General features: G+C 41.4%; 43 protein-coding genes (1 of these 43 only partly in view). 12 read left to right on the forward strand and 31 right to left on the reverse strand.

The features are described 5' to 3' along the window. The first annotated feature begins 199 nt into the window (after nucleotides 1-199). Nucleotides 200-1,183, forward strand: coding sequence for a LysR family transcriptional regulator (locus tag H6G18_RS08875; protein WP_190406733.1), 984 nt, complete (start codon nucleotides 200-202; stop codon nucleotides 1,181-1,183). Nucleotides 1,184-1,440: 257 nt separating this feature from the next. Beyond that, the gene (locus H6G18_RS08880; protein ID WP_190406734.1) at nucleotides 1,441-3,861 is read left to right on the forward strand and encodes a sucrose synthase; all 2,421 of its coding nucleotides are present in this window, start codon (nucleotides 1,441-1,443) and stop codon (nucleotides 3,859-3,861) included. 59 nt (nucleotides 3,862-3,920) lie between these two features. On the opposite strand, the gene H6G18_RS25190 is transcribed toward H6G18_RS08880, so the two are convergent. Together H6G18_RS25190 and cax are read right to left on the reverse strand one after the other, a co-directional pair. Next, entirely contained in the window at nucleotides 3,921-4,241 is a 321-nt protein-coding gene (locus H6G18_RS25190) for a peptidoglycan-binding domain-containing protein (protein ID WP_313954426.1), read from the reverse strand. Nucleotides 4,242-5,042: 801 nt separating this feature from the next. Continuing rightward, nucleotides 5,043-6,134 (reverse strand): calcium/proton exchanger, encoded by a 1,092-nt coding sequence (gene cax, locus H6G18_RS08890; protein ID WP_190406735.1) that lies wholly within the window; start codon nucleotides 6,132-6,134, stop codon nucleotides 5,043-5,045. A gap of 611 nt (nucleotides 6,135-6,745) precedes the next feature. On the opposite strand from cax, the gene H6G18_RS08895 reads away from it, so the two are divergent. Further along, on the forward strand, nucleotides 6,746-9,481 hold the full coding sequence (locus tag H6G18_RS08895) for a DUF3536 domain-containing protein (protein ID WP_190406736.1): 2,736 nt from the start codon (nucleotides 6,746-6,748) through the stop codon (nucleotides 9,479-9,481). 69 nt (nucleotides 9,482-9,550) lie between these two features. Here the strand turns inward: H6G18_RS08895 and H6G18_RS08900 are convergent, their stop codons facing one another. From H6G18_RS08900 to H6G18_RS08920, 5 genes are all read right to left on the reverse strand, one after another. Then, nucleotides 9,551-9,799 (reverse strand): hypothetical protein, encoded by a 249-nt coding sequence (locus H6G18_RS08900; RefSeq protein ID WP_190406737.1) that lies wholly within the window; start codon nucleotides 9,797-9,799, stop codon nucleotides 9,551-9,553. 40 nt (nucleotides 9,800-9,839) lie between these two features. Beyond that, nucleotides 9,840-10,085, reverse strand: coding sequence for an HNH endonuclease (locus H6G18_RS08905; RefSeq protein WP_190406738.1), 246 nt, complete (start codon nucleotides 10,083-10,085; stop codon nucleotides 9,840-9,842). 4 nt (nucleotides 10,086-10,089) lie between these two features. Beyond that, the gene (locus tag H6G18_RS08910; RefSeq protein ID WP_190406790.1) at nucleotides 10,090-10,470 is read right to left on the reverse strand and encodes a KGK domain-containing protein; all 381 of its coding nucleotides are present in this window, start codon (nucleotides 10,468-10,470) and stop codon (nucleotides 10,090-10,092) included. 75 nt (nucleotides 10,471-10,545) lie between these two features. Beyond that, a complete protein-coding gene (locus tag H6G18_RS08915; RefSeq protein ID WP_190406739.1) occupies nucleotides 10,546-13,005 on the reverse strand; it encodes a dynamin-like GTPase family protein in 2,460 nt (819 codons plus the stop codon). 208 nt (nucleotides 13,006-13,213) lie between these two features. Continuing rightward, complete coding sequence (locus H6G18_RS08920; RefSeq protein ID WP_190406740.1) at nucleotides 13,214-13,417, reverse strand: hypothetical protein; 204 nt, start codon at nucleotides 13,415-13,417, stop codon at nucleotides 13,214-13,216. A gap of 186 nt (nucleotides 13,418-13,603) precedes the next feature. On the opposite strand from H6G18_RS08920, the gene H6G18_RS08925 reads away from it, so the two are divergent. After that, nucleotides 13,604-14,476 (forward strand): S-methyl-5'-thioadenosine phosphorylase, encoded by an 873-nt coding sequence (locus H6G18_RS08925; protein WP_190406741.1) that lies wholly within the window; start codon nucleotides 13,604-13,606, stop codon nucleotides 14,474-14,476. Between the two features lie 439 nt (nucleotides 14,477-14,915). On the opposite strand, the gene pstB is transcribed toward H6G18_RS08925, so the two are convergent. From pstB to H6G18_RS08950, 5 genes are all read right to left on the reverse strand, one after another. Then, on the reverse strand, nucleotides 14,916-15,722 hold the full coding sequence (gene pstB / locus H6G18_RS08930; protein ID WP_190406742.1) for a phosphate ABC transporter ATP-binding protein PstB: 807 nt from the start codon (nucleotides 15,720-15,722) through the stop codon (nucleotides 14,916-14,918). 108 nt (nucleotides 15,723-15,830) lie between these two features. Further along, nucleotides 15,831-16,736, reverse strand: coding sequence for a phosphate ABC transporter permease PstA (gene pstA / locus H6G18_RS08935; RefSeq protein ID WP_190406743.1), 906 nt, complete (start codon nucleotides 16,734-16,736; stop codon nucleotides 15,831-15,833). Between the two features lie 67 nt (nucleotides 16,737-16,803). Further along, complete coding sequence (pstC, locus tag H6G18_RS08940) at nucleotides 16,804-17,769, reverse strand: phosphate ABC transporter permease subunit PstC (RefSeq protein ID WP_190406744.1); 966 nt, start codon at nucleotides 17,767-17,769, stop codon at nucleotides 16,804-16,806. Between the two features lie 116 nt (nucleotides 17,770-17,885). Beyond that, a complete protein-coding gene (gene pstS, locus H6G18_RS08945; protein WP_190406745.1) occupies nucleotides 17,886-18,995 on the reverse strand; it encodes a phosphate ABC transporter substrate-binding protein PstS in 1,110 nt (369 codons plus the stop codon). Nucleotides 18,996-19,035: 40 nt separating this feature from the next. Next, on the reverse strand, nucleotides 19,036-19,224 hold the full coding sequence (locus tag H6G18_RS08950) for a hypothetical protein (RefSeq protein WP_190406746.1): 189 nt from the start codon (nucleotides 19,222-19,224) through the stop codon (nucleotides 19,036-19,038). 341 nt (nucleotides 19,225-19,565) lie between these two features. On the opposite strand from H6G18_RS08950, the gene H6G18_RS08955 reads away from it, so the two are divergent. Together H6G18_RS08955 and lspA are read left to right on the forward strand one after the other, a co-directional pair. Beyond that, the gene (locus H6G18_RS08955) at nucleotides 19,566-20,156 is read left to right on the forward strand and encodes a biotin transporter BioY (RefSeq protein WP_190406747.1); all 591 of its coding nucleotides are present in this window, start codon (nucleotides 19,566-19,568) and stop codon (nucleotides 20,154-20,156) included. Between the two features lie 102 nt (nucleotides 20,157-20,258). Beyond that, nucleotides 20,259-20,735: a signal peptidase II gene (gene lspA, locus H6G18_RS08960; protein WP_190406748.1), complete on the forward strand. Its 477-nt coding sequence runs from the start codon at nucleotides 20,259-20,261 to the stop codon at nucleotides 20,733-20,735. 98 nt (nucleotides 20,736-20,833) lie between these two features. Here the strand turns inward: lspA and H6G18_RS08965 are convergent, their stop codons facing one another. Next, nucleotides 20,834-21,379 carry a hypothetical protein gene (locus H6G18_RS08965; RefSeq protein WP_190406749.1) on the reverse strand — a complete coding sequence of 182 codons (546 nt, stop codon included), beginning with the start codon at nucleotides 21,377-21,379 and terminating at the stop codon, nucleotides 20,834-20,836. Between the two features lie 444 nt (nucleotides 21,380-21,823). Here H6G18_RS08965 and H6G18_RS08970 point away from each other — a divergent pair, with 444 nt between their 5' ends. Then, the gene (locus H6G18_RS08970) at nucleotides 21,824-24,094 is read left to right on the forward strand and encodes a transglycosylase domain-containing protein (protein ID WP_190406750.1); all 2,271 of its coding nucleotides are present in this window, start codon (nucleotides 21,824-21,826) and stop codon (nucleotides 24,092-24,094) included. Nucleotides 24,095-24,237: 143 nt separating this feature from the next. Here the strand turns inward: H6G18_RS08970 and H6G18_RS08975 are convergent, their stop codons facing one another. Both H6G18_RS08975 and H6G18_RS08980 read right to left on the reverse strand, forming a co-directional pair. Beyond that, a complete protein-coding gene (locus H6G18_RS08975) occupies nucleotides 24,238-25,710 on the reverse strand; it encodes a DUF4335 domain-containing protein (protein ID WP_190406751.1) in 1,473 nt (490 codons plus the stop codon). Next, complete coding sequence (locus H6G18_RS08980; protein ID WP_190406752.1) at nucleotides 25,707-26,333, reverse strand: DUF3038 domain-containing protein; 627 nt, start codon at nucleotides 26,331-26,333, stop codon at nucleotides 25,707-25,709. The genes H6G18_RS08975 and H6G18_RS08980 overlap by 4 nt, the downstream gene beginning before the upstream one ends. Before the next feature lie 458 nt (nucleotides 26,334-26,791). Here H6G18_RS08980 and H6G18_RS08985 point away from each other — a divergent pair, with 458 nt between their 5' ends. From H6G18_RS08985 to H6G18_RS08995, 3 genes are all read left to right on the forward strand, one after another. Then, the gene (locus tag H6G18_RS08985; protein WP_190406753.1) at nucleotides 26,792-27,310 is read left to right on the forward strand and encodes an adenine phosphoribosyltransferase; all 519 of its coding nucleotides are present in this window, start codon (nucleotides 26,792-26,794) and stop codon (nucleotides 27,308-27,310) included. 86 nt (nucleotides 27,311-27,396) lie between these two features. Beyond that, on the forward strand, nucleotides 27,397-28,434 hold the full coding sequence (locus tag H6G18_RS08990; protein ID WP_190406754.1) for an ABC transporter permease: 1,038 nt from the start codon (nucleotides 27,397-27,399) through the stop codon (nucleotides 28,432-28,434). A 74-nt stretch (nucleotides 28,435-28,508) separates the two neighbouring features. Next, the gene (locus H6G18_RS08995; protein WP_190406755.1) at nucleotides 28,509-28,790 is read left to right on the forward strand and encodes a hypothetical protein; all 282 of its coding nucleotides are present in this window, start codon (nucleotides 28,509-28,511) and stop codon (nucleotides 28,788-28,790) included. A 151-nt stretch (nucleotides 28,791-28,941) separates the two neighbouring features. Here the strand turns inward: H6G18_RS08995 and H6G18_RS09000 are convergent, their stop codons facing one another. From H6G18_RS09000 to H6G18_RS09010, 3 genes are all read right to left on the reverse strand, one after another. After that, complete coding sequence (locus tag H6G18_RS09000; RefSeq protein ID WP_190406756.1) at nucleotides 28,942-29,094, reverse strand: hypothetical protein; 153 nt, start codon at nucleotides 29,092-29,094, stop codon at nucleotides 28,942-28,944. A 370-nt stretch (nucleotides 29,095-29,464) separates the two neighbouring features. After that, the gene (locus H6G18_RS09005; protein WP_190406757.1) at nucleotides 29,465-29,962 is read right to left on the reverse strand and encodes a GUN4 domain-containing protein; all 498 of its coding nucleotides are present in this window, start codon (nucleotides 29,960-29,962) and stop codon (nucleotides 29,465-29,467) included. Nucleotides 29,963-29,981: 19 nt separating this feature from the next. Then, complete coding sequence (locus H6G18_RS09010; protein ID WP_190406758.1) at nucleotides 29,982-36,011, reverse strand: DUF4347 domain-containing protein; 6,030 nt, start codon at nucleotides 36,009-36,011, stop codon at nucleotides 29,982-29,984. A gap of 569 nt (nucleotides 36,012-36,580) precedes the next feature. Between H6G18_RS09010 and H6G18_RS09015 the strand changes: the two genes are divergently transcribed. Beyond that, complete coding sequence (locus H6G18_RS09015; protein WP_190406759.1) at nucleotides 36,581-36,964, forward strand: nuclear transport factor 2 family protein; 384 nt, start codon at nucleotides 36,581-36,583, stop codon at nucleotides 36,962-36,964. A 223-nt stretch (nucleotides 36,965-37,187) separates the two neighbouring features. Beyond that, on the forward strand, nucleotides 37,188-38,159 hold the full coding sequence (locus tag H6G18_RS09020) for an alpha/beta hydrolase (RefSeq protein ID WP_190406760.1): 972 nt from the start codon (nucleotides 37,188-37,190) through the stop codon (nucleotides 38,157-38,159). Nucleotides 38,160-38,181: 22 nt separating this feature from the next. On the opposite strand, the gene H6G18_RS09025 is transcribed toward H6G18_RS09020, so the two are convergent. From H6G18_RS09025 to H6G18_RS09085, 13 genes are all read right to left on the reverse strand, one after another. After that, nucleotides 38,182-39,678 carry a family 10 glycosylhydrolase gene (locus H6G18_RS09025; RefSeq protein WP_190406761.1) on the reverse strand — a complete coding sequence of 499 codons (1,497 nt, stop codon included), beginning with the start codon at nucleotides 39,676-39,678 and terminating at the stop codon, nucleotides 38,182-38,184. A 359-nt stretch (nucleotides 39,679-40,037) separates the two neighbouring features. Next, nucleotides 40,038-40,439, reverse strand: a complete 402-nt coding sequence (gene psb27, locus H6G18_RS09030; RefSeq protein ID WP_190406762.1) for a photosystem II protein Psb27 — start codon at nucleotides 40,437-40,439, stop codon at nucleotides 40,038-40,040. A gap of 214 nt (nucleotides 40,440-40,653) precedes the next feature. Further along, complete coding sequence (locus H6G18_RS09035; RefSeq protein ID WP_190406763.1) at nucleotides 40,654-42,639, reverse strand: potassium channel family protein; 1,986 nt, start codon at nucleotides 42,637-42,639, stop codon at nucleotides 40,654-40,656. Nucleotides 42,640-42,817: 178 nt separating this feature from the next. Beyond that, the gene (locus H6G18_RS09040) at nucleotides 42,818-42,997 is read right to left on the reverse strand and encodes a high light inducible protein (RefSeq protein ID WP_190406764.1); all 180 of its coding nucleotides are present in this window, start codon (nucleotides 42,995-42,997) and stop codon (nucleotides 42,818-42,820) included. Nucleotides 42,998-43,240: 243 nt separating this feature from the next. Beyond that, the gene (locus H6G18_RS09045; protein ID WP_242040241.1) at nucleotides 43,241-43,873 is read right to left on the reverse strand and encodes a LysE family translocator; all 633 of its coding nucleotides are present in this window, start codon (nucleotides 43,871-43,873) and stop codon (nucleotides 43,241-43,243) included. 172 nt (nucleotides 43,874-44,045) lie between these two features. After that, complete coding sequence (locus tag H6G18_RS09050; protein ID WP_190406765.1) at nucleotides 44,046-45,488, reverse strand: ATP-binding protein; 1,443 nt, start codon at nucleotides 45,486-45,488, stop codon at nucleotides 44,046-44,048. A gap of 2 nt (nucleotides 45,489-45,490) precedes the next feature. After that, complete coding sequence (locus H6G18_RS09055) at nucleotides 45,491-47,152, reverse strand: FAD-dependent oxidoreductase (protein ID WP_190406792.1); 1,662 nt, start codon at nucleotides 47,150-47,152, stop codon at nucleotides 45,491-45,493. A 302-nt stretch (nucleotides 47,153-47,454) separates the two neighbouring features. Then, nucleotides 47,455-49,626, reverse strand: a complete 2,172-nt coding sequence (locus H6G18_RS09060) for an AGE family epimerase/isomerase (RefSeq protein ID WP_190406766.1) — start codon at nucleotides 49,624-49,626, stop codon at nucleotides 47,455-47,457. Further along, nucleotides 49,619-51,784: a glycogen debranching protein GlgX gene (glgX, locus tag H6G18_RS09065; RefSeq protein WP_190406767.1), complete on the reverse strand. Its 2,166-nt coding sequence runs from the start codon at nucleotides 51,782-51,784 to the stop codon at nucleotides 49,619-49,621. Before glgX ends, H6G18_RS09060 begins: the two co-directional genes overlap by 8 nt. A gap of 730 nt (nucleotides 51,785-52,514) precedes the next feature. After that, nucleotides 52,515-55,175: an MGH1-like glycoside hydrolase domain-containing protein gene (locus tag H6G18_RS09070; protein ID WP_190406768.1), complete on the reverse strand. Its 2,661-nt coding sequence runs from the start codon at nucleotides 55,173-55,175 to the stop codon at nucleotides 52,515-52,517. Between the two features lie 131 nt (nucleotides 55,176-55,306). After that, nucleotides 55,307-56,080, reverse strand: a complete 774-nt coding sequence (locus H6G18_RS09075) for a glucose 1-dehydrogenase (RefSeq protein WP_190406769.1) — start codon at nucleotides 56,078-56,080, stop codon at nucleotides 55,307-55,309. A gap of 361 nt (nucleotides 56,081-56,441) precedes the next feature. Then, entirely contained in the window at nucleotides 56,442-57,251 is an 810-nt protein-coding gene (locus tag H6G18_RS09080) for an MIP/aquaporin family protein (protein WP_190406770.1), read from the reverse strand. A gap of 143 nt (nucleotides 57,252-57,394) precedes the next feature. Beyond that, nucleotides 57,395-57,671 carry the 3' portion of a VOC family protein gene (locus H6G18_RS09085; protein ID WP_190406771.1) on the reverse strand. Its footprint extends 161 nt past the window's final position, so 277 of the gene's 438 nt are visible here — the last part of the coding sequence; its start codon lies beyond the right edge, outside the window — the gene reads right to left on this strand; the stop codon is at nucleotides 57,395-57,397.

A 57,671-nucleotide genomic window follows, 5' to 3' on the forward strand; every position in this document is an offset into this window, starting at 1 on the left:
CATTATTTTCGGTAATAAAAGTTATCAACAAAAAGCGATCGCCCAACTCTAAATCAAGCGATCGCTTTTTTGTGGAGGTTAAAGAATTAGAGATGAGAAAGTTAGTCAGTATTACTATTGGTTCCTCACAAATTCCTCATAATTATTATTTTAGTATTTAGGTATAGCTACTTACAGGTTGATTCTACAACTAATTGATATGGACAGTTATCTAGATTTAATCCACAGAGATAGCCTTTTAAATTCATTGAGTTTAGAACATCTGAGAATTTTTGAAGCAACCGTAAGACACAGAAGTTTTACCCGTGCAGCCGCAGAATTATTCACTACGCAGCCTTCGGTATCACGTCATATTAAACAGCTAACTGAAACAATTGGTCTGCCATTATTTGAGTATGTAGACAACCGTATTCATTTAACAAAAACTGGAGAGGAACTTTTAGTAATTTATCAGGAAATATTTCAGCATTTAGAAAATTTTGAAAACAAGGTGATTGATTTAAAAGATATAAAACATGGTCAATTAAAGGTTTCTGCTGTCAAAACAACTAAGTATGTTATTCCGAAGTTGCTGCTACCATTTTGCGAACTTTATCCTGATATCAAAATTTCCCTGGAATTTACCAACCATGAAGCGTTATTGACAAGGATACAAAAAAACTTGGATGATTTCTATATTCTTGGCTATCCGCCAACAAAAGAAGATATGGAAGTCAAACCATTTCTCGATAATTTTCTGGTAGTAGTTGCTCCATCAAATCATCCTCTTATTAATAAATCTCATATTTCTTTGGAAAGTTTAGCAGCAGAACAATTGATTATGCGAGAACAAGGTTCAGAAACTCGCATGGCTGTAGAGATGTTGTTTGCTGAACATGGAATGAAAATGCAAATTAAATTAGAGGTTAATAGCAATAATGCAACTAAACAAGCCGTGTTAGGAGGTTTAGGTATTACAGTTTTATCGATACATAGTTTAAATCCTGAATTACAACAAAATCAATTATCCGTTTTAAATGTGGAGGGATTTCCAATTATTCAGCAGTGGAAGATAATCTATCACAAGAATAAGTGGTTGTCTCCTATTGTTAATACTTTTTTAGAATATTTACAGAAAGAATGTGTAGGGAATAGATGTGAGAATTTCTCACTCAGTCCCAATAACTCTTTTAAGTCATGCTAATACTATTATTTCTCAGGAAATTATTAAATGTATAAAGTATGCCCAGGGTATAAAAGATTGTCTGTCTTTAGTTAGAGCCAATAATACCTAGTTATCGATATTCTAAGTAAATAAGGAGACGAATTAATACATCTGATAAAAACACAGGTAGTTAGTTTATCTGTGTTTTTTGGTGTTTGGACGTTTCCATATTCTAGGTTGTAAGCTTGCGCTACCCTAGAAGGCAAATAGGTTAAACCTTCATTTAAGGGGTGAATATGTCAGAATTGATTCAAGCAATCTTAAATAGTGAAGAAAAGAATGATTTGCGTGCTTTTATTAGTGAGTTACGTCAGCAGGAGAAAAATTACTTGCTACGTAATGATATCTTGAATGTGTATGGTGAATATTGCTCTAAGTCCCAGAAACCAGAGACGTTTTATAAGTTTTCCAATCTTGGTAAACTAATTTACTATACTCAAGAAATCATTCAAGAAGATTCCAATTTTTGTTTCATCATTCGTCCTAAGATTGCTGATCAAGAAGTATATCGACTCACCGCAGATTTAGATGTGGAATCGATGACAGTGGAGGAACTGCTAGACCTGCGCGATCGCCTAGTCAACAAATTTCATCCCAATGATGGTGACCTACTAGAATTAGATTTCGGCCCCTTCTATGACTACACCCCAACCATCCGCGACCCCAAGAATATTGGTAAGGGTGTGCAGTTTCTCAATCGTTATCTATCTAGCAAACTCTTTCAAGACCCCAAACAATGGCTGGAAAGCTTATTCAATTTCTTGCGCCTGCATAATTACAATGGCATTCAGCTACTCATAAACTATCAAATTCAATCACAACAACAATTATCCCAACAAGTTAAAAAAGCGCTCAATTTTGTCAGCGATCGCCCCAACGACGAACCCTACGAACAATTTCGCCTGCAATTGCAAACTATGGGTTTTGAGCCTGGTTGGGGTAACACAGCTTCTCGTGTACGGGATAGCTTAAACATTTTGGATGAATTGATTGACTCTCCAGACCCCCAAACCCTAGAAGCCTTCATCTCTCGTGTCCCGATGATTTTTAGAATCGTCCTAGTGTCAGCTCACGGTTGGTTTGGACAAGAAGGGGTTTTGGGTCGTCCTGATACTGGTGGTCAGGTGGTTTACGTTCTTGACCAAGCGAAGAATCTAGAAAAGCAACTGCAAGAAGATGTCATACTCGCTGGTTTAGATGGGTTGAACGTCCAACCCAAAGTCATTATTCTCTCTCGCTTGATACCCAACAGTGACGGTACTCTTTGTAACCAAAGGTTAGAAAAAGTCCACGGTACAGAAAACGCCTGGATTCTGCGTGTACCTCTGCGGGAATTCAACCCCAATATGACGCAAAATTGGATTTCCCGATTTGAGTTTTGGCCCTACTTAGAAACCTTCGCCGTTGACTCAGAACGAGAATTATTGGCAGAATTTCAAGGCAGACCAGATTTAATCGTGGGTAACTATACTGACGGGAACTTAGTCGCGTTTCTGTTGGCGCGACGGATGAAAGTTACCCAATGCAACATCGCCCATGCTTTAGAAAAATCCAAATACTTGTTTAGTAACCTTTACTGGCAAGATTTGGAAGATAAATATCACTTCTCTTTACAGTTCACTGCTGATTTAATTTCGATGAATGCGGCTAATTTCGTTGTCAGCAGCACCTATCAAGAAATTGTTGGTACACCGGATAGTGTAGGACAGTATGAGTCTTACAAATGCTTCACCATGCCGGAACTGTACCATGTAGTGAACGGGATTGAATTATTTAGTCCCAAATTTAATGTCGTACCGCCTGGGGTGAATGAAAATTCCTACTTCCCCTTCACACGCACTGAAGATAGAGTAGAAAACGATCGCGATCGCCTGGCGGAAATGCTGTTTACCTTAGAAGATTCTAGCCAAATCTTCGGCAAACTCGACGATCCAACCAAGCGCCCTATTTTCTCAATGGCGCGACTTGACCGCATTAAAAACCTCACAGGTTTAGCAGAATGTTTTGGTCAAAGTAAAGAATTGCAAGAACATTGCAACTTAATTTTAGTTGCAGGTAAGTTGCGTGTTGAAGAATCAGGCGATAACGAAGAACGGGATGAAATCGTCAAACTTTACCACATCATTGATGAATACAATCTACATGGCAAAATTCGCTGGCTAGGTGTACGCCTATCCAAAAATGACTCCGGTGAAATTTATCGTGTCATTGCTGATCACCAGGGTATTTTTGTGCAACCAGCATTATTTGAAGCCTTTGGTTTGACAATTCTGGAGTCAATGGTTTCTGGATTACCAACATTCGCCACTCAATTTGGGGGGCCATTAGAAATTATTCAAGATAAAGTTAATGGCTTTTACATTAACCCCACAAATTTAGAAGAAACCGCCACAAAAATTATTGATTTCGTCACCAAATGTGAGCAAAATCCCAACTATTGGAATACAATTTCTCAGCAAGCTATTGACCGAGTATATAGTACATATACTTGGAAAATTCATACAACCAAGCTATTAACCTTAGCCCGAATTTATGGCTTCTGGAACTTTACCTCCAAAGAAAACCGTGAGGATTTGTTGCGCTATCTTGAGTCTTTGTTTTACTTAATTTACAAACCCAGGGCGCAACAACTACTAGAACAGCACAAGTATCGGTAACTAGTCATTAGTCATTAGTCATTATTTTTTGCTTTTGACTATTGACTATGGACTTTTACCTATCTTGTCAAAGAGTTCCAAGTATTGAAGCCTACTACCCCATCTACTGCGAGATTGCGCTGAACTTGAAAAGCTTTGACAGCAGTTTCTGTCAGCGCACCAAAATTTCCATCTACTCTAATAGCGTAACCCTTAGCTACTAATAACCGTTGTAAAGCCCGCACAGCAACACCAGAATTACCAAAACGTAATGTTGGTAAATTTCGGCGGATAGTAGACCTTCTAGCAATCACAATATCGTTACGAAACTGCTGGGCTATAAGACCTGGTTCACGGGGAAATTTGACCTTGACGGCTTGAAAATTTTTGAACTCATCCACGCTATATAAGTCTTTTGCTAGAACCTTTTGTGTTTTTTTTATGAGAAATTTGTAATTTTCCGGTTTGTAATTCGCTTTAATAGTTGAGTAACTTTCATTAAGCTGCGTGAATTCAGGTGGCGTGATTTTTGCATTTGATATTAACTGATACGATTCACCCTGTGTTGAGTTTTTCACGCCATTGTCGAGCTGAATTGCAGGCTGTTTCAGTACAATAGACGTAGAAGCTTGTTTTGTTGCTAATACGCCCGTCATCAGCAAGACAATTTCATTCATGGTAATTGATGTGACTATCACCCATAATTCCTTTCACGGAAAAAAATAATTATTCCGGAATAAGACGTACTTAAATGTCATGAGTTAAATTTGGAGCCATAGCAAATAATTCAGAATTTTATAGCTAAATTCTGAATATATTATCCCTTCTGTCTTCTGAGTCATTACTCTGGTTAATGAACCAGGTTTTAATCTGTTTTAAGTCTTGTTTTGCTACTTCATAGGGTTTAAAAAAAGAAAAGGACATTTATCTAGATGTTCAAGAACAATAAACTCTAGATACAAAGAAATTTATTCCACCCTAAGCGGTATATATCCAGAGGGAATTTGGCAATTGGAGATGTACAAATTACTTATATTGCAATCAAGGTATTAATAAGTACTTTTAGTCATAAAAATAATGTCAAATTTAGTACTTTATTCTACTTTTTGCCAGATAAAGAGGAAGATAGAAATAAAAAGCGATCGCTATCCATCAAGTAAAAGATCATAGCGATCGCTGGTAAGCTTAATTTTGGCTAGATGCTACCCAATTCCACTGATAGCCGGGTGAAAGTAAAAAGCGAACCCTAGTACTGCATAAGCAGCTAAAAGTAATGTGCCTTCCAACCAGTTGGATTTACCATCAGAACTGATGCTGTTGGCAATTAGCACCGATACGACTACAGCCACTAACTCAAAGGGTTGAAAATCTAAATCCATTGGCTGACCAAGTATCCACCCAGCAATAACTAATACTGGGGCGACAAATAAGGCAATCTGCATACTTGAACCCACCGCCACGGAAACGGAGAGATCCATTTTATCTTTCATGGCGACGGTAACGGCTGTGGCGTGTTCGGCGGCGTTACCGACGATGGGAACTAGTATCACCCCAGTAAATAGTGCTGTTAAACCTAACTGGGATGTAGCGACTTCTAGCGCATCGACTAATAATTCTGACTCCACAGCTACAAGCAGAGTACAAACTAACAGCACACCAGACCACAAAAACATATTGGGTTTGGGGTGAGGATTTTCCTCTGTTTCTATTTCCGCGATACCCACATCATATAGATAGGCGTGGGTTTTCATGGAAAATAACAGCGTTAGGGCATAAACCAAAATTAATACTACAGCAACAGCTACAGATAAATATTGTAGGGTTTCTTCCCCTATTCCCTTGGCTGTGTAGTTCATTGCCGTGGGTAGCAACATGGCAATGACTGCTAAATTCATGGCTGAAGCATTTACCCTAGCCACAATTGGCTGAAAAGTTTGTTCTTTGTAGCGCAGTCCACCTAACAACATGGAAAGACCCATGACCAGCAGCAAGTTACTAATAATGGAACCAGTGATGCTGGCTTTAACGACATTCACTAGCCCGGCGTTTAAGGCTACTAAAGCAATAATTAATTCCGTTGCGTTACCAAAGGTGGCATTTAACAATCCCCCTAGCGTCGGCCCGACAACTACAGCGATTTCTTCGGTCGCTGCACCCATCCAGGCCGCTAAGGGCAGAATTGCTAAGCCTGCGGTGATGAAAACAATCAAGTCTCCCCACTCTAAATAGTGTGCTGCTAGAGAAACGGGGATAAATAGCAATAGGACGAGAAAAAAAAGGTTTTTGCCTGACATTTGTTACTTTTAGTTGAGCGATCGCTCACATTGTTCTGTGATAAATCAAAATATACAAAGAGTTGACAATCAGACTCTAGGATACTCTCAAGTGTGTGTAAACTTGCTCAGGAATTATACCGTTCGTGCTTTGGTTCGACATTTGTAAACTAAGATTGCAATTTATCAATATTCCGCAATCTTTTGTTGCAAAACTATTAAATGGCAGCGTAATTTTACACCCGAAAATAGGTTTAAATATTAAAAGACAATTAAGTTTTTCATTGGCATTCCCAAAGACAAAACCCTTAACTGAATACCAAATTGAAACAAAAATGCGACAGTTTGATTCGCACAACCCAGCTATAGGAATTAATTACCATATCCAAAATCCACAATCTAAAATAGTACGAGGCGTTGTTCAATGGCTGACAATTTTGTTACCTTGAAAATACAGCTTGAAAATAACGCAGATTTATTACCATAGTGAGACAGTTTTTTTCAGAATTCAGCTGTATCCTGTATCCATTAGTTTTTCTCTATACCGGATTTTGTATTCAAATCGTTGTAGAAAGATTTGACTCAAGTATCTCCGGCATACGTATAAGTTTTTTGAGTTGGAATAAATATACATGACATCTGCTGAAATGCCAGTTACCCCTGGCGCAATATCAACAGCCCAGATAACAGCCAAAGATACTCACCAAAGCGATCCCCGAAATCTAGCTACAGGTGTGTATGTGACGGTGCATGGTCACTTTTACCAGCCACCAAGAGAAAACCCTTATCTAGACTCAATTGAACGCCAACCCAGCGCTGCGCCCTTCCATGATTGGAATGAGCGCATCCACTGGGAATGTTACCGTCCCAACGCTTTTGCCAGGATCTTGAATGACCAAGGCGAAGTGACGGGGATCGTCAATAATTACGAATATATGAGCTTTAACATCGGCCCAACGCTGATGTCTTGGCTCGAACGGTATGATCTGGAGGTTTATCAACGGATTTTGGAGGCGGACGCGAAAAGCTGTCAACGTCTGCAAGGTCATGGGAATGCGATCGCGCAAGTCTATAATCACATCATCATGCCCTTGGCGAACGAACGGGACAAACGTACCCAAATTCGCTGGGGTAAAGAAGACTTCCGCAGCCGCTTTGGACGTGATCCCGAAGGAATGTGGTTAGCAGAAACAGCCGTAGATTATGCAACCTTAGAAGCTTTAGTTGCCGAAGGTATTCGCTTTATTGTCTTGGCACCATCACAAGCGCAAAGATGTCGTCCTTTCCCTTCAGAAAATGATCCCCAGCCAGAATGGTACGAAGTTGGTGGTAGTCAGATTGATCCCACCCGTCCTTATCGTTGCTATTTGAAGTCTAGACTGAGCGCTAAATCTTCACTTCTTAGTTCAATAAAAGACAAATCGATTGCAGAGACCAATCCCCAATCTCTGCAAGAATTACCTTATATAGACATATTTTTCTATGATGGCCCCATCTCACGAGACATGGGCTTTAGTGATGTTGTCTATAACTCTCACCACTTTGCCGGACGGATTGGTTCAGCAGTGCGTGGGGATCATCGTCAATCACAATTGATATCTGTAGGTACAGATGGAGAAACCTTCGGACATCACAAAAAAGGCACAGAAAAAACTATCGCCTATGCCTTTATCAAAGAGTTTCCCAGCCAAGGTTGGACAGTCACAAACTTTGCTCACTACCTCAGCCTAAGTTCTCCTACTTGGGAGGTAGAAATCAAGCCTGTAACAGCTTGGAGCTGCGCCCACGGTGTGGATAGATGGCAAGAAGACTGTGGTTGCGGTGGCGAAGGTGGTATTTGGCATCAAAAATGGCGGCGGCCGTTGCGGAATGCCTTAAATTGGCTGCGGGATCAGTTAGTAGAGGTATTTGAGGAATATGGTAATCAATTATTCCGCGATCCCTGGCAAGCAAGAGACGAGTATATTCAAGTAATCCGTGATCGCTCTCCTGCCAATATTAGCCGTTTTCTCTCCCGTCATCAAACCCATAAACTCACCGCCGCCGAACAAGTAGACGCTTTGCGCTTGTTAGAAATGCAGCGTCACGCCTTATTTATGTTCACCAGTTGCGGTTGGTTTTTTGAAGAACTATCACGCCCCGAAGGAACCCAGATTCTCCGCTACGCCGCCCGCGCCTTGGAACTGGCTGGAGATGTCGCCGGTGTGCAGCTAGAAAAAGGCTTCCTCAAACGTCTGGGTTTAGCCCCTAGTAATGTAGACTCGTTCAAACACGGTGGAGAAGTTTATCGTCAACTTGTACAAACTGCCCAAATCAGTTTTAAACAAGTAGCCGCCCATTACGCCATTTCTTCCCTATTCAACAATCAAAACTCCCAACCTAACCCTGTTGTCCCGACACGTTTAAACGCGGCTTCACAACAACCAAAACTCAACACTCACCAAAAGCGGGTTTATTGCTACACCGTCAATGAGATAGATTACCAACTGCAACGGATGGGATCATTAACTCTAGCAGTTGGTAATTTAAAACTCGTGTCGGAAATTACCTGGGAAAGCGAAAACTTAGTATTTGCCGTGCTGCATTTAGGCGGTTGGGATTTCCACTGCTGCATTCAATTATTTACCGGACGACGTGACTACAGCCAATTGAAAGAAAAGCTGTTTGCATCACTACAACAAGCTAGCGCCGCCCAAACTATCTTGGCGATGACACAGATATTTGGTAACGAAACTTTAAGCTTGCAAAATCTATTTGCTGAAGAACGTCATCGAATCATGCGGTTACTAAGTCAAGAAACCCTGACACGGCTAGACCAGCTATATACTCAGGCATACCGTGATAATTATGGTGTGTTGATGGCGTTTCACCGGGATGAACTCGCCGTACCGCAAGAACTGCAAGTGGCGGCGGAGATTGCTTTAGGATATCGCTGTATGACAACATTGCGATCGCTAGAGCAAGACATCACCGAACCGCAACTGAGTTGGAATCACGTAGTAGAATTAGAAGCGATCGCTACTGAAGCTAAACATCTGCGTTGTCGCTTAAATATTCCTGAAGGTAAGCAGATGCTAGAGCAGCTAATTCTGCGCCTACTCTGGAAATTACTACACGATGCCAACGGCAGTTTTGCCACAGATATACAATGCTTAGAACGGCTAATTAATGTTAGCTATGAATTAAATATCGGCATTTCTTTACATCAATCTCAAGAACTGTACTTCAGTTGTCTGCAAAGTCAAATAGTACCTCTGTGTCTAACTACTCAAGCTAATAAAGAAGACATACATCAGTGTCTACAACTGCTTAAATTAGGGCAGAAATTAGCAGTTGATGTCAGTGCAATTCTGAGTCAATTAAAGTAAGAAAGCCAAAAATTCCCAACTCCCGAATTTATTCAATAAATCCGGGAGTTTATTTTTTACAATTACGAATTAATTCATATTTGGGCGTTCTTCACAATGGTAAGGATAAAGCCACTCACACTTAAATAGTCCACCAGATTTTTTCTCAAAAAATGTCCCAGCATGACGACTTTTAGATATATTTATGCCTGCTTTTGTTTTAATCTCATATAGCCAAGGGAAGGCTGCTATTAAAGCAGCTATGATAGCGAAAGAATAAAAAACTCTGGTTTTAAAGTTGTGGGGTTTACGGGAGTTGCTGTTACGGTTTTGAGGCATAAGTCTAAAACTGACAGTTAATCCAAGCCTTCATGTTAGCTTAAATCTCAAAATGTCGCCGGAAGCGTGGGTCAAGTTTGTCAGTCTTGCGTTGGTTGCAGGTAAAACACAAAGTATGTAAATTACTCATATCATTTTGACCACCACGAGCCAGAGGGATTATATGGTCAATACTTAAGTCAGTTTCCAAACCTGTTTTACCACAACTTTGACATTGATATTTGTCCCGTTGAAATACATATTTTCTAACTTCTGGCGGTATGCGAATCCGAGGAGTTTTATTCATGATTTTATTCATTAATCATGCGACGTAAATCATCAAGCGGCGATTCAGTTTCATTAACAATAGATTCATCAGGAATAAATTCTATAGTTACTTTGATTCTTAATTTTCCTGTTTGCCAACCTTTAGAAGCAGGCTTTAATACTTCACAATCTACACCTTCATCAAACCATTTATGAGTATATCTATAAAATTTATTTCCCACCAAATAACCACCAGTGTCTATAGATATACCATAGGAATTTAAAGCATTATGTAATTCCTGCGCTAACTGCTCAGAAAAAGCTTTTTTAATTCCTTCCTTCACCTGAACAATTTTAAATACCTTATCTTTAACAGATAAAGCATCATTATCATTACAATTACTAAGATTAAAATTTTCTTCCATCACAGCATAGGTAATCAAACGTATCTTATAATCACAAAAAAGCCCGCCCGCGCGGACTTTACAAAACCCTACATCCTAAACCTGTACCACCCCATCTAACAACCCATCAGAAATAATCACACCATTAGTAGCCGCAATCTGATCAACAACACCTAACTCACCAAGATTAATCAAAGGTAATAAATGGTCATATAACTGCATGGCTTGTAAGCAACTATTAATATTAGCAACCGCCGAATTATACACATCAATCTTTCCTTTTATCACATCCAGCAAACGGTTATTATTAGCAATTTTCTCCTCCGCTTCTTGTTGCAAAGTTTCCTCTAAATAAACCCTCGCTTGTGAGTATTGCTGTAAAATCTCATCTCCTTGTTTTTCCGCCATCGGTAACAATTGATTTTTGAGTATCTGATTAATAGTTTGACGAAAAGTTTTGCGGATAGTATGAGAAACCTTTGGCTCAAAATCTAACTTTAATAATTGCCTAATTGCTGGTTCTGCTTCCACCATACTTTCACTATCATAACTTTGAGAAGTTTGCAGCAAAGTTTGACGAAATTGATATATAGAAAAAGTGTCCTCATCATAAAATTTAGGACTTTCTCTGACAAAGCGATCGCATTCTACACTAGCTGCATCTACTAAAGATTGAGTCACACGTTTTTCTAAAGCTTTTAGCTCTTGTTCAATCCCCGCATCATTACCCAGCAAACGATACAACTGACGATAATATTCTGATTTGCGGATTTTGGTCATGAATCTTTGGAAGAAATTATTAACTACTTCCTGAGAAGAAACTATTAAAATATCTTCTAATTGATTCGCTAAATAATAAAACGCTTCTACTAAAATTGCTAATAACGGTGCTGTAGCATTGCGTGGATGACTGAGAGTTGCACGGCGATAAGCATCAGCTACAGAAAAAGTATCTAACAACTCATCTAACCGACGAATCATCCGCGATTGTAATTGCCGAAAATCAGCTTCAAACTCATCACAAGAATTATTAATTACAAGATTAATTTCCTCTGTAATATGTTGATTAAAATCCTTACCAACTTGTTGTAACTGCTGATTTAGACGTTGTAATTCCTGTGCCTTCATCATCTCAATTTCACGCGGCTGACTATCTAAGTCACGATGCAAAGTCTGATAATGTTTTTTCAGTTTAATACAAATATCTTCCAAGTCATCAGCTAGATTTTTAAAAAGCTGTGGACGCTTTTCTTCAGTTAAGTAACGTGTAATAGCTGCGCGAAATTCCTCAATTCCACTATCTTGAATCAATTGATTAATTAAAGGCGTTCCCTGTTCACCTAAAATCCGCACATAATTTTGATTTGGTGTTTCAAAACCATTAAGAGAAATCCGAAAATGGCTAGAGGCTAACTTACCGGAACTTACACAATAGTTATTAAATGCGTAAACAAACTGTGGTGTTTCTTCATTCCCATTTAAACTTTTGGCGCTTTCTCCAAAGATAGAATCTAAACCAAATCTATCTTGAATACTCGTCTGTTTAACTTGACTCCCATAAAAACCGAGTAATCCACTGGTTTTGTAAACTCGGCTGGTATCCCGAAACTGCCCATTGATTAAATCATCCAATCGTTGCCTTAGCTGGGTATTATACCAAGTTTCATCGATGCGATTGAAGACATAAAACACTCGATCGCGTATTCCCCCATTTTGCCGCATCTTTTCCAAAAGTTCCGTTTCTTCCTTCGTCATATCACCAGCCGAAGCAGGTTTTAACACACAAACCACCGCCGAAGTATCAGGATGTTGTATCTTTGTATAGGTTAGTTGTGCATCCTTCTCCACTGGTGCATCAATACCAGGGGTATCGATAATCACATTCCCATCTTGCAACAGAGGATGGTTGCAATAATATTCAATCTGCTTTAAAACTGCACTATTACTACCACGCCGTGCATATCCAGCCGCTTCTTTGAGATTGGAAAAATTAAAATGTTCCATCGAATATGTAGCATTATTTACCGTATGAATATATTGACGGTTCGCCTCATATCCTTGCAGCAATAATATTAATGCTTTAGCTTGTTTTCCACGTTCTGATTTACTCTCACCACCCTCATGCTGAATAATCGCTTCACAGCCTTGATGTAATAAGCTAACGACTTCAGCCTCATTAATATTAAGTACTGTTGTAAATCCTAACTGTTGACACAGGGAAGTTGCTTGTTCTCGAATTTCTACCTCACTCAAAAAAGTTAAAACTACCCGTTCCTTATCTAATTCTGCATAATCAATTTTGCACTCTGTACCTGTAGCGTGTCCTTCTGCACTGTATAGCAATTCCCGTTCTAACAGCGCATTAATCAGCATTGATTTACCTGCACTAAACGCACCAGCAAACACAATTTCAAACTTAGGAGAAATCGCTTTAGCTAGAGAAGTTTGTACAGATGTAACTTCTTGCGATCGCAAAGATGATTCTTGCTGTAAAAGTTTTAGTATGACCTCGACTTGTTCTTTTAAATTGTCACACTGAAAAAGCAAACCTGACATAAAAGCACCTATAAGCTTCTATGTAAAATTTACCAAAAATTTTATACTAAAACTTCCGTATTAATACTTGCAAAAAATAAGTAGATACAAGCAGATAAATGTTTATCCTACTCAAGTTCTTTGACTACTTCCCCACAGAGCCTACTGGCGTAGCAAACTTTAAATAGCACATAAAACATAGTTCTTGTGGGATGGGTATCTTGCTCATCTAATCTACCACTTTCAGTAGTCCCTTTTGCAAAGCAGTAAATACTCGGCTGATTTGCTGTCGTTCAGCTTCGTTTAAGCCCTCTTTTGAGAGTAATGTAGACATTAATAACTGCTGGTCACGGCGGGAGATTCTGCCAATAGCAAATATACGCTCAAAAACTGTTTCTAAAGAGATTTGGGTAGAGGGGCTAGTAATTTGCATATTCCTCACCAAAATTTATGTTTTTTTAAAATTTATACTTTTCAAAATAACAATTTTCTATGAAGTCTGACATTCGTAGCCATACGGAATGACTAATGCTTAATACTTGTGAGTTTAATGCCTCCTATGATACTGGCCTTTTCGGTAAAATAACTTGGCAGTTCAGTAAGCAACAGTTTAAGTCTTATGGCTCATGCACAGATTGGGATTATTGGTGGCAGTGGCCTCTATAAAATGGAAGCCCTTAAAGATGTAGAAGAAGTAGAAATTCAAACGCCCTTTGGTTCGCCTTCGGATGCGTTAATTTTGGGAACGCTAGATGGAACAAGAGTAGCTTTTTTAGCACGCCACGGTCGTAATCATACGTTGTTACCCTCAGAGTTGCCCTTCCGTGCCAATATTTACGCAATGAAACAATTGGGCGTGGAATACTTAATTTCGGCTAGTGCAGTAGGTTCCTTGAAAGAAGAAGCTAAACCACTGGATATGGTAGTCCCGCATCAGTTTATTGACAGGACAAAAAATCGTGTTTCTACTTTTTTTGGTGAAGGTATTGTCGCTCATATTGCCTTTGGCGACCCAATTTGTCAAAGTTTAGCTGGAGTATTGGCTGATGCGATCGCATCCTTAAATTTACCAGATGTTACACTCCACAGAGGCGGTACTTATGTTTGCATGGAAGGGCCAGCATTTTCCACGAAAGCAGAATCAAATCTTTATCGCAGTTGGGATGCCACAATTATTGGCATGACTAATTTACCAGAAGCCAAGTTAGCTAGAGAAGCAGAAATTGCCTACGCAACTTTGGCACTGGTGACAGATTATGATTGTTGGCATCCAGGTCACGATAGTGTAACTGTGGAAATGGTAATTGCTAATTTGCAGCGCAATGCAGTTAATGCTCAAAAAGTGATTCAAGAAACAGTGCAGCGTTTAAGTAAAAATCCCCCACCTAGTGAGGCTCATTCGGCTTTGAAATATGCGATTTTGACAAATTTAGAGAAAGCACCAGAGTTGACAAAAGAGAAGTTGGGGTTATTGTTACAGAAGTATTTGTAGGGACTTCCAGATAAAAAATATCCAAGTAGGTTGGGTGCGCTACTTGCAAGAAAACTTAGCTGTACCAAGAAATTATTCATACTGACGCACCCAACTAACCGTCAATTTGGAATAATTGATTTTTTGGTGTTCCCGTAATCAACGTGAGTTCGATAAATTCGGAATAACCCCTCTCCATAGAGCGTTCGCGTAGCGTGTGCTTTGCACTCATTCTCGTAGAGTACCTCTCCCCGACGCGGGGAGAGGCTTAAAACCCTAAATCTTTGGTACTCAGTTATATATTTTTAGCCCCTTCCCTACAAGGGAAGGGGTTGGGGTTAGGTTCCGTCGAACTCACGTTAATCAACGTAGAGACTTAGCAACGCTAAGTCTCCTACAAAAAAATAAAATTAGGTATGCGCTGCATTCCTAATTCTAGAAATTGAGCTATGAAAAATGTTTAACCGAATCTGCCGCTAACGTAATCTCTGGTAGCTTCTTGTTGGGGATTATTGAAAATTGATTCTGTGGCGTCGTATTCTACCAAATAGCCTGTACGACCGCCTCCTTCTGAAGTTTTGACGTTGAAAAAGGCTGTCATGTCAGAGACACGGGCAGCTTGCTGCATATTGTGAGTAACGATCACAATAGTGTACTGCTCTCTGAGTTCGTGAATTAGTTCTTCTACACGTAGGGTAGATACAGGGTCTAACGCAGAGCAAGGTTCATCCATAAGTATAATCTCTGGTTGAACAGCGATCGCCCGCGCAATACACAAACGTTGTTGTTGTCCACCAGACAAAGATGTACCGCTTTGGCGCAATTTATCTTTAACTTCATCCCACAAAGCAGCTTGTCGCAAACTCCTTTCGACTAATTCATCAAAATTACCTTTGTAGCCATTGATTTTGGCACCAAAAGTAATGTTGTCATAAATTGTCTTAGGAAATGGGTTTGGTCTTTGAAACACCATCCCAATTCTCCGGCGCACTACTACCGGATCAATATCTTGTGCGTATAAGTTCTTATCGTAAAAGAAAACTTTACCTTCTGCCCGGAATGATTCGATTAAGTCGTTGAGACGGTTATAGCATCGCAGCAATGTACTTTTACCACAACCAGAAGGGCCAATAAAGGCTGTTACCTTATTTTTGGGTATGTCCATCCAGATATTCTGCAAAGCCAAGAACTTACCGTAGTAAACGTTCAAGTTTTCTGTCCGTAAAACAGTTTGGGTGTCATTCACTGTACTAGTGTTAGTAGCCATAATTTAGTGTAGTGTAGATTTTTGCTATCAAGAACTGTATTTGAGATACAGTTGCACTAAGATTTTCGGTGAGTTTCTAGCAGAAAAATTCTGGCAAATTCCCTGATGCTAGAACTTTCTCTGCCGACTGAAGTACCGAGCCGTAATACTAAACAACAGCACAATTGATAATAAAACCAAAGCTGCGGCCCAAGCCAAAGACTGGGAAGCCTTATAAGGAATAATCGAGAAAAAGTAAATCAACACTGGTAGAGTTGCCACAGGTTCCCAAACATTCCCAGCCCAGAAATTATTATTAAAGGCAGTGAACAGCAACGGAGCCGCTTCCCCAGATGCACGAGCAACAGATAAAACAACACCAGTAACAATTGAAGTCAAAGCTGCTGGTAAGACAATTTGGACAACGGTTTCAAATCTGGTCGCACCAATACCCGTTGATGCCAACCTTAGATCGTTAGGTACTAACAACAAAGCTTCTTCCGTAGACCGAATAATAATAGGTAGCATTAACACAGCCAGAGCTACCCCACCGGAAAAAGCTGAAAATGTTCCCGTAGGCCTAACCACAATGGAGTAGGCAAATAAACCACAGAGAATAGCTGGTACCCCAGTAAGTACGTTGCAGGAAAATTTCACTAAGTAAGCCAACCTAGTTCCCCGGCCAAACTCAGCTAAGTAAACGGCAGCAATGACACCAAAAGGAACTGAAATTATTGTACCCACTCCCAGAGTCATTAAAGTCCCTACAATGGCATGACCAAAACCACCTTCAGATAAACCAGGTGGTGGGGGGAGCTTCGTAAAAATATCGGGAAATATTAGAGAATCAACGCCCTTTTGAAACACACTAGCCAGAACCCATATCAGAGGGACAATTACTACGGCGGCGAAGACCATAGTTAAAACTGTCAACACCTGTTCCAGAATACGGCGATGGGGAGCCATTGCCTTAGCACTGATATCAAAGTCATCGCCTTCATAGGCAAAGGAAGGCTGATTACCTGGAGTATTCATAATTGATCTTTTGTAAACTTAATCTTGCATCCATTCTTATTAAAAGCTGAAGAAAAAACCTGAAACTTCACTCAATATTCTGGAATCGACGAATAATCAACTCAGCTAAAATATTCACCACCAGGGACAAGATCATCAGCACTAAACCGGCATACATCAAAGCAGCAACTTGGGTACGTCCAGCTTCTCCGAACTGGGAAGCAATCAAACCCGTGATAGTTGAACCAGGCTGAAGCCATGATATGTTGATGCGGTTAGCGTTACCAACTAGCATAGCAGCGACCATTGTTTCCCCCATCGCCCTACCCATAGCCAACATGACGGAACTAACAATGCCTGACAAGCCTGCGGGAATCATTACTCTGAGAATTGTTTCCCAACGGGTTGCTCCCAAGGCTAAGGAACCGTTCCGGAGGTCTTTAGGTAGAACTTCTAAAGTGCCACGGGTAATAGAGATAATAATAGGCACAATCATAATTGACAGTACCAAGCCAACTAGCAGCAGGCTATTGCCTAAGGCTCCATCGCCACTAAAAATAGGAATCCAGCCTAAATAGGTATTTATAAAGCCGAAAATTGGTCTAATAAAGGGAATGAGGACGAAAATACCCCAAATCCCTAAAACCACACTGGGAATAGCGACAATTAACTCAATAGCAAAAGCGATCGGAGTTGTCACCCACTTAGGCGCAAATCCTTCGGTTAAAAATATTGCTACTCCGATGCCCAAGGGGACGGAAATTACTAGGGCAATAAAGGCAGTGACTAAAGTTCCATATATCTGAGGCAGTACTCCATAGACATTGGCGACAGGATCCCAGGTTGTACCGAGTATAAAACCAAAACCAAATTCTTGAATGGCTGGTACAGCTTCTAGCGCTGTCTGGATGATTACCCAAAGTAAAACTGCCCCAGCACTGATAGCTAGTAGCAGAGTTAGTCCCCAAAAACCGACATCGAGAACTCTAGCTTTACTGTTTTGCTTTTCCAGTCCAGGCCCTTGGAATGGATTTGATTGATCAACCGTCGTCATGACATTTTTCGCTCCATTAGAGATTTTTGTTACATGGTTATGCCCCAACTCAGGTATCCTGGATCAATTTTGGGAGTGTTTGATGATCAATGGACACTCCCAAACATCTCGGTTCCTTACTTGGCGGCAGCGTTCACGGTATCAAATTCTTTTTTAATCCGTTCTACTAGAGGTTCAGGAATGGGTACATAAAGAAGTTCCTCTGCCAGCTTTTTGCCTTCTGGGCCTAAAGACCATTCAAAGACATTACGCATGGCTTTCCATTTGGCATCATCTTCATAATTTCGATAGATCATTACCCATGCTAGACCGACGATGGGGTAGGAATCCTTACCTGCTGGGTCGGGGACTAAGAGAGCAAAGTTATCGGGTACTGGCTGATCTAATAAAGCTCTGCCTGCTGCTTCCGGAGATGGGGCTATAAAGGTTCCCGCTTTGTTTTGAATTAAAGCTGAGTCAATTTTGTTGAGGGCAGCATAGGCATAGGATAAGTAACCAATGGCACCTGGATTCTGCTGAATGCTGGCAGCTACGCCTTCGTTACCTTGACCACCAACTCCCACAGGCCAGTTGACTGAGGTTCCCGCACCAGCAGTCCAGTCTGGGCAGACAGTTTGAATGTGGTTGGTGAATACAAAGGTGGTACCACTGCCATCAGAACGGTGGGCAAAAGTAATGGGTAAGTCAGGAATATTTAAACCAGGGTTATCAGCTGCGATCGCTGGATCACGCCAGCGATTAATTTTACCTGTGACAATACCACAGTAGGTTTTGCGAGACAGTCTGAGTTCTTGATCTTTAACTCCTGGCAAGTTGTAGGAAAAAGATAAAAAACCTCCAGTCATGGGGATTTGGATCGGATCGTAATTGTACTTTCCTTTGAAAGATTTTAGCCGATCTGCCGAATCAGTAATGGGTGCTTCACTGGCTCCAAAGTCTACAGTGCCATTGATGTACTGCTCCAAACCTGCCCCACTACCGATAGACTGATAGCTTACTTGGACATTGGGGTTGACTTGGCGATTATAGGCATCAAACCACCGTTGAAAAATAGGTGCAGGGAAGGTCGCCCCAGCTCCACTAATGGCTACCCTTTGAGTAGTAGATACATTTTGTCCACCACCGTTACCAGTGCCAGTAGGCTCCGAGCTAGGCGCACAGGCTGTTGCTACCAACATTATGGGTAGAGAGGCAACTGCTAACAGGACTTTACGATTGAGAATCATGAAAAATATATTCACTTTGCGAAACGACTACGGATTCAGATCAAAAAGACCTTACTTTATCGGTCATGGCAATATCACTGGCACCAAAGTCTACAGTTGTAGCAGTACCGTCGGAAATGTCTCGGTTTGCTGTCCACCACCAGCCGCTAGGCTCGATGTCAGATATAACACCGATTCTGTAGCTGCTAGGCGACTCTTTTTCATTACATCTAGGTAGCCGTGATAGCATTGCTGTCAATTCTTCGTGAATTTATTCACGTGGGCTACACTAAAAGTACCCCTAATGTATAGAGTCAAAGGTTAACGAAAGGTTAACGAAAGGTTAATATAATCAAAAAGTAGGTATTTTTTTGATAAATTCTTCTATGGTATTTTTTTGTTACTAGATAAATTTTATACCCAAATCCAGGGAATACAATTACAAATAATACTTAATACTTAGACGCAATATATCTTTATCAATTTACACAATTTGACTTTTTCTATAACTTGCCGGAATAAGTCAGAAAAATATGTCATCTAATTTAATGCCTATACTGGTTGCTGTTGCTTTCCCCTTGTGCCTGATAAATGATCGCCGCCTCAAATCAATTACTTTGGTCTATGATTGGCTTACTCCTAACAATGGGTGGTACTTTTTTAGAAGCCTATGGCATTACCTTACCTGGGAATTGGAGTCAGCAAGGAATTCAAACTTTTTCTTTAGGTGTCAGCTATCAAGTTGGTGCCGTGCTTTTGGTAGGTTGTTTAGGGGGCAAAAATGCTGGTGCGCTCTCACAAATTGCTTATCTAGTTATGGGTTTGACTCTGCACCCTGTATTTTCCGATGGTGGCGGTAATATCGGTTATGTGAAAGCGTCACAGTTTGGTTATTTGCTCGGATTTATTCCTGGTGCTTGGATTTGTGGCTTTTTTGCCTTTCAAGCTAGACCTAAAATAGAAACTCTCACATTTAGTTGTATTTGTGGCTTATTAAGCGTACACCTGTGCGGAATTACCTATCTGATGATCAGGTCTTTTTTTCATTGGCAAGGCACAGAAGGTCTATCCTTAATACAAACTATCCTCATATATTCTTGGTGGGCAATTCCAGGACAGTTAGCTGTAGTGTGTGCTGTGTCTGTAGTAGCATATGTGTTGCGACACTTGATGTTTTATTAGTCATGAGTCATTGGTCATGAGTCATTAGTTAATGATGACTATTTTGGACTATGGACTTTTGACTGTTGACTATGGACTATTGACCATTGACTAAACTTAACTATGCGTTTCAAAAATCGCCTTTTCTGGATAGCTGCATTTATTGCTTTTTTTCTAGACCAACTGACCAAATACTGGGTAGTCCAAACCTTTGCCCTGGGAGAGACATTACCACTCCTACCGGGGATATTTCACTTTACATACGTGACAAATACTGGTGCAGCCTTTAGTCTATTCAGTGGGAAAGTAGAGTGGCTACGTTGGCTGTCTTTGGGAGTGAGTTTATTATTAATAGGACTGGCATTGTTTGGCCCAGCCTTAAATCGTTGGGATCAACTGGGTTATGGTTTGATCCTGGGTGGCGCTATGGGTAATGGGATTGATCGCTTTGTTTTAGGTTATGTAGTTGATTTTCTAGATTTTCGCTTAATTAACTTTGCCGTGTTTAATATGGCAGATTCATTCATTAGTATCGGTATTGTTTGCCTGCTGATTGCTTCTTTACAAAAACCACCGACTTCTAGTCAAAGGTTTAGATAGAGAAAAAGGCTAGGGTTAATTTTCCCTAGCCTTTTTCTTTTATCGTAGTTATTTCTAGACCTTGAATTTAAAGTCTTTCAGTAACCTGAAACTGAACCCTAATTACCAGTAGTAGGAGTTTGTATTACACCAGGATTGGGAACGGTGCTAGGAGAATTGCTACTGGGTACTGGAGTTAAGCTGCCAGGATTATCTAATCCAGGTTGAGTGGTATCGCCTGGTGCTGGAGTTATGGTTTGTGGATTGTCACCGGGTGCGGGTAGATTGCTGTCGTCTGGTACGGTGATTGTGGTTTCTGGGCTGTTACCGGGTGTAATTAGATCGCTGCTACTTGGCGCTGGAGTCGTAGTTTCTGGAATACCAGTTGTAGATGGGGTAGTACTTTCAGTAGGTTGAGTTTCTACAGTGGTATTGCTAGAACTGCTGGGTTCAACTGAGCTATTGCCTGCACAACGGGAATTGAGGGGGAAACGCTTACACAGAATTTCAAATCCTTCTGGTGATAGCTGGATTTCCGTTGGTGAACTGGTGGATGAATCACCCGATTGGGCAATTTGGGATTTACTAGATTGAGCAACAGCAACATTAGCTGTAAGAGCTAGAGTTAAAGCTGTACCAATCAAAGTCAGAGATTTTCCCTTCATTCTGAACTTAACCTCACACGAAACGGAACACTCGCATCATTAAACCAGACAATGTAATTTTAGAAAATCTTCATTTAGGAAGATGTTTGTCTTACTTGTCTATGAGGTGGATATGTTCAAGCAGTAAAATTTGAATTAGTAATTTATTAATGAGAGGTTCTTAAAAGTACAAAAGCAAATGTGTTAAATCTTGTGTTCAAGTGTTAAACATTAGATAAAATGAGCGTTACCAATGAGTTGTCAAATCTTGTCTCTGTAGATAGACAGTAATCCAGTCAACAAAGTGAAATTACGGTCTAGATATAACATTGGTGTAAGATAATTCATGAAGAATACCGTACAGTCAAATTATTTTTGGCTTAAGAGTAAAATAATGATAAAAGACCAATGTTGAGATTGGTATTTGCCCGAATCTTAGCTAATAAATTGTGATGTAAATAGCCGATGAATGCCCCCCAACCCCCTCACAAGCCACAAACGTTACTTGGTCAACTGACTCAAGCAGTAAATACAATTCAAGCTAGGGTTGATTTTTCCAAGCTAGCGCTCAAGCCTAATGCCAAAGTACCGGAACTCTGGGTGCAGGATGCGGGGGCGGATAAAGCAGAGGTATATCCGCTACTGGGCGATCGCTACGTTCTAGGTCGCAGTTCCAAATCCAGCGATATAGTCATTCGTAACCCAGTAGTTAGCCAAATTCATTTGTCATTATCGCGGGATTCTAGTCAGCGTACCCCAGTTTTTGTCATTAAAGACGAAAACTCTACCAATGGCATCTATCGTGGCAAGCGGCGGGTTAATACCTTAGAACTGCGTCACGGTGATATTCTGACCTTGGGACCGCCAGAATTAGCAGCTTCTGTGCGCCTACAATACGTCGATCCACCACCTTGGTATATCAAGGCGGCAACTTGGGTAGGCTACGGTGTCGGAGGCGCTAGCGCCTTATTAGGAGTGGTTATCGGTGTAGAATGGCTGAATTTTTCTGTTAGGCCATTGCCTACAGCCACTCGCGCTCCAGTAGTTGTTTATGCCCGCGATGGTAGCACGCCATTACGTGAGCCTCGGACTGTTTCTCACGTAGATATGAAGCGTTTAGCAGATTTTGGCCCCTATTTGTCGGCGGCGGTAGTAGCTTCTGAGGATAGCCGCTTTAATTGGCACTTTGGGGTTGATCCTTTGGGGATTTTACGAGCAGTATTAATCAATACTCGCAGTGGTGATGTCCAACAAGGAGCCAGTACTATTACCCAACAAGTCGCCCGTAGTTTGTTTCGTGATTACGTAGGTAGGCAAGACTCCTTAGGGCGAAAATTACGAGAGGCCATTGTTTCTCTGAAGCTAGAAGCCTTTTACAGCAAAGATGAAATTTTGTTGATGTACTTGAACCGGGTGTTTTTGGGAGCAGATACTTCGGGTTTTGAAGATGCAGCACAGTTTTATTTTGATAAGTCAGCCAAAGAATTAACTCTGGCGGAATCTGCTACTTTAGTAGGAATTTTACCAGCGCCCAACGCGTTTGATTTTTGTGGAAGTGGGCCCAATAGACTAGAAGCTGCTGACTATCGCAATCGCGTGGTGAAGCGGATGTTGGAGATGGGTAAGGTTACGCAAGAAGAAGCGAACCGCGCCAGAAGATCCACTGTCCAAGTTAGCCCCAAAGTTTGTGAACAGCAAGCAAAGACAATTGCACCCTATTTTTATAACTATGTTTTCCAAGAACTGGAAACAATTTTAGGGGAAGGGGCTGCTAGGGAAGGTAACTACATCATTGAGACTCAGTTAGATCCAGCCATGCAAACTCAGGCGGAAACAGCCTTACGGAGTTACGTCAGTAGTGCGGGTTCAAATTTGGGCTTTAGACAAGGAGCGATGGTGACTTTGGATACTAGAACTGGTAGCATTTTAGCAATGGTAGGGGGTACTGATTATCGCACTAGCCAATTTAATCGGGCAGTGCAAGCTCAAAGACAACCAGGTTCCACCTTTAAAATTTTTGCTTTTGCCCAGGCTTTATTGCAGGGTATCCCAACATCGAAAACATATTCTTGCGCTCCTTTACCTTGGCAAGGATTTACTTACAGGCCTTGTCGTGCTGGTGCTGATGTGAGTATGGATGTCGCCACAGGATTGGCTTTGTCAGAAAATCCCGTGGCTTTGCGAATTGCCAGGGACGTTGGATTAGATAAGGTAGTTTCAATGGCACAGCGTTTGGGTGTAAAGTCTCAACTTGACGCAGTACCTGGTTTAGTTTTGGGTCAGAGTGTAGTTAATGTGTTGGAAATGACCGGGGCTTTTGGGGCGATTGGTAATCGTGGTGTGTGGAATCCTCCCCATGCGATTAATAGAATTTTAGATAGTAGTGACTGTAGCGATCGCAACGATTTAAAAACCTGCCGTGTTATCTATTCTTTCGACAACAATCGTGAAGCTAACAAGCGAGTTTTACCACAACCTATAGCAGATCAGATGACTAATTTGATGCAACAGGTAGTCACAAGAGGTACGGGACGTAGTGCCGCTATTGGTTTAGGGGAAGCAGGGAAAACAGGTACAACAGATAAAAACGTTGACTTGTGGTTTATTGGCTTTATCCCCAACCGTCGCTTAGTCACTGGTATTTGGCTAGGAAATGACAACAATTCTCCTACATCTGGTAGCAGCGCTCAAGCCGCCCAGTTGTGGGGAAGTTATATGCGGAGAATTACAAGATAATTCGTAATATAGGGCTTCTTGTTTGTATGCAATACACTTTGACCTCTCTCCCTCCTGATGATGCCGCCCAAGGGGTATGTTGATAAAGTCTGAACATTTACCAACATCCTCTTAATTACGAACTACAAATTAGTAATTACAAATTATCTCTGGTATCCCTGCCAAGGAGTTACTTCTAATTTGCCACTGGGTTGAAATACTACTTGGTAGTGGGCTAGCGGTTCTTTGTTGTTAGCAGCAGCTGCGTTGGAACCGTAAACTTCTTGGAACATCTTGGGTAAAGGTGTTTCGCGGAAATGGTCAAAGGCTACTTGATTTAGGGGTTCGTAGTCAGCGATTATGCCTTCTTTATTAATGGCGACTCGATACTTTAAATCTTTGGTAAAGGTGGGAGTACCACTCCAGTTTTGACGCACTGTATCGAAAAGTTTTTGGTTTAAACCTTTGATACTGTTAGCATCGGTGATTCTTGCCCCGATTACTTCTGGTGTTCTCACATACCCACGCCAAGGACTGACTTCTAATACGCCTTTGTTGGTAAATACTACTTTAAATTGGGCGATTGGTTCATTAGGGATGGGGGAACGGTTAGCAGGATTATAAAGTAGGTTGGGTAGAGGTGTTCCTTCAATTCCTTCATTGGCTCCTTGGTTAACTGCTTTGTAACCAACAATTGCGCCATCCGCAGCCACACCCACACGGAAAATCAAATTTTGCTTGACTGCTGCACGGCTATTCCACGCCGGATCGATTTGGTTCCAAACTTGCCGATTCAACGCACGTAGTTGGGAAGGATCTGTGATTTCTGTAACTGTATTTAAAAGCGCTTCTAAATCTCTGACTGTGGGTTGTGTTGTGGCGGCGGGTGTGGCTTCTGCTATGGGTGTTGCTGTGGCGTTGGAAATAGGTTCTAATATGGGTGTGGGAGTCGCGGCGGCGGCTGTTGATGCCGGGGTAGGACTTGTAGTAGGAGCAGTGGAACTACTTTGTTCCTCTGGCTTTGGCTCTGGTACACGTACCTCTGGTGCAGGAATAAAGCTAAAGGCGATCGCCGCTACAGCTAAACTGGAAACACCAATAGTTGCAGGTACTGCCTGTTTGAGTAGAGCTTGACTAGCACCCCCATAACGTCTGGTCACTGGTTGTAATTCTAGTGATAACTCTGGTAAAGTTTGCGTGTCAGCGAAAAACTGATCCACAGCTTCCACCAAATCAAACAACTGCACCGTATTCAAATCTATTTCAATTGGTTGTTTATTATAATTAGTGTTTGTATTAAATTCCTCTGGTGAATTCTCTGAATGTACTATTAACTTGTGGTGGTTCGTGTCAATTTTTTGGATTTCGACTATTTCTGAATCTTGATTGTGTGCTTGTGGATTTGGCACACTACTCAAAAATTCTTGAGCATAACCACTAACTGCTCTAACTAGACTTTCAAAAAATTCTCGTCCTCCCACCAAAGGTTGATTGTGTCCAGATAAATAGCATTCTGCATTTACCAAGATTGACAATTCAGGGCGCAGTTCCTGAAAACTTGTGCCTCTGCTAGCATCACTTAATCCTTCTAAAAGCAATGTACAATTAGGTAGACTGTACTTCCGTTGAATATTCATTCCACTTCACCGTCAAATAGACTGATCCAAAATCGCTGCATTCCAGCAGTACCAGTACAAAATAGTAATTGTCCTAACAGATTTATCGCTAGTTCGTCTAATTTTTCATCAGAATTTAATGCTAATGCACCAAAACGGCGGGCATTCATTCTACTCTTAAAATGCGCTCTAAATCTTTCTAGATAATTAGATAGGCGTAAATTCTGTTCTAGGGGAATCTGCTTGTCATTCATTTGTTGACAAATCATCAGCATCTGGCGGATAACTACTGTTAAACGCCGCGCTATGTAACAAGCAATGACTACTAAAGCCTTTGCTTCCATGATAGTTAGAGGGCGACGAATATGCGCTCGTCTAATCGGGTTAGAAGAACGCATTCGCCACAAATTCACCCTATCTTTAACGATTCCTTTCAATTCCAATTCTTGTGCAAAAGTCAGGATAGCTTCAGAACCACCGAGTTCTAAAGCTTCTATTGCCAGTAAAATTAAATCAATTTGCACCCTGGTTCTAGCAGGACATCCCTGTCCAGCGATCGCCGGATCTGGTAAAGTGTCCAAAATCATCGGCAGTGATGGGGGTGTTGGACTGTTAAACGGGGTTAAACTAGCAGAAGCATTCATTCTCTAAAATACCTTGTGCATTTCCAATAGACTAGGTAAAACTAGTACAACTAATTTAGGATAAATAGCCAAATAACAAGATTAAACTTGCTGTATCAGCCTAGCTCTTTGATATATACATTACTTAACTTGTTGTATTCAAAAGTCAACTTATAAGTATATCTCAGCTTTCAAAGCATAATTTTATTCTCCTGGTTTGTGTGTATAAATCCATCTTTAGCTTGGTGTAGATTCTCTATATCGTCAATGGATGACGAGACAGTAGCGCTAATTCCAAGCGTATGACATTATAGTGTACGATTTTTCAGGTGTAAGGAATTGGCGGCTAATCAATTCAAAATTCGTCTGGGAAAGTGTACTTCGACGGGGGGAAGCCGTCCACCGCAAGTAGTTCACCGCACCGTAACTTTCCGCAAAATTCAAAATTAAAGAATCGCTCACTCCCCACTCCCCAACCTATGGATTTAAAATCTCTCATTCGTGACATTCCTGATTTTCCTAAGCCCGGAATTTTATTTCGGGATATCACTACTCTACTGCGCGATCGCCAAGGATTACGATATACTATTGACTTTTTTGCTGAAAAATGCTTAGAAGTAGATTTAAATATAGATTACGTCATTGGCATGGAGTCACGGGGGTTTATTTTTGGTACTCCCCTAGCTTATAAATTAGGGGCTGGTTTTATTCCTGTCCGCAAAAAAGGTAAATTACCAGCAGCAGTTCACTCGATTGAATATGAACTAGAGTATGGCACTGACTGTTTAGAAGTACATCAAGATGCTTTACATCCAGATAGTCGAGTTTTAATTGTAGATGATTTGATTGCTACAGGTGGCACAGCCAGCGCTACAGCCAAGTTAGTGCAGCAGATTGGCTGCGAATTAGTGGGTTTTGGGTTTATTATCGAGCTACGGGATTTACAAGGGCGAAAACATCTCCCCGATGTACCCATTATTTCCCTAGTGCAGTATTAGGTAATAGTCCAAAGTCAATAATCAATAGTCCAAAACTGTTGACTAATGACTCATGACCATCGACCATTGACCATTGACTAACAATCATGACATCTACAAGAATTACTTGGGAAAGCAGTTGGGATTGGCTGATTAGGCTGGTTACGAGCGAAACATTTGTTTATGTAGTTAAACGGACATTGCAGGCGCTGTTGACATTGTTTTTAGCTTCGGCGTTGTCGTTTTTCATCATAAAACTAGCGCCTGGGGATTATGTAACCACACTGACGCAAAATCCGAAAATTTCCCCAGAACGCATTCAGGAACTCAGAAGACAGTTTGGTTTAGATAGGTCTTGGTTAGAACAATATACGCTGTGGATATGGCGTATTCTTACCAAAGGAGATTTTGGGACGAGTTTCGTTTACCAGCGCTCAGTAGCATCTTTGTTATGGGAAAGAATACCAGCAACATTGGTACTAGCGATCGCTTCTTTAATCATGACATGGGCGATCGCTATTCCCTTAGGTATCGTTGCGGCTGTGAAACAAAATCGCGCCACTGACAGAATTTTACAGGTGATTAGCTATACAGGGCAGGGCTTTCCCAGTTTTATCACTGTGCTGGTTCTACTCGTATTTGCTCAAATCACCTCGCCTCTGTTCCCAGTAGGAGGAATGACAAGCATAAATCATTCTGATTTATCTTGGTTTGGTAAAATTATCGATGTCGGCTGGCACATGATTTTACCAACCATCGCCTTGAGCATCACCAGTTTTGCTGGCTTACAACGCATCACTCGTGGTGAATTGTTAGACGTACTGCGACAAGATTACATCCAAACAGCACGGGCCAAAGGACTACCAGAAAATCGAGTGATTTACGTTCATGCACTCCGCAATGCCATTAACCCCCTGATTACTCTGTTAGGTTTTGAGTTAGCGGGTTTATTAGGTGGTGCATTCATCGCCGAACAATTCTTTAATTGGCCAGGTTTAGGCAGATTAACCTTGCAAGCTGTAATCGCTCAAGACCAGTATTTAGTCATGGCAAGTCTAGTCATGAGCGCAGTTTTACTAAACGTAGGCAACTTACTAGCTGACTTATTACTTAAAGTAGCCGACCCGCGCATCCGTTTGGAATAATTTAGTCATTAGTCATTAGTCAATAATTCTCTTCTCCCCCTGCTCCCTGCTTCTACTCCCCTACTCCTCACTCCATGCTTTCTGAAATTCATTATCTAGTACGTTCAACAGCTGACGGGCGTTATCTGACTGCTCGTCCCAATGAGAACGCATCAGGTTATTTGTTGTTGTTTCGAGAAAACTTTGATGCTTTAAGCTATCTCAACACCCATGCAGCAGATGTAGCACACCGTTTTACTGTTGAATCGATTCCAGGTACACAGTTGGGAAGCTTACTCAAACGCTGGGGTTTTACTGGTGTCGCACTTGTTACTGATCCTTTATTACCTAGAGTAGAGTTTTTACAGCACAATTAAATAATCACGATTGAGCTGTAGACAAATAATTCGGTTAAATAATTTTTACCGTTCAAATAGTTAATCTGCCGTTGTCGATAAAATAAAACGGTTAAATAATTCTTTAAACCCTTTACTGATAAGGGTTTTGAGTAATATTATAAGTTCAGAATTATTTTAGAAAGTTCTGCTGTGCGACAAAGATGCGATCGCATCCTCCTACGATGATACTGAAAGCGTATATGAGGATGTTCAGATTTGGTCTAAGTCCCATTAGTATCAATGCCATCACAGAGAGAGCGATCGCCATCTTGTCACCACGCATTATCGAAACCTGTGCGATCTCGTTGTTCTGCTTGCCTACAGGAAGCAAGGCCCAGAGTGAAAACTATAACCAGGGAGAAAAATTTGAGGGGGCGACAAAGAAGTTAAAGAGGCTGCTGTATAAGCATCATAGCCATTACACCCTGCTGATAAAATGCCTGCTTATTGCGAACAGCAGCCCCCTCAAGGTTAGTAACTGAGATTGATTAACCCTGGCAAATGACAAAACTTTTAGGCTTGGTAACTTGTGCTGGAAGCATCGACTTACTCAAAATGCTACATCTTTCTTACAATAGTTATTCGTCAGTTTTTTAGATTTTTTTCGGTTGCTGATTTGAAAACTTGGTGAGCAAAGCAAGCAGGTAGTCAAGTTATTCATTTGAAATATTACATCTTGCCAAGGCCGATGTAATACAAGAAATCACAGCAAAAACAGCAGGCGTAACTACAAGCGCAAAACGCCTTACACTAAACGGAAAATGCCCCTCTGGTGCTTCTATGTCAAAGATTACGTCCTCAAAACTTATCCATTTCTGTTTTAATCTCCAGCCCACATGCTCACCGAAACTGAAAATAGTTTCATAATCAGCATTAGGATTACCACCGACGCTTTCCCAAATGCGCTTTTGCACACTAAAACCAAAGCGCCCATTGCTATATTTAATCCAAAGTCGGTCGATTATATCAAGGTCAGCGCAAGGAAAGTTTTTTATGTCGTCGTTATTTAGTACATCTTTCTCAATTCCGCCTGTATCAACAACTTCTAGCATCAGATCCATCGTTTCTTCATCTGCTTGTTGCCATTTACTTTCTGCTAATAAATTCTGTAATTGTGTATAATCTACCTTACTTGAATTTTGATTACTCATTTTCTTTAGATTATTAATATTACAACAGAGAAATATGAGTATTACTCAGGGCAGCCTGATTAGATAGGTGGGCAATCTTGATTTGTGCAGTGCCACCCAGACCATCAGCATCAAAGAATAGATTACCAGTGGATTGATCATAGATAAAGCGATCGCCTCCGGCGGGGCGTAGCCCATCGCTTGCTGTTGTCGCACTCGCACCTAGTCGGAACAACTGGGAGTCAAGTTGTACACCCCAATGTTCACTCAATCCAAATTCAGATGTAGAGATGAAAATTGTGTCATCTAGAACATTGAAATCATTGATAGTATCAAAGTCACCAACCAAAGGTAAGCTCAGATGAAAGCTATCTTTGCCAGCACCACCAATCAATATATCTTTACCCTGACCACCAATGAGTATGTCATCACCTTGACCACCATTTAGCCTGTCGTTCCCATCTCCACCTTGCAAAATATCATTACCATCGCCACCAGAGACATTATCAGCACCCACACCCCCATTAAAGGTGTCATCACCTCCGCCTAAGTCAACCACGGAATTGGCATAATTACCCAGCAAGGTAATTACATCATTGCCATCACGGGGGTCGTTACTGATGGGTTCGTCGCCCTTCAAGTTGATGAAGAAACGAGGATTATTCATAGTGACGGTAATGATATCATCTCCATAACCGCCCGTAATCTTACCATCTGAGCGGGGTGCATCGTTGGGGTTGGTGTTGTTATCCCAACTGGGGGCAAAAGTAATAGTGATTGTGTCGTTACCAAGTCCACCGTGAGCAGCAAAAATACCGTCTGGGTCAGTAATAACATCATTACCATCGCCACCAAACAGGCGATCGCCATCACCTCTACCACCAACAATAGTATCATTGCCGCCACCACCATCAACAAAATCGTTGCCATCTCCACCATTGATGACTTCATTTTGGTCAGTGCCAACTAAGTTATCAGCATTATCTGTACCATTAATTACCTGAATATTAGATACAGGCAAAGCCCAAAGTTGATAGCCAATATTGCTATTTGCGAGGAAATACAACGTATCATCGGCAAAGGTCAATTCTCTAGGATTGGAGGACTCAGCACCCGGATTGACAATATCCGTCAGTACTATTAAGCTTCCCGTGCTTTCGTCAATTGTCCACAACTCATTTCCATAAGTCGGGTTAGATGCAGTAAAATACAGCCTGCCATTGATATCAACTGGCATACCGATAGAGGTAAATTCATATTCTGCAAAGATATCTCTGAGTCGTACAACATTACTTGTACTTGCATCAATCTTCCACACGTCATTACTACTACCATCATTTGCGATGAAGTAAAGAGTGTCATCGATATTATTAAAATCTCTAGGATTGGCAGACCCAATACCTGGATTAATATCAGAGACAAGTACTGCATTGCCTGTATTACTGTCTATTTCCCATAACTCTGTTCCAGTGCTGCCATCATTGGCAGTAAAGTAAAGCGTGTCATTAAAGATAAACAGTTGACTGACTAAGGAATCACCAGAACCAGGATTGATATCTGTTAACCGTACTGGGTTATTGGTGGGGTCAATTTTCCACAACTCATTACCAGTTATCCCGTCATTGGCAATAAAGTACAACGTACCATTAATGTTGGTCAGATTCTCTGGTGATAAATCAGCAAAACTCGGATTGATATCCCTTAACCTCACTGGGTCATCAGTATGATCAATCTTCCATAATTCTCTACCAAAGTTGTCATTATTAGCAGTGAAGTACAGAATGCCATCAACATCAGTCAGATTACTAATGGAGGGATAATCTAGAGCAGAACTAATTTCTATTATTTGTACTGGGTTGCCTGTGGTTGAGTCAATGTTCCACAGTGAAGACGTGTAAACAACTCCAGTCTGGTTGCCCTCTTCATCGACTTCATAAGTTGCCGTTTCAATCACATAATAGGATATGCCATCAATCTCATCATATTCACCAATGTAACTGAAACTGGGAAACTCTTGATTGGCAGTGACAAGCAGTACAAATTCCCCTGTATTTTCGTCAATCTTCCACAACGTCGTAGAGAAATCCCCAAAGTTGAAAGATGTAAAGTAAATTGTGCCATTGATGTTCTTGGGAGGTGTATCTTCATCAAATCGAACCCCATAAATATATGGCTCGATTGGTTGACCTGTAGATATATCAACTTGACGGATTGAAACATCATAACTAAAGCGACCTCGGGTGATGATATAAGGTCTATTGTTCAGAATAATCGGAGAATCATAAGACCTGTCAGGAATCTCTTCAGAGGGGGAAAGTGCTACTGCTTCATTTGTGTTGCTATCAATTGTCCAGAGTTCAGCACTTGTTCCCCCGAACGGATATGACCCTTGTCTTGCTGCAAAAAAGTATAAAGTATCATTGAAGCTAAATAGATCGCTAACACCATCATCGAAAGGGGATTGTAGATAAATACCTCGAACAGGATATGGTGCAGAAATGTTGAGGTTAACAGTAGCGGTGCTTATACCTCCGTTTCCATCACTAACAGTGTAAGTTAAACTGTCTAAGCCATAGTATCCATTGTCGGGTGTGTAAGTATATGTTCCATCATTATTATTGACTAAAGTACCGTGACCAGGTTGACTCAAACTAGTCACTGACAGAACATCACCATCTGCATCTGCATCGTTTCCTAAGAGAGTAGCAACACTAATAATAACGGGTGTATTGGTTGCTGTGATGATTGTGTCGTCTCCCACAATGGGATTGTAGTTAGTCAAATTACTTACAGGCAATGCCCACAACTCTCTATTGTTGATGTAGTTGTCAGGATTCACGTATGTGAAATAAAGAATGCCATCGACGTAGGCGAGGTCATCAGGATAAGAATTTCCAGAACCAGGATTTATATCAGTAATTCTTACTGGTTTGCCAGTATTATTGTCAACTTGCCATAGTTCAGTTCCATTGCTGCCGTCATTAGCAATAAAGTAAAGTGTGCCATCACCGTTGATGAGATGGGAGGGATTGGAATCACCTGCACCCGGATTTATATCCCTAACTAAAACCGCGTTACCTGTATTGTCAATTTTCCACAACTCTATGCCGTTGCTACCGTCATTAGCAGTAAAGTAAAGTGTGCCATTAACGTTGGTTAGGTTATATAAATTTGAAGAACCAGAACCCGGATTTATATCCCTGACTAAGACCGCGTTACCTGCATTGTCAACTTTCCACAATTCATCACCACTAATACCGTTATTAGCAACGAAGTAAAGTGTATCATTGACATTGATCAGACTGGAGGGATTGGCAGAAATAGAAACCGAATTTATAAGCGTGACTCTCACTGCATTACCCGTATTATTGTCAATTGTCCACAACTCTCTGCCGTCGATACCCTCATAAGCAACGAAGTAAAGTGTGCCATTAACGTTAATGAGGTTGGAGGGATTGAGATTTATCCCCGTGACTGTCACTGCATCATCGGTGTTATTATCAATCTTCCATAACTTTGACTCGCCAGTATAATTGTTATTAACAACGAAATAAAGTGTGTCATTAACGTTGGTTAGGTAAGATATATCCAAAAATTCATAATTTTGATTGATATTTGTGATTTCGACCGCATTACCAGTATTATTGTCAATTCTCCACAACCCATACCCTTGACCATAAATACCGTATGCAGTGAAGTAAAATGTGCCATTAGCATTGGTCAGATTTTCAGGTTGAGAATACCCAACTAGATTAAAACTTGCCGTTTGAAAAACTTTGCCAGTGGTACTATCAATACTTAATAAGAGCGTCCTACCACTATCATTATCAGCAGTAAAGTAAAGTACGTCATTGATAATAGTCAGATTGCTGGAGTTAGCATACTTCAAGATGGAATTTGTAGCCGTGAGTGAGTACGGCTGCTTTGACACCGCCGGAAATTGGTTCACTGTTAGATTGACGATCGCAGTACTGGTATTTCCCTGACCATCACTAATAGTGTAAGTAAATCTATCTACACCGTAGTAATCTTCAGCAGGGGTGTATGTGTAAGTACCATCATTGTTATTTACTAAATTGCCCTGCTTTGGTTGGGTGGCAGCAGTAACTACCAGATTATCGCCGTCTAAGTCTGCATCATTGGCTAAGAGTGCTGCTGTGCTGATAATGACGGGTGTATTTTGGTCAGTATTAAAACTGTCGTTGGCTGCAAAGGGGGTACGATTAGCTAAAATATCAGATATAGATAACGCCCAAAGTTCTTGACCATTGATACCGTCATCAGCAGTAAAGTAGAGCTTACCATTGACATGAACTAGATTATGGGGAAAAGAATTACCAGACCCTGGATTAATATCTGTGACTCTGACTGCGTTGCCAGTAACATTGTCAATCCTCCACAACTCATAACCGTGGTTGTTGTCAGATGCAGTGAAGTAAAGTATGCCATCGATGTTGGTTAGACTATTGCCAGGATTAGAGAACATAGACCCCGGATAGCTACCCGTGACTCTGACTGCGCTACCCGTGGTGTCGTCGATTCGCCAAAACTCTGCGCCGTTAGTGTTGTTATATATATAAAAGTAAACCGTGCCGTTAACATCATCCAGGATATAAGGATTAGAATACCCAGACCCTAGATTCATTGCTGTGAGTTGTACAGCATTACCTGTAGTGTTGTCTATCCTATACCACTCATCACTAGTAGTGTCGTCTGTTACTCTGAAGTAAAGCGTATTATTGAAGTTTCTTAGGTTGCTAATAAAAGGATTTTCTAATCTCGCATCGATACCGGCCACTTCCACAGCGTTGCCTGTAGTGTTATCTATCCTATACAATCTATAAATATTGCTTTCATATACTGTGAAATAAAGGATACCATTGACGTTGGTCAGGAAGTCAGCATTGGATGCACCCTCGATTAGCACAGGATTGCCTGTTGTATTGTCAATTCTCCACAAGTCTGCCCGATTGCTGCCGTCATTTGCTCGGAAGTAAAGCGTGCCATCAACGTTAATCAAGTTATTGGGAAAGGAACTGTCAAACCCTGGATTAATATCTGCCACCTGTACAGCATTACCTGTAGTGTTGTCTATCCTCCACAGCTCATTGCCGTTAGTGTTATGACTCGCTGTGAAGTAAAGCGTGCCATTGACATTAGTCCAGTTATTGGGAGAGGAAAACCAAGACCCAGAATTGATATCCGTGACTCGCACAGCTTTACCTGTAGTGTTGTCTATCCTCCACAACTCATAACCACTGATGCCATCATTTGCTCTAAAGTAAAGCGTGCCATTGACGTTAGTCAGTTCATTCAAAAAAGAAGACCCAGACCCAGAATTGATATCTGTGATTCGGACTGCATCGCCTGTAGTATTGTCAACCCTCCATAACTGATTGCCATATATACCATCATTAGCTGTAAAGTAAAGCGTGCCATCAACGTTGAGTGGGTTGGAGATGGAGGAAGAAGCAAGCCCTGGATTGATATCTTTAACTAAGTATGGTGCAGTTAACACAGACTCATAAGCCTTCATTGTTGCTGAACTAAATGCTAGTTCCAACACACCACTACCCGTTTGTACTTCTAAGTTCCAGTTACCCCCCAAAGACGCGCTCCCAGTTAAGTCTTTGGAGGCGGCGACTATAGTATTGGTTAACTCGCTTAATTTCTCTACAAATACCTTGCCTTGTGTTCCTGCTGCTACATTGCAACCATACAGCAGTATCTGAGCAGTTTTTGTTAGTGCGTGACTCCAGTTTTGCAATTGACTGGCATAGTAAAATAAAGTATTTACATTTAGGCTGGCTGTCCCTAATTGCACACTACCACAGTTGCCATGAGAAACAATATGGATACTAGAAATTCCTTGACGCTGTGCCAATACTTGACTAATTTGTTCTACTCCGTCTTGTTTGCAGTTGAGAATAATGACTTCAATTCCTGCTACAACTCCCGTGATTAAACTTTGGTAGTTTTCTACGGCAGTATCCATAAAGACAATGCTATTGTCTTTATTCCCAGAAACTAATTGATATAGTGGTTTGACGAGAGTATTTATTTGAGACATAGTTATTGATTTGGGTTATTAATTTTTTCGTAGAAAATTTTCAGATGTAATTTATCAACTGAATATACAAGTTGTAAGTCTTATCTGCACGGAATTAAGACTGAGTTAAGTTTAATATTTACTTAATAGATGACTGCTGAAATTTGACAATATAAACACAATTATTTAACAAACTACTGTGTAACTAAAAATATTGCAAGTGTTTTGTTTTCATAACTTTATATTGTGGTTGCGCCACCGATATCCTATGAATACGGGGTGAGAATGGAACGCTAAAACCGAACTTCACCATCCAGGGAAATAACTTCAAGCGTTCGCCAGCAATCATTGAACACCATTAGCATCGCTTGATTGTGAACAATGCTTGCAGGTACGGTCTAGTAGTCTGCCAAGTTAAGTTTGCAAGGTTAATAGCAGCAAAAAAATCTCTTTCTCCCCCTGCTTCCCCTGCTCCCCCTGCTTGCCTTAGCCTAGCAATTTTGGGTTGGTGAACTACTAGCCACCCTTGATCGCTTGCTGCATACCCTGTACCATGAACTCATCTTTGGTCAAATCAAACAAAAAACATCATGGATGCCACCCACAAAGCCCAGGTCATTGCTAACGAGAAAAATCTCCTCTCAGCGATGAAAACTAATAACGTGGAACTTTTGGATAAACTGCTTCACGATGAGCTTTTGTTTAACGGGCCTAGTGGCGAAACGGCAACCAAAGCGATGGATCTGAAAAATTACCGTTCGGGAAACATCAACCTGCATACAGTTGAATCGAGTGATCTAATACTAAGTGTGGTCGGAGACGATGTTGTTGTTGCCGTCACGGTAGAGATACAAGGAAACTATTTAGGGCAAGAAATTAATGGCAAATTCCGCTATCTCAGGGTTTGGAAGCTATTTGAAAACAACTGGAAAGTGATTGCAGGAAGCGTGGTTACGCTAAGTACCGACAACTGAAGACTGCTATTAATCTATTTCTCCTTTAACCAAAGGGGGCTTTTTTTTCGGAATGGGTTTTGGTGGAGGATTCCGGTGCTCTGCATTGCCGCCAACATTATAGACAATTTAAACCTGCACACCACTACCAAACTTATCCTCGATTGCGCGAACGGTGAGTTATATACGTGCCATTAGAACTTAATTTAGAAGGTTGCCAATTAGTAAATTTTATAGATATGCCATGCCAATTTACGGGCCGGATGCAATTACTTTTGACGGTGTGAGTGGCGATCGCTATTGGTTCTATGAACCTTTTCCCTACACTGGAGTAGCTGATATTGATGAATGCTTAAGTGGCTTCCCAGTCGCTGTATTTCTCCCAAATCATCGACCGAGACAAGAAACACCGCTAGTCATTGGTTTGCAAGGGATGTGTGCGCCCTATGGTTGGAACGCCTTTATAGTGCCAACGCTAATAGAAATGGGGATCGCGGTAGCTTTATTCGATTCACCCTTAGGAGGCGAACGCAGTTTAGTACGTACCTCTACAACTTTAGTGCAGAACGAGATTAAGCCATTAATAGACCGGGGTATTCCTTTTGATACGGCACTATTTTTGTCTATATTTCGCACAACCGCCCGTGATATCGCCAAAATCAGAGAATTTTGTGGCGATCGCTACGGACTCACTGATTCACGCCTGGGATTATTTGGGGTGAGTATGGGAGTGCTGCTGTCTGCTTATGCTTTTACAGCCAATAGTCTGGGAGATAGGTTACTGGGAACTATTGGTCATGCTGATCTCCCATCCTTCGCTAAAAGTTGGGGTCGTTCATTTTTACCTGACTTAGCAGCTTCGCCCTTGGGAGGATTAGCAGAAGCGTTGTTGCAAAGGTTACAGCCTGATTTGAAACCTTTAGTAAAGCTTTTACAATTAACTAAAAATCTCAAATACCAGGATGAGTATGCTTGGGACTGCAACCCCATGAACTATATTGAGCAAGTCCAGCGACATCGTCGAGTCCGGTTTTTGATTGGTGCTAATGATTCCATTGTCAATATTAAAGATGCTCGTGCTTGCGCTGAAAAATTCCCCGATGGCGATTGTTTTGTTGTCCCAGGTATGGGACACGGAACCAGACAATCAGGTGTTTCATTTGTGGATCATGTGCGCTATTTCCTCGCCACACAATTAGGTGATTGGCGCAGTTAAATCTTTTGCCCTATTCCCTGGATTAATTACGGCAAAATTTGCGATCGTTATCATGTTCTGGATATTGCCATGAATAAGCAAAATGGCTCACTCCTTTGAGCTTGGAACCAAATTGGCGCAACGCCCGCATCTGTACTTCTAATGGGGGACGATTACTGACTGATTGTCCCCAATTCCCAGCTAAAGCAGGAATTACCTGTGTACCTGGTTTAGCCATGCTCAAGACTCGTTTTACTTGTTCCACAATACAATTAGCATTGCCGCAGGTAGCGTAAGACATGGGATGCCATTGTAAAGAATTAGGGAACTTATCCCAAGGTTGCAAGCGTGAATCATAACCTTGTCCTACCGTTTGGTTGCCATCAGGGAAGAAGACAACACCGGCAGGAATATTTGCTTGTTTGGGTGGATGAGTAGCTAAAGAGACAAAATCTATAATACCTTGCATGGAATGGGCAACTGCCAAAAGCCATAAATCCATTTGTAATATTGGTTGCCTGGCTGTAGGTGAAAGTAGTGACTTTTGCTGTGGAGGTATGACACGACCTTGCCACATAGGTTCAGCCTCTTGAGGATAAAGTCTATCAACATTGCTGATATCGGCTGCGGTTATGTAACCTTGACTCAAAAAGCGCCGGATCAAATCCAGTCCCTTATTATTCTGGGCGCGACGAAATAAAGCCTGTTGGGTAGCCTCAGTAAATAGCCACAAATCTGAGACTTTGGTGGCGATAGAATCACTACCAGCTTGTCGTGGGTAGCGAATATAGTCAAATAATAAACCATCAGGACGACGACGCACGATTTCTTGTACCATGCGGTAGTAGTCACGTTTTGCTTGTTCGTTGTAAGGGTCGATGAAGACTTGAGAACTGTTATCTACAACGTATAAGCTAGTTTGTCCCTTGCCATTACGAGCGATCGCTCCATCCCGATCTCCCCGCAGCGCATAGTTATAACCAAAGTTCTTGGTGTACAACCAACCATAAACTTTTAAACCACGTTGTCGCCCTTTTTGAATTGCGGTAGCCATTAAATCAACTTTTTCTGCTCCTTTGGTGCGAATCACTGATGGCCAAACTGTCGGGTTAGCCGATGCAGGTAACAATACTTGCCCATCATAAAAGACTTCTAGGTAAACGTGGTTATAGCCACGATTGACCATCCGATCCATAATTTGGTCTATAACTCCTGCTTTCATATCGCAGGGATATAGACGTATCCAAAGGGCTTGGATGTTTGGCCATGTACTGCTACGACATTTTTGTAGCTCCTGAGCGTGTTTTTTGATGAGCGCTTGGTAGCTTTTCTGGGCATCTTGATTGCCTTTGAGGGCAGATAAGCGTAAATTTTCTTTTGTTTGGGCTGCGGCTGGTGATAACTGACAAAATTCCGTTACCTGCGCCTGTGCAGGTTGTATCACCAAGTAGGGAATCAACAGGCTACCACTGAAAATTGCTGTTACCAACTGTTGGCAAAGTAATTTCACTCTCACATATTTCAAGGGACGGTTAGACATACTGGACATGAAAAGAACAAAGCAATCATCATCCCAATTTCCGTAATCAGGATGAATATGTATCAAATTTTATACGCCAAAAACAAAGATTTCCAGCTTGAATGCTAAAATCTATGTTTGTGTGATCAAATTCTTTATTCTGTAAAATTATTAAAATTACTTAAGCAACAACATCCTACCAAAGGGATATTTGTTAGCTTTATCACTATAACGCTTGTGAATATTTTGAGCGATCGCCATCAAAGGCTTAAGACCTGAATATGCCTACTTAGTTAATTTTAAATTTTGTATTTTGAATTGTTTGAGTCAAGAGCCTTTGGTTTTGACTCTTGACTGTGTAAACTGGGGTAGTGGATAGTTTAAGCACCCCGCCTGAGTGCTGACTCTACCTGTTGGAACTCCTGCTCTATACGATTCTTCAGTTTTTGTGGTACGGGGCGGTTCGGGTAAGAACTGTAGTGTCCAGCTAAAGAGTTAAGAGCTGTTCGCATAGTAGTAAAGGAGCTAAGACCAGAAACAGAATTAACCCGTTGATAGCGAGCAGAAAAATCATTAATTTTTTGTCGAGCTTCTGCTTGGATTGTAGTTTTTTCTGGTGAATCGTCGGCGATTTCTAGGGCTTGTCTCAATGTATTGACAACAGCCAAAGTATCTTGGCGATAATCACCTGTTAAACTATCTGGACTACCACAGCCTACTAGACCAATAGCTACAACTAGGACAAGGGCAAGCAGACGTGACCAATAGCGCTTCATAAGCATTATGTAAAACAACACGTAAATCAACGTCCATCCTATCTTGGATTGGTATCTTGGGATCAAGGTAGTAATGAGTGCTGTTAGCGGTAGCGGGGGGTTGAGGGGCGTTTTGAGTAGTCTGTGCAGGAAGCTAAAAGTCAAGAATGATCCTCAGTTGCCTAATTGCGTAGCTTAATTTGGAACCGTATTAAGAATTACTAATTTTATTTGCAAGTCCCTAATTTTCTATATGAGCAGAAACTTGGCATTTACTTAATTCACTGACTAAACGATGGGCTTGATGTTTGTATAAGGGACACTGGAGAGTAGCTGGTAGTTGATTCATTAACGTTCTGGCAATCAACATATCACAGCCAGAAACCCGTGAGATAACGGCAGCACCTTCAAAAGCTGCTTGTGATGACACAGCTTTTTTCACACGGACTAGACATGGGCGAGGTAACATAGAGCCGTGTTCCACTCTTTGTAATCCCTCGATGGTGGCTAGAACTATTAAGCGATCGCCTACAGTCAGTCTAATATCATCCGAGGGCATAAACTTAGGTTTTTTTTGCTTTGCTTTGGCGTGAAGAATTGGTACTACTTCATATCCGTAGGCTATTTCTGCCAACAATAGCCCATTGAGGGTATCGTTAGCTTCAATTTGGTATTCTGTTACTAGTGTGGTTTGGTTATTTAAGCGAAACAAATTGATGATATTTTCGCCAAATGCCGCCGCCACAAATGCTTCTGCCGCCAGTGCATAAACTCCTAAAACTCTGGCATAAGGTAGCATTTGCCCCACATTCTCACTAAAACGCGGATCGAAGGTGCGAATCACTAAGTTGGCTTGAGGATTAGTAATACGCGCTCTTAAGGCGATTTCCAAATTTGCCACTTCATCATCGGTAACTACAACCACGCTTTTAGCAGTATTAATATTGACTCTAGTCAAAGCATCTTTACTGTTACTAATAACTAACGGCATTTGTGGTAAAGTGCCGAATTCCAAGTCATGGGTATGAACTCCTACCAAAGGTTGCTTAAGTTCTTGTAGTATTTGTGCTACCAACCTACCTACTCTGCCTAGACCAACTAGTACAACATGGTCAGCTTTGGGTAGTGTCGGCCGTCGTCGAGAGAATTGAAATCTGGCAGCTAAAATGCGTTCAGTCATGACAGCATAGAGAATACCGACAAACACTGTACCTGCTACAGTCAGACTAATACTAAATAATTGTAGCCACCAAGAAACCGGAAACGGCAGTTCTAGCCCACCAAAAAGTTCATCATAACCACCAAGGCTGAGAACTAAAGAAACATTCAAGGCCTCTTGCCAACTAATTTGCGGATATTGCAGTTTATATAGTAAGGTTCCCCATAAAAACAGGCTTACCATAACAAGACAACTGGCAAAAACTACACGTTGAGTTTGGCCACTCTCTGCCCAAAATTGAGTTAATAGCTGACGCAGATTTATCTTGTTGATGGTAGTGGTAAGTTGCCACAATTTTCTGGTATTTTTGACTGGTGGCTCTGGAAGAGTGACTATGTTTTCTGTGGCCTCAATGTATGCAATGGTATCGCCTGGCAGGGTTTGGGCATCGGGTTTCCATTGATAGAACGTTTGCGGTAGGGGTTCTCCTACCCTGTTGTGGCTGAGTATGCGGCGGTGGCTACTATTGATTTCATGGAGTTGGTGACAGTTATGCCAACGATGTCCAAAATCAATAGATATACTCATGACGCGCAGCAGATGATTTTCCAAGGGAAAAAATCCCTTGGTTTCGCAGCCCAGAGCTGCTATGGCAAAGCTGTTAGCTGATAATTGGGTAGCTTCAAAAGCGATAAAATTACCCAAACTTTCGCGGAGTAATTCATTGAGGTTATCTTGGGAAGAACGGACGACTAGACGAATATCACGATTAAGCGATCGCGCTGCAAATGCGGCGGCTATATTGATTCGCTCATCACTACTGACAATCAATATAGCTCGACATTGGCTAATTTCTGCTTGTTCTAATATCTTGGTTTGCCGACAGTCACCAATTACTAGTTTGTCTACTAAGTCCGGTATGTCAGGAATTTCGCATTTTTGAGTATGCGCGATTTCAATAGCATTTACCTTGACCCCAAACTCTTTCAATACAGATACACAATGTTGTCCCAGGTTGCCCAGCCCACAAACTAAGAAAGTGTTGGTATTGATCACATTCTGTCCCATGTTCAACGCTGTGAGAATCTACTCAGTAGAAAACATGAACCATTTACACAATAACGGAACTCCCAGTAATTTTTATCTATTAAAAATCTCCACCCACCAGGGATGGAGATTTTGTCAGTGGTCAGTGTAAAAGCTATCGTCAAAAACTCGAATTATCGTGCCATATTCAAATATGAATTTACAGGATGCCCCAAAAATGAAGGAAGCCTTGACCAGAAAAAGCTTCAATCAAAACGACAGATAAAAACCCAATCATGGCAAAGCGACCATTCCAGTTTTCGCTCTGAGTAGTGAACCCAAAACGCACAGCATTAGGTTCGTCAGCAACAGTAGTTTTAGGATTCTTGAAACCTGACATAAATAAAACTCCAATGTATTGCGTTGTGCAGTTTATCTGCCTGTAACGTAATGTAACAGATATTTAAGAGAATGCAACATTTAGTGAATATTGCCATTAATTACCTCACTTGAGGCGATGACCTCCGGTCGGAGGTCATCGCCTCCCACTCAATCCAATCCCAAGGGGAGCGCTGTGCTAATAGCCCTTCTTTGAGGACTAAAGTCCTGGCTACAAACCTTTAATTATTTATACTGTCCGTATTTAGACAGTTTTTAGTATTAAAAATACTCCAATAGCAATCATTACACAGCCAGCAGCAATGTTTATTTTCTTCCTGATTGTAGAATTAATCAACAATCTAGCTCTGTCTGCCATGAAAGCATAACCAAGTTTTACACCGCCTACGGCCACTATGGCGATCGCTATGATAATGCTAGTGTCAAAATAAGATACCTCAGAAATATCAAGAAAAGCCGGAAAAAAACCAAGATAAAATAAGGTGGCTTTTTGATCTGCCAATGTGATAAACAGTCCAGTAAGAAAACTGGACAGCAAAGAGGTATTCATCATCTCCTCTGTCTCCACACCTTTTGATTTTGACCTGCATAACCCTATTCCCAACAAAATCAGATAAGCACCGCCAAGGTATTTTATGAGGAAAAATAGGCTACCCATCGTTTCAGCAAGAAACGCTAAACCCCAAATAGATATGATTATGAAAATGATGTCACCAACTACTATCCCTATAGTCGTGAAAACACCATGAATAAATCCAGATGTAGCTGCTCTTGTGGAGACAGTCAATACACTCACACTGGGAATAGAAGCGAGAACAACCATCGCACTAAATAATGCAAGAATGGTACTAAATGTCATACTAGTTTCCATAGGCATTGAGGGCAACTCCCTGCTTAGTTATTGCTGACTTATGTTGAACTATGACACTGCATTTTCTCATTCTTATGGATAGTTGATGACAAAATAAGATAATCTGCTTCAAAGGGGCGATAAAGCCCTTTGTTTTTATCAATACGTAACTCGGAAAAGTTTTACCATTGTTATTGTTTCATCCCATACATTCTTCAGTTGGCATGAATTCGCATTGATGGCAATCAAATGTTGTTTCATCCAAAGATGTGGGCAAAATAACCTGAAAACGGGTATTTCCTGGTTCGGAAAACAAGCGGATGTAACCTTTATGTTTTTCAACAATCTGGTAACTAATTACAAGGCCTAAGCCTGTTCCTTTCCCTACTCCCTTAGTCGTAAAGAATGGCTCGAAAATACGCTCTTTAATCTCTGAAGGAATGCCAGGGCCATTGTCAGTAATCTCCACTAGTACGCAGTTATGGTCTTGTGCTGTACGGATACAGATTTGTCCTTGACCATTCATTGCATCAATGGCATTGTCAATTAAATTAGTCCAAACTTGATTAAGTTCACTACCAAAAGCCCAAATCAGAGGTAGACTTTGGTCATAATTGCGGGTTAGAGTCACACCATTTTTGAGCTTATGACTAAGAATTGTCAAAGTACTTTCGAGTCCTTGATGGATATCTACATCCTGCATAGGAGACTGATCCATATACGAGTACTCTTTAATTGCTGTTACCAATTCAGAAATACGCTTTGAGCTTTGGTCAATCTCATCCAACAGTTCAATTCCTGTTAGAGTCGCTTCCAGCCAAGTCAAAATTTCCTCAAGCGATTGTGTTGATAAATACTCCACAATCTTAGCTAGTGATTGAGTGTCCAGTCCTCCTCGGACTAAGGAAGAAACAATTTTCCAGCCATCAGTTATATGATGTAATTCCAACCAGGTTATGACCTCTTGCTCTCGATCGCTCTGTGTTAGAGGATCTAAATAACATGGTGTTGCAGCACGCGTGATTGCCTCTTCTAACAAGTTTTCCAGAAACAGCAGTTGCTCTTTTGTCATCTGCTTTTGATTCAGTTTGAGTCCCAAAGATGGCAAGCGATGAAAAATCTGCTGCAAGTGTGAAGCACTCCGACCAACTGCTGTCGCCGGGTTATTTAGCTCGTGGGCAAGACCAGCAGCTAAAGTGCCTAGAGCAATTAGCTTTTCGTGGTGTCGTGACATCGACTCCAGGATTTGCAATCGTTGTGCGGTGATGATTAACAAATCCCTTGTAATGGAAGGACAAGTTGTGAGCATTTCCCAGAAAGTTTCTTTGTCCCATTTCAACAGATAGGTTTTTTTAGCAGCGCGGGCGTTGGCTATATGATTAGGTGCATCTAGTAAAATCAACTCATGACCCGTATAGGTTCCAGGGCCGCAGCTCATCAAATGCCTTTCTGCATTACCAACCTTTTTTGTTAGTTCAATCTCACCTTCTATCACCGCGTAGAAATTATCTAGTGGTTCTCCCTCAAGGGCTATGTACTCTCCTGGAACTAGCCATAGTTCACGGCCGTGTTCAGAAAGCCATTGGAATTGCTCTTTGGTCAATTGTGCAAAAAGCGACACTTGGCACAAAGCGTCTAACATAATTACACCTTACTTAGATATTGATGGATAAACTGAATAGCGATCGCACCTTCTCCGACTCCTGAAGCAACTCGCTTCACAGACCCTTTACGTACATCTCCAGCCACAAAAATGCCTGGTACACTGGATTCAAGTAGGAAGGGTTGGCGATCCAATTTCCATGCCTTGGAACATTGTTTATTGAGCATGAGGCTCTGGCCGCTTAAGATAAACCCTTGTTCGTCTCTCTCTACAATGCCACCCAGCCAATCAGTGTTAGGACTCGCACCTATTAAGATAAATAGCAATTTTGTGGGAATAGTTTGCTTTTCGTTGGTCTTAAGGTTAGCGATCGTAATTGCTTCTAAGTTAGTCTGACCATGAACCTGGACGATGTTGGAGTGAAACTGTACTGTGATATTATTTGTTGCTGCGATTTGATCTATCAAGTATTTAGACATACTGGTAGCAAGTGAGTCGCCACGCACTAAGATATTCACATGGCGAGCATATTTAGAGATGTACACCGCAGCCTGTCCGGCTGAGTTAGCCCCGCCCACTATATAAACATCTTCATTTTGACAGGAGAGTGCTTCGGTCATTGCTGCACCGTAGTACACACCAGCTCCAGTCAGATTCTCAATGCCTGGGACATTAAGCTTGCGATATGACACACCTGTGGCAATCAGTAATGCGTGACAGCTTAATTCTGTCCCGTCTTTCAGCTTGATGATGCGATAAGAATCTTGCAAGCGAATTTCCATTACCTCTTGAGGCGAGAGAATCTCTACCCCGAATCTTTTTGCCTGAGTAACGGCGCGACGAGCTAATTCTGATCCAGCAATTCCTTGAGGAAAACCTAAATAGTTCTCAATACGGGAACTTGTTCCAGCTTGCCCCCCTGGAGCTTCTTTTTCAATCAATACTGTGCGTAAACCTTCAGATGCACCATAGACTGCTGCTGCTAAACCAGACGGTCCAGCCCCCACGATCACCAAATCGTAAAAGGGCATTTCGGCCTGCATCTTCAATCCGATTTTTTCAGCAATTTCAGCGTGCGTTGGTTGTGTGAGATAAGAACCGTCAGGGCATATTATTAATGGTAAATGTGAGGTGTTGCATTGAGCATAACTAACCCACTGACGTGCTTCTTCCTCTGCCTCGATGTCCAACCACTGATAAGGCACATAATTGCGAGCCAAGAAATCCTTAATGTGATGACTCTTAGGAGACCAACGGGAGCCAATAACGCGAATACCTTCAAAGAGTGGGCGGTATGACGAAACCCAATCGTCTAGTAAATCACTCAGAACTGGGTATAGAAGGTCTTGCGGCGGTTCCCACGGTTTCAGAAGATAGTAATCAATTTTCGCTGTATTTATAGCTGAAACAGCAGCATCAGTATCCGCATAAGCCGTTAATAAAACTCGTTTTGCAGACGGAAATATTTGCATAGCTTGTTCTAGGAACTGCACACCGGACATTTGTGGCATTCTCTGATCTACTAAACAGAGTGCAACTGTCTCGTTACGTAATTTTACCTGTTGCAATACTTTTAAAGCATTTGCACCTGAATCAGCTCTGAGAATCCGAAAGCGATTGCCATACTCGTGTCGGAGGTCTCGCTCTATTACTCGTAAAACTCCGGGGTCATCGTCAACAGTAAGTAGTACAGGATTAACCAAAATAACTCCTTTCTGGGGATGATATTCTTCATGATTGTGTAAAGGGAAAACCAAAAAATAAATTATTCCAAATGGACAGTTAGTAGGGTGCGCTACTTATGAATAATTTCTTGGTACGGCTAGGTTTTCTGGCACTGACGCACCCAACCTACTTGGATATTTTTTTATCTGGAAGTCCCAAATAAGGCATTTAATAAGTAAGGGAGGCTAAGGGCAGTGGAAAAGAACTACTCCCCCACCACCCCCTGCTCTCCCTGCTTTCTTTACTCTTTTCAACAACTGCTTAATGTGTTTAAAGCAAGTTACACACTTGCCATTTCCAGTGTTTCATACTGATCTAAAACAGTCACACTATCGCAAAATGCACTCGTCATCAGGAATTGTTTCACGTTCTCCGGTGCGCCGACGATATAGAGTTCAACATGAGAACCTAGTTTCTGCTTAGTGAAAATCAAAGCCCGCAAACCAGCAGTAGTAATACATTCTAGGTCTTGTAGTAGTAAGACTAGACGATTGATTGGCTGTTCTGTTGCTTTGCTAACTGCTTCCTGAAAACGTATGACACCATTGGCATCCAATAACCCAGTCAAGGAGATTTTGGCAATACCATTATTTACTTCCAGCACTGTTGCATCGAAAGATACTTGAGTTGGAAGCAGTCTGACTCTAACTTTCAGATCCTCTTGCGTAACTGGCAGTTTAACCGTCAGGCTTGCAGCATCAAAATCTGTATACTTTTGTCCATTGATCCAAACATCGCCAATTCTCACACTGCCTGGTGGTAAGATATCTGGAGCAACTCGCAGGATATTGTCTGAAAAGCCGCCTGGTTTGGGTTTGAAGTACAAATCCATTGGCTGTTTAGTAATCAACAGATTTGTATAAACACAAGCCAAGTAGGCTAGTTCAAAAGAATGATAACCACTCATGGAGTGACTACCCTTGCCTCGTTCTGTTCCTAGCAAGTAGGGTATCCCATTTGCCAACACATTGAAGTAAATACCCCCAGCTACGTAATCCAGGAACCAAGCATTATAGAAAGCTGCGGCTTCACGGGACTGGCGTTGATATTCAGGTTTATCAAGTGAGCCGGTCAGGATGAGATAGGCTAAGATAGCTTGTTCCTGCTGCCACCAAGCTTTTCGGTTATGCCAGACAAAGCGGTGTACTTCTTGTCCTGGTTTTAAGGTACGTTCCACGACATCGTACCACCCCCCACGCTGTTGGTCGCTACCCACGGCTGGCATGATTTCGGCAATCTTTTCTGCCAGAGTGACATAGTTCTCTTTTGGTTTCAGATGGTTCATCCGCATGAGGTTCCAAGCAATTTTCAGGTTATGACCTACAACTGCTCGATTCTGCTGCCATCCCCAAGTTTTGTCGTGGCTCCAGTCTTCGTAAAAGCGTTCTTGGACAAATGGGCTATTGTCATAATCTGGGAATCGCTTTTCAATGGTGTCGAAGGTATACTCCAGGAAAGTGGCGTATTCTTCTTTACCAGTCGCCAGCCAAAGATTGATCAAATAAGCTGGGGCATGGTCTCCGACAGAGTTCCAGTTCTTCTTGGCGCGATTGTGGCCTAGAGTCTGGGAGTGGGGGCTAAGAGTAATCGGATCAATGTGGGAGAAAAACCCTCCTTTTTCTGTTTTGTCCAAGAAATACTTGTTAAACAGATTGATAGTCAAATCGATATCTTTGATGATGCGTGGATCACCTGTAATCCGATAAGTTTGGGTGGGGCCAGCCAGAGCATAAATTTGCTCATAAGCTGGAATAGCGTCATAATCATCCCCAAATTCTGAGGAAAATATCTTCTGCTCGCTGCCACCTGGATTCACATCAACACCATGATACCAATAGCAAATTCCTTCGCCTTCATCCAGAAAACGCATATGTTGGCGCAGGTATTCAGTGCCTTTTTCCGCAGCCTCAAGATAGCGATCGTCCCCAGTCATCATGTAAGCTGTGGCAAAACCATAAACAAGGCGAGAAATAGTATCAGTTTCTTGACGATTACTATCTTCTTTAGAACCAACTAAACCGATACCAGTACGATATTTGCGATAATCAATTTCGCCATCTTCAAACTGGGCTTTGAGGTAAAAATCGCCCAGGCTTCGTATCTGTTTGACCCACCAATCTGGTCTTTCAAAAAGATACTCATTTTCGTTTCTACCCAGAAAAACTATATGTTTAGCTTCAAACTTCTGCTCATCTGCTTCTGGATAAAAAATGCCATACACAAAGAGATAGCAATTTGGCACGAGCATCGAATTTATTTGGCTAGTGCAATCAAAGAAAGGCTCATCTAAATTGCGTACTAACTCAGCGTAGGTCATTGAAGTTAATGCTATTTCAAATTTCCTACCATCTGAGGTTTTGAGTTCAAAAGTACCAGAATCTCCTTTACTTGAATCAAAGGCAGTAACGTATCCAGCGATTAAATCTGAAAATGAAAAACCTATATTACTCATTGAATTCACTCCTAATTGGAAATTCATTAACTGGAAACCATTTAGAAACTAGAACAACAACGCTACGTTCTTTAACAGAATAGACATTATCTGAAACTACAGTTTCTTCCCCTGGTTCGGCGATATCCATTGGAGAAGCAAGAGCCGTATCTATGACTCTGCACCATTTTCTACCTTTAATAGGGGGAATTTCAAAATCGAGATCCTCCCAGTACATATTGAGCATGACGTGAATATCTGCTTCTCCATTAAAGCCCCCAAGGGTAAACGCGAGAACTCTGGCATGAGAGTCGTGCCAACCTGGTTTGAACAACTTGCAGCCATGCCAAGCAATATCTGCCAAGCCACGCTCGTTAACTTCACCAGTGAAAAAATAACTACGGCGTAAAGCAGAATGACAATAGCATTTGCGGAAATTAATCATCAGCTTGAAGAACCTGAAAATGTCAGCATTCTTCTCTGCCAAATTCCAATCTAACCAACTAATCTCGTTATCTTGACAGTAAGCGTTGTTGTTGCCTTTTTGAGTACGTCTGACTTCATCCCCAGCCACCAGCATGGGTACGCCTTGAGAGAGCATAAGAATGGCAGCAAAATTCTTAATCTGTCGTCGGCGTAATCCGTCGATTTCTGGGTTATCAGTCTCTCCTTCAACACCACAATTCCAGCTTAAATTGTCATTGATGCCATCTCGATTGTGTTCCCCATTTGCTTCATTGTGCTTATGGTTATACGAAACTAAATCATTGAGGGTGAATCCATCATGACAGCTAATGAAGTTGATGCTATTAATTGGTAAATGTCTGCTCGATTGGTAAAGATCGGCACTTCCCGCAAGTCGCCAAGCAACCGCCCCAACTATTCCTGGATCTCCTTTGACAAAGCGCCGAATGTCGTCTCGAAAACGTCCGTTCCATTCTGCCCAACGATATCCAGGAAACTCCCCGATTTGATAAAGCCCGCCAGCATCCCAAGCCTCGGCAATGATTTTGGTGTCAGCTAAGGTTTCGGATGTTTCAATGTGCCAAATTACTGGGGGATGGAGCATTGGTACTCCATCTTGGCTACGAGATAAGATGGAGGCTTCATCAAAGCGGAAACCATCAACGTGCATCTCTTTGACCCAAAATTCCAGGCAATCTACAATTAATTTTTCTACTATGGGGTGGTTGCAGTTGACTGTGTTACCACAGCCAGAGTAGTCCATGTAGTACTGCTTATCCCAATGTACTAGGTGATAAAAAATACTATTGAATAGTCCTTTGAAGTTGATGGTTGGGCCTTCATGATTGCCTTCGTCGGTATGGTTAAAGACTACATCCAGAATGACTTCAATCCCTGCTTTATGTAATGCCTTGACCATATCTCGGAACTCGCGGATATGATTGCCAATATCAGGAAAAGCACAATATGAAGCTTCTGGAGCAAAGTAACTGTGTGGATTATATCCCCAGTAGTCTTTTAGTTGTTTGCCGTTGACTTCTCGGAGAATATTCTTTTCGTCAAAGTCAAAGATTGGTAGCAGTTCAACAGCTGTAATTCCTAACTCTTGCAAATAAGGAATTTTCTCGATAAGTCCAGAAAAAGTACCTGGGTGTTTGCAGCCAGAAGATGATGATCTGGTAAATCCGCCAACGTGTACTTCATAAATGATGGTGTCATTCATGGAGTGATTGAGGGGGCGATCGCCTTCCCAATCATAATCAGATATATCGATAACTACACTACGCATAGATGTAGCCATGTTATCTTTTGATCCTAGAGCATCGTTGCGTTGCCAAAGAGTGTTGGTATTTCCTCTAGCATAAGGATCAAGCAGCACTTTATTTTCGTTAAAGCGGTGTCCTTCTTGGTGTAAGTCAGAATTACCATGCACTCGATAGGCATAGTGAGCGCCTGCTTTTAAGCCTCTCACATAGACGTGCCAAAAGTGGAAAGTTTTATTGATCTTGGGATTTAACTGAATAATTTTTGCTGGCTGTGGAGAATCATCCCGATCAAACAACAATAATTCCACAGAAGTACCGTGTTCTGAAAAGATGGAAAAGTTTACTCCCTCTTTGTCTGGCACTGCACCGAAAGGATGTGAACATCCCGGTTCTAATTGGTAATCAGGTGTTGCTAGTTCAACCTGATTTCTATCTGTAGTTAAAGTCATTTTGTCTTGCTGTCCTTACGGCATTGAATTAGTGGGTCATTTAGCACGATTTTAGCCATTAATAAAATTATTAATGATGTTTCAGGATGATACTTTTAACGATTTATTAATGGCTGAATTTGTGTTTAATTATCCATTACTTGTTGATCACAAACAATATTGCTCTAAAAAATAATGGCATTAATTATAGTTATTTTTCGAGGCAATCTGGAGAATAAGAAATGATATTTTGTAACTGTTACTCCTTATTATACTGTTTTTCTGTAATGCCATTATCTTGAAAAAGACTTATCGGTTGTCTTGCTTACCCATTCATCTTCTATTCATTAGTATTTAGTAATTACTGAGTCAATTTGCGACTAAAATCAAAAAAATAAATCCACTCATTTCGGTAATTCAATTGCCTATTAAGTAGGTTATATTAATTAATATAAATGAGTGTATAACATAATTACAAGGGTTAAATTTTGGGGATATGTTTGTATTGTTTTGATAATAGGTCTTTAGATAAGAAGTATTGGTTTTAATAATTGAATAAATTCAAATTATAAGATGCGTTTGCTCATGCTAACGCATCCTAATCGGAACAATAAAATTAGGCAAGTTACAACAAAGTTTTAGCTGCTTTGATAAATTAATAATCTATACCCTTAATTAATCATCAATCTTAACTTGCTGTTTTTGCGTATTGTTAATATTGTCAACACTTAGAAAAGGTTATCTAGCCAAATTAATCTGACAACACCTGTTCTGCACATTGCTGGATTAATTTGGCGATTAAACCCGTCCAACCAGTTTGATGACTAGCACCAATACCAGCGCCGTTATCTCCGTGAAAGTATTCATTGAAAAGAATCAGGTCACGCCAATTTGGGTCAGTTTGGAATTTTTCGGTTCCACCATAAAAAGGTCTTTTACCAGAAGTATCTGTGAGAAAAATTTGGATTAGCCGTTGAGCTAATTCAATTGAGACTTCCTTGAGGGTCATCATTTGCCCAGAACCAGTTGGACACTCAACTTTGAAATCGTCACCGAAGTAGCGATAGAACTTTTGCAGCGATTCTAGGAGTAGATAGTTAATGGGAAACCAAATTGGGCCACGCCAGTTAGAATTACCGCCAAACATCCCTGTAGTAGATTCAGCAGGTTCGTAATCAACTCGATACTGCTGTCCATCCACTGTTAAAACGTAAGGGTGGGACGCATGAACTTTAGAAACAGAGCGAATACCATAAGGACTGAAGAATTCCGTTGCATCTAACATCTTTTCTAGAATGCGACGGAGTTTATCTGGATAAGCGATCGCTAGCAGTCGGCGCTCACCAATCCCTTGTTTCTGCATACAAGCGATATTTCGGGTCAGATCAGGGCGATTTTGCAAAAACCATTGCGTCCGTTGCTTAAAGCCTGGGAGTCGCTCTAAGGTTTCTGGTTCTAAAATGCTCACGGCACACAATGGGATTAATCCTACAAGCGATCGCACTTTCATCGGCAACTGATGACCATCTGGTAAATTTAGCGCATCGTAGTAAAAACCATCACTTTCATCCCATAATGCTATTTCCGCATCACCAACGCCGTTCATGGCATCAGCAATATAGAGGAAATGCTCGAAAAACTTGCTGGCGATGTCTTCATAGGTAGAATTTTCCTTTGCTAACTCTAAGGCGATCGTCAGCATATTCAGACAATACATCGCCATCCAACTTGTGCCATCTGCTTGTTGCAGATATCCACCAGTCGGTAGCTGAACGCTCCGGTCGAAGACACCAATATTGTCCATACCTAAAAAGCCACCCTGAAAGATATTTCTGCCTTCTAAATCTTTCCGGTTAACCCACCAAGTAAAGTTCAGCAGTAATTTCTGAAAAACACTCTCCAGAAATTTTTTATCCGCATGACCATAGATTTTCTGCTCAATCTGATAAACCTGCCATGCAGCCCAAGCATGAACGGGCGGATTTACATCACCAAAAGCCCATTCATAAGCTGGTAGCTGACCGTTAGGGTGCATATACCACTCCCGTGTCAAACGAGTGAGTTGCAACTTAGCAAAGTCTGGGTCAATCATTGAGAGGGGAATTACATGAAAAGCTAAATCCCAAGCTGCAAACCAAGGATATTCCCATTTGTCGGGCATGGAAAGTACATCATCGTTAAACACATGAAACCATTCATGGTTTCTGCCATTCAGCCGTGATGCTGGTGGTGGCGGGCCGGACGGATCGCCTTTTAACCATTTCTCCGCTACATAATAGTAAAATTGTTTACTCCACAACATTCCAGCAAATGCCTGTCGTTGCACATTCCGCCTGTCCTCTGACATTGGGAGAGGACAAATCTTCTGATAGAATTCATCCGCCTCGCGCTGGCGCTGTTGCCAAATTGTGTCAAATTCAGTCCCGAATGGTGCAATTAAATTTTGCGCGTCACTTAATCGCAACCGCACTGTCTTGGTTTCACCTGCACCAATGTGTAATTCGTAACGAGCTGCGAACTTAGTGCCAATGCGATTGGGATTGACGGCTGTTTTTTGCCCATTTACGACATAATTGTTAATTCCATCTTTAACATAATCCGAAGAATTGCTAACCCCAAACAATTTTTGACTATTAGTTTCATTTTCTGTAAAAAGTAATTCTGAGGTTTGATTACAGTACAGCCATCGAGTTTCTAAAGAGGGGTGATAAGCTTCGATGGTGCTGAGGTCAGAGTTAGATTGGCTAATTTTCAGCCACGGCTTTTCTTCTTGATTTGCAGTCCAAGACCAAGTGTTGCGAAACCAGAGGGTTGGTAGCAAATGCAGCGTTTTTGCTTCTGGGCCTCGGTTAATTACACTGATCTCAATCAAAATGTCGTCGGGTGAAGCCTTGGCGTACTCAACGAATACATCAAAATAACGGTCTTGGTCAAATATACCCGTGTCGATTAATTCAAACTCTGGCCCTTGGCGATCTCTGCGTTGATTTTCTTCTACTAGCTGGTTGTATGGAAAAGCAGCCTGGGGATATTTATAAAGATATTTCATGTAGGAGTGAGTCGGGGTGTTATCCAGGTAGAAGTAATATTCTTTGACATCTTCCCCGTGATTCCCTTCATTCCCTGTTAGTCCGAAAAGTCTCTCTTTGAGAATTGCATCTTCACCATTCCAAAGAGCGATCGCAAAACATAGTCGCTGATGATTGTCGGAAATTCCGGCAATTCCATCCTCTCCCCAGCGATAGGCGCGGGAGCGGGCATGATCGTGGGGAAAGAATTCCCAAGCTTTACCATCAGGGCTATAGTCTTCCCGCACTGTTCCCCACTGACGCTCACTTAGGTAGGAACCCCATCGTTTCCAGTAGGCTGTGCGATCGCGGTCTGCTGCTAATCTTGATTCTTCTTGGGTCATGGCGATTTTGGATTTCGGATTTTAGAGACACTGTATTGCAGTAAGCATTCCGTGTTGATACTCGTAAGGAACAGTACATTCTGTTCTCGAGATCAAAAAAACTCTTGAATGGTACAGCCAACACAAATAGCTTACTGCTCATGATAGTTTCGGCTCAGTCCTCCATCTACATAGAAGGTTGCGCCTGTGATGTAGTCGGCATCTTTTGAGGCTAAAAACGCAACTATGGGGGCGATATCTTCCGGTTTGCCTAAACGACCCAAAGGAATGTTCTTGAGCAACGCTCCCAATTTTTCAGGGTCGTTTAATAGTTTACTATTGATTGGTGTCTCAATTGCTCCAGGAGCCACGTTGTTAATTGTGATTCCCAAAGGGCCAAGCTCAACGGCCAGATTACGCATCATCATCTTGACACCACCCTTGCTAGCACAGTAGGGAGTGAAGTGAGGAAATGCTATTTCTTCATGGGTAGAGCTAATATTGATGATTTTGCCAGTTCGCTTGGTTTCGATGAAGTGCTGCACTATTGCTTGAGTGGCGAAAAATGTGCCTTTGAGGTTGAGATTAATTACTGCATCATAGTCGGCTTCGGTAATATTCCAGAAGTCAGCATTTCGACCGTCAATTCCAGCATTATTCACAAGAATATCTAGTTTGCCAAAGTATTGAATACCCTGGTCTATCATCTGGCGAATATCGCTGATTACACTTAAGTCAGCTTTAATAATCAAACCTTTGCATCCAGCCACTTCCACTTTAGACAAAGTTTCTTGAGCGCCTTCGGGATGAGAGCGATAGTCTATGACAACATCCGCACCTTGTTCAGCAAGATGTACAGCAATAGCTTGACCTATTCCCCCACTGCTACCAGTGACTAAAGCTACCTTACCTTCTAATTTCTTCATTGATTTTATCCTTCTAGAGTATTTGATGTATTTTGGATCTGATAAATGACCGAAGAAAGGCAGAGGGCAGGAGGCAGAAGGCAGAAGGAAGAAATACATTTTTGCCCTCTGCTAAAGGGGACACAAGCCCCTAAATTTACTTATGAAAAAATCAGAAAATATGTATTTCGAGACGCGCAGAGCAAGAAATACTGTGTCCTTGTTAAATCCCCTAAATTTATTTATGGGGATTCCCTTCTGCCCTCTGCCGTCGTACTTCTGCCTTCTTAATCTCACTTCCAGGCATATTGTGCTGTGACAGCAACTAGTGAATTAAGAAAAAATTCCAGAAAATTTATCGGTCTAGATACCGAAATTAAATTTATTCATGCTTTTTCAGATGTGGGACTTTAACATTTTTAAAAATACAACGATAATTTGGAACATGAAAAAGTTTGCCTGTTAAAACTTCACGTTCACCCATAGCTATCAGTTGAAAAACTCCTACAGCAGTCAATGCCCCTAGTGGAGATGCAATACAATAAATCCACTGGTTTTGCCAAGACCATGCTAGTAAAGCAGGCCCAATGCTGCGTGCTGTATTCAAGCTAGTGCCAGAAATGGGCGCTCCCAACCAAACCATAGTTGCAGCCAGAAGCCATACCATTAAAGGTGTCCAGCGCAATAATTGATGATGGCTTAAGAACATGAAGATAGACAAGAATAACAAAAATGTCATGAAAACTTCAGCTATAAATACATACCATAATGGATAACCGATTCCCGGTAAAGTAATACAATAATTGACGCTAACAAGGTAATTTCTCCACAAAAATAATGCTAGCGACGCGCCTAAAAATGCACCAATGAATTGACCAAAAATATATCCAATCAAGTCATGTTTGTGCATCTTTCCTTGCAGCCAGAATGCAAATGATAAGCAAGGGTTGAGGTGCGAACCACTCAGTTTTCCCAAAGGAGAAATACTAAATAATGCACCACTTCCAGCAAATATGAGACCATTAATTAATAAACGGGGACTCACTGCTGGGATGAAATGCTCCATAGGCAAACCTTTGCCAAAATTGAAAGTGATTATACTAAATCCCACCAAGATATTGAAAGCTGTTCCCAACAACTCTGCACCATATTCAGACCAGTTAAGAGTTTTCCAATTAGTGAAAGCATTCATAGGTTTCTTTCATCTGAACAACAGTTAAACTGTATACAGCAATTTCATATAGGTTTTGAACAAAAATTAGCTAGTGAAGAAAGATTTTGAGTTTGTTCATCTTCTATTGAGAAATGCTGTATATAGTTAAGTGGAAATTACTCTCAATTGACCTGTAATGGTGGTGGATTATCCTGATCAACGTATCCCTGGCTAATTTCCACAATATTGCCATCGGGATCAGCTACCCACACTGTGCGCCACCCAGGAATAAAGCTATCAAAGTTGAGTGGTCCAAGAGTTATGTTTGCATCATTGCCAATTTCAGCCAATTTAGCATCAACATCATCAACTTGGAAACCAAAATGCCGCCAAGCTGGATAGGTAGGCCCATCTTGGGTAGCTAGAGGGCCTGGGGTTTCTCCTTTGGCTTGGAAGAGT

This window comes from Anabaena subtropica FACHB-260, from assembly GCF_014697105.1.
Lineage (GTDB): Bacteria > Cyanobacteriota > Cyanobacteriia > Cyanobacteriales > Nostocaceae > Trichormus > Trichormus subtropicus.

Bases quoted from the DNA above. Each gene is read 5' to 3' on its own strand.
- H6G18_RS08875 (WP_190406733.1), top strand. From the start codon at position 200: ATGGACAGTTATCTAGATTTAATCCACAGAGATAGCCTTTTAAATTCA.
- H6G18_RS08880 (WP_190406734.1), top strand. From the start codon at position 1,441: ATGTCAGAATTGATTCAAGCAATCTTAAATAGTGAAGAAAAGAATGAT.
- cax (WP_190406735.1), bottom strand. From the start codon at position 6,134: ATGTCAGGCAAAAACCTTTTTTTTCTCGTCCTATTGCTATTTATCCCC.
- H6G18_RS08895 (WP_190406736.1), top strand. From the start codon at position 6,746: ATGACATCTGCTGAAATGCCAGTTACCCCTGGCGCAATATCAACAGCC.
- H6G18_RS08900 (WP_190406737.1), bottom strand. From the start codon at position 9,799: ATGCCTCAAAACCGTAACAGCAACTCCCGTAAACCCCACAACTTTAAA.
- H6G18_RS08905 (WP_190406738.1), bottom strand. From the start codon at position 10,085: ATGAATAAAACTCCTCGGATTCGCATACCGCCAGAAGTTAGAAAATAT.
- H6G18_RS08910 (WP_190406790.1), bottom strand. From the start codon at position 10,470: ATGGAAGAAAATTTTAATCTTAGTAATTGTAATGATAATGATGCTTTA.
- H6G18_RS08915 (WP_190406739.1), bottom strand. From the start codon at position 13,005: ATGTCAGGTTTGCTTTTTCAGTGTGACAATTTAAAAGAACAAGTCGAG.
- H6G18_RS08920 (WP_190406740.1), bottom strand. From the start codon at position 13,417: ATGCAAATTACTAGCCCCTCTACCCAAATCTCTTTAGAAACAGTTTTT.
- H6G18_RS08925 (WP_190406741.1), top strand. From the start codon at position 13,604: ATGGCTCATGCACAGATTGGGATTATTGGTGGCAGTGGCCTCTATAAA.
- pstB (WP_190406742.1), bottom strand. From the start codon at position 15,722: ATGGCTACTAACACTAGTACAGTGAATGACACCCAAACTGTTTTACGG.
- pstA (WP_190406743.1), bottom strand. From the start codon at position 16,736: ATGAATACTCCAGGTAATCAGCCTTCCTTTGCCTATGAAGGCGATGAC.
- pstC (WP_190406744.1), bottom strand. From the start codon at position 17,769: ATGACGACGGTTGATCAATCAAATCCATTCCAAGGGCCTGGACTGGAA.
- pstS (WP_190406745.1), bottom strand. From the start codon at position 18,995: ATGATTCTCAATCGTAAAGTCCTGTTAGCAGTTGCCTCTCTACCCATA.
- H6G18_RS08950 (WP_190406746.1), bottom strand. From the start codon at position 19,224: ATGCTATCACGGCTACCTAGATGTAATGAAAAAGAGTCGCCTAGCAGC.
- H6G18_RS08955 (WP_190406747.1), top strand. From the start codon at position 19,566: ATGATCGCCGCCTCAAATCAATTACTTTGGTCTATGATTGGCTTACTC.
- lspA (WP_190406748.1), top strand. From the start codon at position 20,259: ATGCGTTTCAAAAATCGCCTTTTCTGGATAGCTGCATTTATTGCTTTT.
- H6G18_RS08965 (WP_190406749.1), bottom strand. From the start codon at position 21,379: ATGAAGGGAAAATCTCTGACTTTGATTGGTACAGCTTTAACTCTAGCT.
- H6G18_RS08970 (WP_190406750.1), top strand. From the start codon at position 21,824: ATGAATGCCCCCCAACCCCCTCACAAGCCACAAACGTTACTTGGTCAA.
- H6G18_RS08975 (WP_190406751.1), bottom strand. From the start codon at position 25,710: ATGAATATTCAACGGAAGTACAGTCTACCTAATTGTACATTGCTTTTA.
- H6G18_RS08980 (WP_190406752.1), bottom strand. From the start codon at position 26,333: ATGAATGCTTCTGCTAGTTTAACCCCGTTTAACAGTCCAACACCCCCA.
- H6G18_RS08985 (WP_190406753.1), top strand. From the start codon at position 26,792: ATGGATTTAAAATCTCTCATTCGTGACATTCCTGATTTTCCTAAGCCC.
- H6G18_RS08990 (WP_190406754.1), top strand. From the start codon at position 27,397: ATGACATCTACAAGAATTACTTGGGAAAGCAGTTGGGATTGGCTGATT.
- H6G18_RS08995 (WP_190406755.1), top strand. From the start codon at position 28,509: ATGCTTTCTGAAATTCATTATCTAGTACGTTCAACAGCTGACGGGCGT.
- H6G18_RS09000 (WP_190406756.1), bottom strand. From the start codon at position 29,094: ATGCGTGGTGACAAGATGGCGATCGCTCTCTCTGTGATGGCATTGATA.
- H6G18_RS09005 (WP_190406757.1), bottom strand. From the start codon at position 29,962: ATGAGTAATCAAAATTCAAGTAAGGTAGATTATACACAATTACAGAAT.
- H6G18_RS09010 (WP_190406758.1), bottom strand. From the start codon at position 36,011: ATGTCTCAAATAAATACTCTCGTCAAACCACTATATCAATTAGTTTCT.
- H6G18_RS09015 (WP_190406759.1), top strand. From the start codon at position 36,581: ATGGATGCCACCCACAAAGCCCAGGTCATTGCTAACGAGAAAAATCTC.
- H6G18_RS09020 (WP_190406760.1), top strand. From the start codon at position 37,188: ATGCCAATTTACGGGCCGGATGCAATTACTTTTGACGGTGTGAGTGGC.
- H6G18_RS09025 (WP_190406761.1), bottom strand. From the start codon at position 39,678: ATGTCTAACCGTCCCTTGAAATATGTGAGAGTGAAATTACTTTGCCAA.
- psb27 (WP_190406762.1), bottom strand. From the start codon at position 40,439: ATGCTTATGAAGCGCTATTGGTCACGTCTGCTTGCCCTTGTCCTAGTT.
- H6G18_RS09035 (WP_190406763.1), bottom strand. From the start codon at position 42,639: ATGGGACAGAATGTGATCAATACCAACACTTTCTTAGTTTGTGGGCTG.
- H6G18_RS09040 (WP_190406764.1), bottom strand. From the start codon at position 42,997: ATGTCAGGTTTCAAGAATCCTAAAACTACTGTTGCTGACGAACCTAAT.
- H6G18_RS09045 (WP_242040241.1), bottom strand. From the start codon at position 43,873: ATGCCTATGGAAACTAGTATGACATTTAGTACCATTCTTGCATTATTT.
- H6G18_RS09050 (WP_190406765.1), bottom strand. From the start codon at position 45,488: ATGTTAGACGCTTTGTGCCAAGTGTCGCTTTTTGCACAATTGACCAAA.
- H6G18_RS09060 (WP_190406766.1), bottom strand. From the start codon at position 49,626: ATGAGTAATATAGGTTTTTCATTTTCAGATTTAATCGCTGGATACGTT.
- glgX (WP_190406767.1), bottom strand. From the start codon at position 51,784: ATGACTTTAACTACAGATAGAAATCAGGTTGAACTAGCAACACCTGAT.
- H6G18_RS09070 (WP_190406768.1), bottom strand. From the start codon at position 55,175: ATGACCCAAGAAGAATCAAGATTAGCAGCAGACCGCGATCGCACAGCC.
- H6G18_RS09075 (WP_190406769.1), bottom strand. From the start codon at position 56,080: ATGAAGAAATTAGAAGGTAAGGTAGCTTTAGTCACTGGTAGCAGTGGG.
- H6G18_RS09080 (WP_190406770.1), bottom strand. From the start codon at position 57,251: ATGAATGCTTTCACTAATTGGAAAACTCTTAACTGGTCTGAATATGGT.